The organism is Jannaschia sp. L-14R, assembly GCF_056857695.1.
This window is the reverse complement of sequence record NZ_JBSXNP010000010.1, coordinates 115,344-171,246: the sequence shown is the minus strand read 5'-3', so window position 1 is coordinate 171,246 and position 55,903 is coordinate 115,344. Positions and strand designations below refer to the sequence as shown.

Genomic DNA, 55,903 nt, shown 5'->3' with positions numbered 1-55,903 from the left:
GCCGTGTCGGCCCAATCGGCCCCGTCAACATTCGATACGAAATGGCAGCGCGGGCCGTCGTGGAACGGCGCCAGGGCCAGCGTCGCCATCGCCGGACCAAGGTCCGATCCGCCGATGCCGATATTTACTACATCAGTGATGCGCCCGCCCTGCCCCTGAAAGGTGCCGTCGCGCACGTCGCCCGCGAAGGCTCGCATCCGTTTTAGCGTCGCCTGAACGCCCGGCATCACATCGGACCCATCGACCATCACCGCGTCCTGTCCGCGCAATGCGGTGTGCAAGACGGCGCGATCCTCGGTCTGGTTGATGCGCTCGCCCGCGAACATCGCATCGCGGCGTGCGGGCAGGTCGGATGCCATTCCAAGGAGAGTGTCCAGCGCATCGACGGTCAGAGTGGTCTTGGACATATCGAACATGAATGCCTCGGCACTGGCCTGCATTCTGGCGTTTCGATTGTCATCCTTCAACAAATCAGCAATGCGCTGCTTGGGTTGCCCACGCAGAGTTTCAATCCCTGTCCAGAAGTCCATCGTCGTCTCCTCAAGGGGCCCAGTGGACGGTGGCGTCCTTCAGAAAAGCAGCTATCGGCGCGGTCATCGGGTCAAGTTTGCGGGCGCGTTCCAGGACCGCACGCTTCTCGTCCCCCATGATCAGAATGTGGGTTTCCATCGCTTCCGACAACACCCGGCGCGATAGGGTGACACGCGGTTCCTCCGCCCCCTCGGCGCGCATCGGCACAAGGATCGGGGCCGCGTTCGACATCGCAAGCGCCAGTTTATCGGCACCGGGGAAAAGGCTGGCAGTGTGCATGTCCGACCCCATCCCCAGAAGCAGAAGCGAGATCGGAAATTCGCCGTCGAAACCGGGCTCCAGTGCAGGGATGCCGTCTTCCGGTGTTGCCGCGTCATTCACCATCGGGACCAGCGTCGCCTTTGCCGCCTGACCCGTTAGCAGGGTCGTTTTCAAAAGTGTCGTATTTGACCGCGGATGTCCTTCCGGGACCCAGCGTTCGTCATTCAGGAAGACATGGACGCGCGACCAGTCAAGGTCGACGCCGGACAATATCTCGAAGATCGGACCGGGGGACGACCCGCCGGACACGCAAAAACTGGCGTGATCGTGGACCATCAGACTGTTCTTGAGTGCCGAAGCCAGTCTGTCCGCCAGCCCCATGGCCAGCATTTCACGGTCGGCATATTCCTGCAAATCCATAGATCAATCCTCCAGATCGCGCCACCGACGTCCATCGCGATGCATCAGCATAAGCGCGTCCTCCGGCCCCGAAGAGCCTTGCGCGTAGGCTTGTGGCCTGTCGCCGCGTTCTTCCCAGCCCTCGATGATCGGGTCGGTCCAGGCCCAGGCCGCCTCGACCTCGTCACCGCGCATGAACAGGGTCTGGTTGCCGCGGATCACATCCATGATGAGCCGCTCGTAAGCATCGGGTATTTCCTCGCCATCGGGTCCAAGTGCCTCCGCGAACGACATGTCCAGCGGCACATTGACCAGACGCATACCGCCCGGCCCCGGTTCCTTGATCGTGACCGACAGGTCCATGCCTTCGTCCGGTTGCAGGCGGATCGTCAGCGCGTTGGCCATCGACCCTTCGTCACGATCGAAGATGGAATGCGAGGTCTCCTTGAACTGGATGACGATCTCGGACATCCGCTTGGTCATGCGCTTTCCGGTCCGCAGGTAGAAGGGTACGTGCTTCCACCGCCAGTTCGAGATGCCGATTTTCAGCGCGACATAGGATTCGGTGCGCGAATCCGGGTTTTCAGCGTCCTCCACATAGGATGGCTCCTTGCCCGCCTTATACTGGCCGCGCACGACGTCCCTTTGGCCAACCGGGTCCAAAGCACGGATTACTTTCAGTTTTTCGTCGCGCAGGCGATCCGGATCGAACTGACTGGGCGGTTCCATCGCGGTCAGGCAAAGCAATTGCATCAGATGGTTCTGCACCATGTCCCGCATCGCGCCAGACTTGTCGTAATAACTGCCGCGCCCGCCGACACCGACGGTCTCGGCCACAGTGATCTGTACGTGATCGATATAGCGTTCGTTCCAGAGCGGTTCGAACAATACGTTGGCAAAGCGCACAGCCATCAGGTTCTGCACCGTTTCCTTGCCCAGAAAATGGTCGATACGGTAGATTTGCGTCTCGTCGAAACTGGCGGCCAGATCGGCGTTCAGCTTTTTGGCAGTCTCGAGGTCCGTACCGAAAGGTTTCTCCACCACAAGCCGCGAATTTTCGCAGGCGATGCCATGGGACCGCAGCTTTTCCGCCAGCGTTCCGAAGATTGAAGGTGCGACCGAAAAGTAGAATGCCTTGATCGCCTCGTCGCGAACCGATTTCTTCAGTTCGGCCCAGCCACTGTCGCCTTTGGCATCGATAGCGATATAGCTGCACTGATTCAGAAACGCTTCGATGGTCGCCTTGTCGCGCTTGGATTTGGAGACGAATTCATCCAAAGCTTCTGCAACCAGTTTCCGAAAACCGGCGTCGTCCAGCTTGGACCGCGCGGCACCTATCACGCGCGCATCCTGTGGCATCTGACCGGCCAGGAACCGACGATATAGCGAAGGCAGGATCTTGCGTGTGGCAAGGTCGCCTGTGGCCCCGAAAAGAACCAGATCGAACGTATCGACGGGAATCGTGCGAGAGACCATGAGACGGCTCCTGTTTTTCTGTTACCGCTAACGGGCCTTCGTTACCCGGCGGCTTGATGTGTGTCTAGCCGTTGTGGGCAGGCTGTCCAATACACCGTCTGGGCGGCTGACCTGACCGCCGCCGACGCGCGCCTTTACGCCGGTCGTTTCGGGGAAGCTGGTGGGCAGGCCGCGCAAGACGCGCACTGCAAGGAAGGCAAAGGCCTGCGCCTCCAGCATGTCACCGTTCAGGCCCACATCTTCGATGGGGGCGACGTCGACCGTAAGGGCCGTCAGCGCGTCCATGATAGCCGGGTTCAGGCGTCCGCCGCCCGTCACCAGAAGGCGCGTCGGCATTGTCGGGCATTGCGTCAGCGCGTGACCGACACTGGCCGCGATCACGGCAACCCAGGTCGCGGCGGCATGGCTGGGCGGCAGGGCGTCGATAGCAGCCCCGGCCTGTCGGAAGGCGTCCCGGTCGAGCGATTTCGGCGGCATCCGGTAGAAATAGGTGTGGTGCATCAGTTGCGCGACAAGGTCCGGGGCGGCGCAGCCTTCCCGCGCCAAGGCACCGTCCCGGTCGAATGGCTGACCCAGCCAATCCATGCAGAGATCATTGATCGGCGCATTCGCGGGGCCGGTGTCGAAGGCCAGAAGCGCGCCATCGTCCTCCATTGCGCGGGCCGGGTCGATCCACGTCAGATTGCCGACGCCACCCAGATTGAGGATCGCAATTGGCTGCACAGCACCGATATGGCGCGCGCAGGCATGGTGGAAGGCCGGGGCCAGCGGCGCGCCCTCGCCGCCCAGCGTGACATCGGAAGTGCGGAAATCCCAGACGACGGGGGTTTGCAACACCTCGGCCAGAAGCGCGCCGTCGCCGACCTGATGCGTGCGGCGGCCTGCGGGGTCATGGGCCAACGTCTGACCGTGGAAACCGACGACCTGCACGCCTTTAAAACGCGACAACAGGCGGGCATGCGCGGTTTCCACGACTTCCGCAGCCTGTGCCACACCCGCCTCGCCCGGCCAGCGGCCCATGGCGGCAGCGATCACCGCGCGGTCGGTGGCGGTATATTCCTGGTAGTCGCTGGCCCCGAACCCGGCGATCGTTTCGCCATCGGTCAGCAGCTCCGCCGCATCGACGCCATCCATTGACGTGCCGGACATCGCCCCAAGGGCGCGAATGGGCTCCATGCGACTTTCCCTCACCTGTTGCCCGCGTTAAGGCGGGTCCAGTCACAGATGTACCGGAAGACCCATGACCTACCACCCCAAATCAGACTTCATGCGCGTGATGACGGAGCGCGGCTTTCTGGCCGACTGCACCGATTATCAGGGGCTGGACGAAGCTTTGATCGCAGGCATCGTGCCGGGATATATCGGCTTCGACGCAACTGCGTCGTCGCTGCACGTCGGATCATTGATCCAGATCATGATGCTGCGCTGGTTGCAGAAATGCGGTGGCAAGCCGATTGTTCTGATGGGTGGGGGCACGACCAAGGTGGGCGACCCCAGCTTTCGCGCCGACGAACGCCCGCTGCTGACAGAAGAACAGATCGATGCGAACATCGCGGGCATTCGCGCGGTATTCGATAGTTACATATCGTTCGGCGACGGAGCGTCCGACGCCCTGTTGCTGAACAATGCGGAATGGCTCGACGGGCTGAATTATCTGACGTTCCTGCGCGATGTCGGGCGCCATTTCAGTATCAACCGGATGCTGTCGTTCGAGAGCGTGAAGTCCCGGCTGGACAGGGAACAATCGCTGTCGTTCCTCGAGTTCAACTACATGATCCTTCAGGCCTACGACTTCATGGAACTGCATCGCCGTCACGGTTGCCTTTTGCAGATGGGCGGATCGGATCAATGGGGCAACATCGTCAACGGCATCGACCTGACGCGGCGCATTCTGGACGATGCCGTGTTCGGCCTGACTTCGCCCCTGCTGACCACGTCGGACGGCAAGAAGATGGGCAAGTCGCAGTCGGGGGCGATCTGGCTGAACGGCGACCTGCTGTCGGCCTATGAGTTCTGGCAATTCTGGCGCAACACGACAGATGCCGATGTGGCACGGTTCCTCAAGCTCTATACGGAGCTTCCGGTCGAGGAATGCGACCGTCTCGGCGCGCTGGAGGGGTCGGACATCAACGCGGCAAAGGTGCGGCTTGCCAACGAGGTCACAACCCTTTTGCATGGCGCTGACGCGGCGGCAGCGGCGGAAGCCACGGCCCGCGAAGTCTTCGAGAAGGGCGGCGCGGGGGACGACCTGCCGACTGCCATCGTTTCATCGTCCGAGGCTGCCGAGGGCATTTCCATTGTCCAGTTGTTTGTCCGCGCAGGATTGGCCAGGTCCGGCAAGGAAGCGAAACGCCTGATCGCCGAAGGCGGAGCGAAAATCAACGATGCGGCCGTGACCGACCCCGGACTGGTTCTGGATGCGACTGACTTGGCCTGCCAGGTCAAACTGTCCGCTGGACGCAAGCGGCATGCGCTGATCCGTATGACAGATTGACGCGGGAACCATGCATATCGGTCGAAAGTTTGGTTGTCGTCGACCAATCGCAATTACAGGAGGACCGCCATGAGCCCCCCCGACACAAATATTGAGAAGCAGAAGCAGAAGCACGCAGGTCCGATCATCGGAATTACTGCGGGTTTGGTCTTCGCCGCTATCATTCTGGTCGTCTATCTGTTCTTTATCGTTTCACCCGAAGACAACTCGCCGGACAATACGCCGACCGGAGATGCGGTCCAGACCGATGGCAATGCCACCATCCAACCGAGCGATGCGGCGACGGATCAGAACCCGTCAAGCAACTGATCTATTGCTTAAATTTGCTAGGGCCGCCTTTATGGGGCGGCCTTTGCAATCCATTCTAATGATCGGCTTCGATTTCAATCGATGACGCGAACCTCGGTCATTACGTCCGGATTGTCCTGAACGCTGCCGTTCGGCCCCTGCCCGCGCTTGATCTTCTCGACGACGTCCATGCCGCCGGTCACGCGCCCGACTACGGTGTATTGACCATTCAGGTTCGCCGCAGGGGCGAACATGATGAAAAACTGGCTGTTGGCGGAATTCGGATTGGACGACCGTGCCATGCCGACCACGCCCTGCTCGTAGGGAATGTCCGAAAATTCCGCGTCCAGGTCGGGACGGTCACTGCCACCTGTTCCGGCCAGATCGAGGTTGGTGCCGGCGCGACCATACTGCACGTCGCCGGTCTGGGCCATGAAGCCATCGATCACACGGTGGAAAACGACGCCGTCATAGGCCCCCGCTTCGGCCAGCGCCTTGATCTGAGCAACGTGAGCCGGAGCCACGTCTTCCAGCAGGTCGATGGTGATCGTGCCATTCGCTTCGCCCGTCACGTCGATTTCGAGGCCGACGGCGAATGCGGCAGATGCCGACGAGAGGCTGATCGCCAGAGCACAAAATATCTTACGCATCGGCAGCCACCTTGACGGAGATCATCTTGTCGGGGTTCGCGGGCGGCTCGCCACGGGCGATCTTGTCGACATGGTCCATGCCCTGGGTGACGCGGCCATAGACGGTATACTGCCGGTTCAGGAAATGATTGTCGCCGAAGTTGATGAAAAACTGGCTGTTGGCCGAATCCGGGCTGGCAGAACGGGCCGCGCCAAGGGTGCCACGGTCATGCGGCACGCCGGAAAATTCAGCCTTGAGATCGGGCTTTTCGCTGCCGCCGGTTCCGGCGCGCGCGGTGTTGCCGCCCTCCTTGCCATGCTCGACGTCGCCGGTCTGCGCCATGAAGCCGTCGATCACGCGGTGAAAAACCACCCCGTCGTAGGCACCTTCGCGGACCAGTTCCTTCATCCGTTCGCAGTGACCGGGCGCTACGTCGGGCAACAGTTCGATATGGACGGGGCCGTCCTTCAACTCGATGATGATGGTGTTCTCGGGGTCTTTGATGTCGGCCATCGGGGCCTCCTGATGTGGTGTCCGGCGATTAGCTAGGGCATCGGGCGGGCAAGGGAAACCCATCGTCCGCTCGCGACACGCGTAACGGTTGCATTATGCCTGTTTGCCAGCGGCGACATGTAGGCGCTCAATCTCTTGCGGGTCCAGTGCCAGCGCCGTGGCGAACCGTTGCAGATAGGCCCGTTCCGACGACGCATCGGGGTCGATGGCAGTCAGGGCGGCGGCATAGACCTCGGCCTCGTGACCGCGGGGAACGTCGCGGGCCAGCGCTTCCGGGTTCAGCGGCTCGGACAGGGCGTCGCGGATGGCCTGTTGATCTTCGGGCGTGTCGGCATCGCCCATGATGTCGTCCAGAGCCTGCCGTTCCCCGGCGTCGATTTCACCGTCAGCGCGCACAGCCTGACCGATCGCCCGGATCATTGCGGCGGCCGTTGCTTCGTCCTGCGGGCCCTGTTCGGCGCGGCGCATCACATCAGCGTCACTGCCCTGCGCCATGGCAGACCCGCCCGCCATCGCGGCCAAACCGCCCAGCAGTCCCCCCATACCACCAGAGCGAGCCGTGCCGGAGGACCCACCAAGCGAGCTTAGTATGCCGCCCAGACCGCCCGATGAACCGGAGCCCGTCGTGCCGCCGCCCAATGACCCGAGCAAACCGCCAAGACCCCCGGATGACGACGACCCGGCGGTGGTTGTGGACGATCCGCCTGCCCCGGCCAGCCTGTCCTTGAGTCCGGCCATGCCGCCCCCTTTGCGGAACGCCTGATAGCCCTTGGCGGCTGCAAAAGCCAAAGCCATTCTCATGGCAGTTTTCTTGAGCGACATCGGAAATCTCCCGGCTGGTTCAGATGCCGGGAGATCTAGCACGGGTCGCAGCTGGGGCCACAGGTTCAGTTCGAAGGCAGCAGGTTCGGCACGATCGTGACGATAGACGGGAAAATCCACAGGATTGCCAGACCCAGAACCTGGATCAGCACGAAGGGGATCACCCCGCGATAGATATGCCCCGTCGTCACCTGCTTGGGCGCGACGCCCCGCAGATAGAACAATGCGAACCCGAAAGGCGGCGTCAGGAAAGACGTCTGAAGGTTCACCGCGATCATGATCGTGACCCACTTCGGATCGAAGGTGCCGCCATAAATGACAGGCCCGACGATGGGAATGACGATGTAGATGATCTCCAGGAAATCGAGGACGAAGCCCAGCACGAACAGTACCAGCATCACGATCAGGAAGACTTTCAATTCGCTGTCGAAGCTTTTGAGGAAGTCCTGGATATAATATTCTCCGCCAAAGGAAATCAGCACCAGGTTCAGCAGCTGCGACCCGATCAGGATGGTGAAGACCATCGACGTAACCTTGGCCGTCTCGCGCACGACAGGGCCCAGAACGCCGGTGCGCAGCAATACCCAGGAGGCATAGAGCAGGCCCAGAAACGCCCCGTGATAGGCCAGTTGCGCGATGATCAGCGCGATCCAGTCGGCGGCGGTCGTGGTTGCCAGCCCTGTGCGCAGGTCGAAATTCACGCCGAACAGCAGCATGACCACGATGGCCAGCGACGCCAGCAGGATCGACACGCCGGAGCGGCCTTCTTCCTGCAACTTACGATAGGCAGCCAGCATGATCGCGCCACCGGCACCCAGTGCCGCGGCGGGCGTCGGGTTGGTGATGCCCCCGAGGATGGACCCCAGGACGGCAATGATCAGGACCAGCGGCGGGAACACGACCCGGATCAGTTCGTTTTGCGCCAGACGTTCGAAGGCGGGCCAGACGCCGTAGAGCGTAATCGCCATCGGTACCGCCATCAGGACAAATGTGGTGCCCGGTGACGTCATCGGTCCGATCAGCACGGCATCAAGGATGAAGGCCAACAAGACGCCGCCCGCCCCGATCAGCAGAGGCCGCGCATCGGCCAGTGGATTGATGCCCCGCGCGGCGGCCAGAACGATGGCCATGCCGATGAACAGGATCGCAATTCCGGAACCGATGGGGGCGGCATTTCCGATTGCCGCAGTGCGCGCGGCGATCAGTTCTTCTGCCGAAAGCTGACGAGACAGCTGCACTCCGCCCGCATCGTTGATTGCGGCCTGTTCGGCAACGGCGATGTCCCAGGCTTCCTGACCATGCAACTCGATCATCGCGGCCTGACACGAGGCGGAGACGTTGGTGCGCAGTGAGGAGGTTTCACCCGCCTCGCTGAAACTGCTGACGGCAACATCCTGCGGTCCGATCAGGCCTGCGAAGCCAAGGGCGATGGCCCCTATGATCAAAAGGATCGGCACACCGACAAGCCATAGCCAGGCGTCCTGTTTGGTCGTGGTCGAGGGGCGGCCCTCCTCGAACTGGACCGCCGGAGCTTTGGAAGGATTCAAGAGGGCGTAGCCGAAGGCATAGGCCCCATACAGGAACGCCAGGAAGATGCCAGGCAGGAGAGCCGCCTGAAACAGAGTGCCGACCGAGACGACGGCGGGCTGCCCCAGATAGGTCAGCGCATCTGAGCAGCCGGCCAGTGCGGCCCGCTGTTCCTGCGCGGTAGAATAGATGTCACCTGCCAGTGTGCCCAACAGGACAATCACGATGGACGGCGGAATGATCTGACCCAGGGTTCCGCTTGCAGCGATCACGCCGGTCGCCAGTTCGGGCGAGTAATTATTGCGCAGCATCGTCGGCAGGGCCAGCAGCCCCATGGTTACGACGGTCGCGCCCACGATGCCGGTCGAGGCGGCAAGAAAGGCCCCGACGATCACGATGGAGACGGCCAGGCCGCCCGGCAAGGGGCCGAAAACGCGCGCCATCGTGGTCAGCAGGTCGTTGGCGATTTTCGAGCGTTCCAGCGTAATGCCCATCATCACGAACATCAGCACCGCCAGCAGCGTTTCAATCGACGCACCTGCGATCACACGCTCGTTCATGCGATTGACGATGAAGCCAATGTTGCGGTCCAGCGCGGTTTCCCAGCCCTGCGGGAAAAGGGACACCGCCTCGCGCGGAAGGTCAGGGTATCGGAAAACCGAGATGCTGTCGCGGGCGACGCCTTCGGCGATCAGGGCGGCATATTCGGCAGAGTTGGTCGCGATGGCCTGATGGATCAGGATGCCCGCGCTATCGAGAGCGGCGATGATCGCGAAGCTGATCGTGCCGGCACCCGCAATGGCGAAGGCCACCGGGAAGCCCGACATGATCCCCCCGAACAGGCAAAGGAAGACGATGATCAGGCCGACTTCGACCCCGTCCAAACCGAAAAGCATCTCGTGTCCCCTTCGGGCTTGGTTTGCCCGTGAATTCTATCGGGCGTGAACCGCCCGCTGTTTGGTTTGGGCGTGAACCGCCCTTGTCTTCAGTTGATTCTGGATGCCAGAGCGATGTCTTCGTCGCCTGTGATGTCGTAGTCCATGTACCGACCCGCACTCATCTCGCCTTCACGCAATTCCAGCCAACTGCGCCAGAAGAAGACGCAGGCCTGGAAAAATGCAGTGGCGACGAACAGCAGGATAAGGATCTTGAACAGGAAATAGGCATTGAACCCGTTCGGACTGAACCCGATGGTCTCGACGTTCCAGCGCATCGCCCGCGCTTTCAGCATCAGCCGGTCCAACTGATCCGAGGCGGATGTGGCCGGGGTAATCAGGCTGCGCCAGAGGAAGAACCACGAATACAGCCAGATCAGGATCAGCGCGGGCATCATGAACACCACGCTGCCGACCATGTCGATGATACGCTTGGTGCGATGCCCGACCGCGGAATAGACCAGATCGACACGCACGTGCCCGCCCTGAATGAACGTCCATGCGACGCAGAGGCTGACGATGATCGCGTTATAAAGCTTCAGTTCCTCGGAGTACCACGAGAGGTCCTTGGTAAAGACCGTACCGAATGGCCCGATGCTGATTTCCGAGACGCGGAAGATGCGTTGCAGGAAGACGATCATGATCTGCTGCATCACCATCAGGAAGCCTGCCCATGCGGCGATACGCCCGGTCCAGTTCAGCACGAATTCCGACCCGCGAACCAAGCCCCAGCCAAATCGACGCGACAGGCCGGTCGCTATGGTCAGGATCAGGAACAAGGCAAGCAGAACGAAAAACAGCTCCTGACTGGCTCCGTAGTATACGAAGCGCAGCACGGATTCACTGTTGGACCAGTCCAGCCATGTAGCTGGGTTGATGACGGCGTATACCAGATTATAAAACGCGAGGCCCAGGTTCGTGAAGAACCACAGGATGGCATCAATCATTATGTCCCCCGACATGGCGCATGGGGTGTCCCCCCCGTCGTGTTGGCCCGCCCCCGAAGGGATGGGCCGCTATCACTACAGGCCGCTCAGTGGCGACCCCAAAGGACAAATCAGCCGCGAACGCGGTCGCGCTCGGTCCGATACTTGCCTTCGGAACGGGTGATCCAGTTCGACGAGGACTTCATGCTCTCCATCGCCGAGTTGTGGATTCTGGCGAACAGTTCGTCGCCCATGTTTTCGTCGGTGACTTCCTGGCTGGCTACGCCCATCGCATCCCAGACGGCATCGGGGAATTCGCGGATCGTCACACCACCGGACTGAAGCCGGGCCAGAGCGGAGCCGTTGTTGGCCATGAATTGCGCCAGGTTCCACTGGTGCCCTTCGCCGGACGCGATCTCGATGATTTTCTGGTGGGCAGGAGACAGCTCATCGAAGACATCGCGATTGGTGGCGACAGTCAGGCCGGCACCCGGTTCATGGAACCCTGCGGTGTAATAGATCTTGGTGATCTCCTGGAAACCGGCCTTTTCGTCGGCCCAGGGACCGATCCACTCGGTGCCGTCGATCGCACCCGAGGCCAGCGCCTGATAGACTTCCGATCCGGGCAGGTTCTGGACGGAGGCGCCCATCTTGCCAAGCGCCTGACCGCCGAGGCCGGGCATGCGGAACTTGAGACCCTGAAAGTCTTCGGGGCTGTTGATTTCCTTGCGGAACCAGCCACCGGCCTGCGCGCCGGTATTGCCACCGAGGAAGGATTTCAGACCGAAGATCTGGCCCAGCTCGTCGTGCAGTTCCATGCCGCCGGCATGGTAATACCAGTTGGCCAGTTCCTGCGCCGTCATGCCGAATGGCACGGCGGTGAAATAGGCATAGCCCGGGTGCTGACCGACGAAGTAATAGTCGGCACCGTGATACATGTCGGCCTGACCGGAGGTCACTGCGTCGAAAACCTCGAACGCGCCGACCAGTTCGCCAGCGGCCTTCAGATCGACGGTAAGCTGGCCATCGGACATGGCGGTGATGCTGTCGGCGACACGCTGAGCGCTGTCGTGGACACCGGCAAGGCCGCGTCCCCAGGTCGTGACCATGGTCAGGGTGCGTTTGCCCTGCGCGTAAGCGGGTGCTGCGAGTGCGGCTGCACCGACGGTGGCGGCACCACCGAGCGTGGAATTTCTAAGGAATGAACGACGGTCCATCAATACCCTCCCTTGGGATTTTTTATGTCAGCCACCCTCCCGGCAGGCTGACGGCCCCCTTTGCGGGGCGTTCGGGGACACTAAGGAAAGCCATCGGCGTGTCAAATACCCGAAAATGCGTAGACGCGCCCACCCCTGATAACTGACGGCGCCCCAAGGCATCAGCCGGGTGGGATGACCGGATCGCGTTCGAAACGCACGGTATCCAGGGCCGTCCGTACATCGCGGATTGTCTTGCGCCGCAATTCCTTGAGCTTCTGGGCTTCGGCCAGACTCTCGGCAGTCTGATCGAACAGAATATCCATCATCTGGTCTACCAAAGCGGTATCTTCGATATTCGTGAAATAATGGTCCTGCTTCATCCGGAAGATGCGGCGGTACCCCATGCTTTTCACGACTTCCCGTACTTCGTCGATCTGCCCCGGAAAGCTCTCGACCTGGAGAAACCCTTTATTCCCGCTAAGATACTCCCTCGCCCCGAGCAACGCCTTTAACTCGTGCCCTTCGACATCAAGCTTGAGCGCAAACGTCTCGCCACGCATATCGTAGCCGTCGTCGATCCGGACCGTCTCGACCTCAACTGTATTGGCGGCCTTCCAGGCTGCGGGCATCGTGGACAGCAGGGCATTGTTCCCCGCCATCTTGCCGAACACGGCATATTCGCTGCGTTCCGCAACGTCCGATACGGCGGTGTTCTGAAGATCGATTATCGCAGGGTCAGCCTGAAGTTCGGCGTTGCGGGACAGAACGTCGAAAGCGCCCTCGCCAGGCTCATAGGCATGAATCGATTGGACGGACGGCATCTGGCAAACCCGCACCGAATAGACGCCGATGTTTGCCCCGATGTCGAACACCCGCGTTGCGCCGATAAGCCTGACCAGTGCCGCGAACGCAGAAATCGCTCCGTGTTCGTAGTCGTAGGTCAAGTTCAGACGCTTGCGCGACGCACGCGAAAATCGGCCATAAATCGTATCCAGCGCGTCGTCAGGAAGGGGCGCAGTGTCGAGAACCATATTGAGATCTTTCCGTAGGAATGCGGTGCCCCGTCTGGCCCCACTCAAACCCAGTCAAACGCTGAAAAATGTGAAAAATTGGTTAATGGATGGGTTTCACGTCAGCTGAAAGGTCGGCGATTGAGTGCAAACTATGCTATATTCTTCGAACCTGCGCATTTTGACGCAGGATCGTGCGCTTTGTTTTTGCGCCCTTAGGGAGATTGTTTTTATGTATGCGCGTGTCACACCCTACAAGATGAAGCCCGGCAGCATGGCCGCCGGAACAAAAATCCTCAACGGCCTGAAAGACAAGGTCATGGCCCTGCCCGGTCAGCAGACATTCCTCAACGTGATGGATGACAAAACCGGCAAAGGCTATGTCATCTCGACGACTGACATCGCCGAACCGACGCCTGAGACATCCGAAAAAATCAAGGGGCTCTGGTCAGCGTTCTCCGAGTATCTGGAAGACCAGCCCAGCGGTGAGACTTACACCGTCGTCAGTCATTGGAAAAACTGATCCCCCAACCGTGATGCATGCCAGACCGTGCGCGGCGTTGTCACGGCGCACGGTCTGCGGTCTAATCGGACCATGCGTCTACTCCGTCTTTCCTATGGCCAATCGCTGTTTCTGCTGGCTACGCTGCCGCTGGTCCTTGCGATCAGCGGTATTGCGGTGCTGATCGCCGTGCAGTCCGAACGCACTGCCGCACGAGAGATCGCGTCGCTGGAACAGACGATGATCGACGCCAAGCGGCGCGAATTGCGGAATTATGTTCAGTTGGCGCGCACCGCCTTCATCACCATCTATGGCAATGCTCCCCCTGACGACGAGGTGGCAAAACTGCGGGTGACGCAGATCCTGTCGGCGATGGTCTATGGCACGGACGGGTTCTTCTTCGTCTACGATTATGAAGGCCAGAACCTCGTGGCACCGCGTCAGACATGGCTGATCGGGCGCGACTGGTCCGGCCTGCAGGATGATCGGGGCGTGCCGGTCACCGATACGCTGATCGAACTGGCGCGGGCCGGATCAGGCTATCACACCTACGAATGGCCCAAGCCGTCTACCGGACAGAATGCCACGATCCTGACCTATGTTATTGGGCTGCAGGATTGGCAGTGGGCTATCGGAACCGGCGTCTTCCTTGATGACGTTCTGGCGCAGGGAGCCGCCGCGCGGGCCGAGGTGCGGACCAATGTCGCACAGCAGTTCCGCTGGATCGGGGCGATCGCTCTGGCCGCATTATTGCTTGTATTCGCGTCCGGTCTGATGATCACCGTGCGCGAACGTCGTCTGGCCGATGCAAAGCTGAAACAATTGACTCAGCGGATTCTGGACACCCAGGAAGAAGAGCGGGGTCGCGTCGCGCGCGAACTGCACGATAGCATCAGCCAGCTTCTGGTCGGCATACGCTACAAACTGGAACTGGCACGGCGTTTGACCGCCAGGGGCGATGCCTCGGCCGAGGCTGCGGTCGACGGGGCAATCACCGGATTGCAGGGCGCGTTGACCGAGGTACGCCGCATCAGCCACGATCTGCGCCCCGGTGTGCTGGACGATCTGGGACTCGGTCCAGCGTTGAAATCGCTTTGCGAAACATTCGAAGCTCGTACAGGTCTGCAGGTCGAATTTCACACTGCCGTTTTTCGCAACCGGTTGGATATCGAGGCCAAGACAGCGCTGTACCGGATCGCTCAGGAAGCGCTGACCAATGTCGAACGCCATGCCGGGGCGACCCGCGTAAGGGTCAGCCTTCTGGGGCACCGACGCGGCGCAACCATGAGGATCGAGGATGACGGATGCGGCCTGCCCCGTCGCGACAATGCGACCGGCTCCGGCATGGGCCTGCGCAACATGGCCGAGCGGATCGAACAACTGCACGGCAGCCTGACACTGACCTCGGGTCCGGGCGGGCATGGCATGGTGGTGGAGGCAACTGTACCGCTGACCCACTTGCTGAAACCCGATACAAGAAACGAAGGCGAAGCGCCTTCCGCGCAAGCGGCGGAGTGATCGACAGACGGATAGAATGGTCCGTTCAATTGACTAAAATGCCAGTGATATAAGCGGTATTAGGTCGCATCGTCGCCTTTTTCGAAACAATATCGTAAACACTTGCCTCGTATCTCCACGGCTCTGTCCTGGAGGTCGAAGATGTCGGTGGTGAATGCTCCTCAAATCGAAGGCGACCCGATTTCCGGGGGGCTATTCAACGGCAACTTCCTTGCGAACCGCTATACGTTGGAGCCGGGCGGCAACCTGATTCAGATTGTCGAATACCTTGGACTGACCGGTCTGCGATATCCCGGCGGCTCGCTGACCGAGAAACTGTTCGACATCGGCAACCCAGACAGTTCTGTCGTCTATGACGATGATGGCAAGGCGCAGGGTTTTGTGCCGCTGTCGGATTTCCTCGCCTATGCGACCGCCAACGACCTGACCGCCACCATCGTCCTGCCTACCAGGGACAATCTGTCGGTCCGCATGGATGGCAACGGCGACCGCTTCCCCGCCTTCGACGAGGCGGAGTTACGCGTCTTTGTACGCGACGTGGCGACGGGCGAATACGGCGACACCGATATCGTCGCCTTCGAGATCGGGAATGAATACTGGGGCAGCGGCGAAATGAATGCCGTTGAATACGGTCGCCTGTCGTCCCGTATGGCCGAGGTAATCGACGACGAACTGACCCTTGTCACAACGGAAACAGGCACAAACCCCGGCATCGACGTGATAGTGCAATCGGGCACCAACAGCGGGTCGTCCAACCTCAGCGCAAATTACGCCGGACAGTCCGCAGTCGACATACTTGCTGACCTGAACGCTACGTACGGCACCGATTTCGGATCCGAAGTCGTCTTTCCCAACGGCGGCATGAACTGGCGCGCGATCAACGACGAGCTGATCATCAAGCAGTTCGATGAAGACGAGGCGCTGGCCGTCGACGGCGTAGTCACTCACCTGTATTCGCGCGAGGCGGTGCAGCCCGGTCAGCGGGATTTCGGTCTGAATCAAATCGAAAAAAGCTGGGAGGCGGCCTTCGAGGGCATCGACATTCACGTCACCGAATGGAACCAGTCTGCATCTGACCCCCGCTTTGACCGCGAGACGGATTATGGTCTGAAACAGGCGCAGGAAGTCCTCAACATTTTTGAGACTATGGTCGAATCCGGCGTCGATCAGGCCCATATCTGGCCGCTGATCCAGAACACGCGAAACGCACTCAGCCCCGATAGCGCGGATGGCGGCGTCACTCCATCAGGCGCCCTGTTCGCGATGATGTCGGAGGGGTTGCCGGGCAAGCAGATGCTGGATTTTGCCGTCGATGACGACAGCGTGACGGAGTTTCAGGGCAAGACCGCCGATCTTCATGGTTTCTATGGAGATGGCGAGCTGGTGTTCTACGTCGCCTCGACTTCGGACACGATTGAAACGGTGACCTTCGATCTGGACATGATGGTCGAAGGGGGCGGCACACCGACCGCCCGGACGATCGGAGTCGAGGACGCAACCCGGCCCGGTGCCTCCGATGCGCGGGCCACGGTCGAAACGCTCGCGGAAGACGATTTTTATGATGATGGCCAGATCGTCGCGACCCTGGCACCCGGCGAAATCATGGAGGTCCGCCTTACCGGTTTCAGTCCGACTGACGAATTCGAGCAGACGATGACCACGATCGACGGCAACGAACCGGAAGCAGACCCGTTTCTGTCCGATGCATCAGGCGCGCTGTCCGGCAGGACCGAAGACGCGCTGAATTTCCACGATGACGGATATCACAGCCCGCTTCCCCCGATCACTGGACCGTCCCCGGACGATGACGCGCCGGAGAACGAGCCGGTCGCTGCGGACGAAGCGGCAGATGCAGGCAGCGGACCGTTAGACGGTATGGGCTGGCTTCTGGCATTGCTGCCGTTCCTTGGAATGGCGGGCCTGGTCGGTTGACGTGTGCCCGCGACACGGTTGTCGCACGGCCGCCGATCGCCCCGGTTCCGCCTGTCACTATCCCGCGCCGCGTCCCGGCCCGGCGAACGCCACCAATCCCATTTGTCTTGTTCCACGCCCTGCCCTGGCGTAGTCGGCATCACATGACCGATGCTACACTTCCCCTTCGCATCCTGATCGTGGACGATCATCCGATGGTCGCGGATGGCATCCGCGCGCTTTTGGAAACTTATGATGACCTGACCGTCGTCGGTACCCTGTCAAACGGGCGCGAGGCCATCGCCCGTACGGCGGACCTGAGGCCTGATGTCATCCTTCTTGATCTCAATATGCCGGAAATGAACGGGTTGGCGGCAACGGAAATTCTGCGCGAACGCCACCCCGACGTGGCTGTGCTGATCCTGTCGATGCACGATGCGCCCGAATATGTCGCCACCGCCCTGCGCCACGGAGCCGCCGGATATTGCCTCAAGGATCAGCCGACCGAAGAAATCCGCCGCGCCATAGATACGGTTGTTACGGGCGAACGATACCTCTGCCCCGGTGCGGAAACCGCGCTGGAGCCATCGGGCGACGGATCAGAGCCGCTGACCTCACGCGAACAGACGATCCTGCTGCTGCTGGCGCAAGGACGGTCAAACAAGCAGGTGGCAGCGGATCTGGATATTTCAGTCCGCACGGTCGAGACGCATCGCAAGAATCTCAAGCGCAAACTCGGCATTTCGTCCACGGCGGGCCTGACACGCTATGCGATGGAACATGGCGTACTTCAGGGAACGGGATTCCTGCATTAAGATAGCCATGCAAAGCATTGATATTGCTAGCCGCGCCCCATAATGACGCTGACGTAATTCCGCGTCTCGCGATAGGGTGGAATGCCGTTGTACTTCAGAACCGCGCCGGGACCGGCATTATAGGCCGCCAGGGCCAGACGCCAACTGCCGAAGGCCCGATACTGGATCGCCAGATACCGTGCCCCCCCGTCCAGATTCTGCTGCGGATCGGCGGGATTCACGCCCAGGGCACGGGCCGTCTGGGGCATCAACTGAGCCAGACCGATCGCGCCCTTGTTCGACCGCGCATTCGGATTCCAGCCCGATTCCTGACGGACCAGCCGCAGAAAAAGATCTTCGGGGATGCCATGGCGGCGCGCGGAAATGCGCGCGGTCTCGATCCAGGCCGACCGCTGACTGCCACTGTAACGCGGAATCGATTCGCGGGACGACCCGTTCGCGGTCTCGAACCTCCGCGGAGCCAGACGGCTGGAATTCGAATACTGTGTGGACAGGCGCCGGTCCATAAGGGCGGTCTGGCTGGAAAAAATATCGGCGCGGGACCGGCTGGAAAAGGTTTGAGCCTTGGCCCCAGTGGTTCCGAGCATGGCCGCGCAGATCGCGGAAAACATGGCAAATCGGATCACGTGAAAATCTCCGGCTGTCCCATTTTGACGCGCGCCGCCCCTTGTGTCGGGATGTCCGTGCTGACGGATGTGTTAACGTAAATCCGTCCTGTTTGGAACCCTGCGCCGTCAACCCTGTGCGCGTTGCGGTCATGGACCTTTAACCACTTCGATGTTCAAAAGGCGGAACAGATTCGGACAGAGACGGGAGAGCGACGATGGCCGGCAGCGTGAACAAGGTAATTCTGATCGGCAATCTTGGCCGGGACCCTGAAATTCGGACCTTCGGGAACGGCGGCAAGGTGTGCAACCTGCGCATCGCAACGTCTGAAACCTGGCGAGACAAGACCAGCGGCGAGCGCAAGGAAAAGACCGAATGGCATTCGGTCGCGATCTTCAACGAAGGTCTGGTCCGCATTGCCGAGCAGTATCTCAAGAAGGGATCGAAGGTTTATCTGGAAGGCCAGTTACAGACCCGCAAATGGCAGGATCAGTCCGGGGCCGACCGCTATTCCACCGAAGTCGTATTGCAGGGTTTCAATGGCACGCTGACAATGCTTGACGGTCGCAGTGAAGGCGGCGGCAGTGGCGGCGGCGGCGGGTCCTACGGCGGCGGCGATGACCGGAGCAGCGGCGGCGGCACTTCCGGGGGCGGCTATGGCGGCCCGTCGGACATGGACGACGAAATCCCGTTCTGAGACTACTTCGGGACAAACTGTTTTGTCGACCTCCGGGTTTGTGAAGCGGACTGTCTCTGCGGCGGGTGGCCCGATATAACGGTTACCACCCTGCCCCAATCCGACAGCGATTGGGGCCGATGATGATCGGTACGTTGTTAATCACGGTTCCATCGCGGCACCCAAGGCGTGACGGATCGCACGACAGGGTCGATGGCCGGTATCGCTGCAACAGAGGGATGGACCAGCGATATGCCGGAACGAACCTGCCGGCAGCACCTGCTGTCCTTCGGCCATTTGACGAACATGGAGATGTCAGCGATATCCGTTTATCCAAAGTGACAGAGTCCGACCCATGTCCCACCACGAGATTATCGATCCCGCTTTTGCGCGGTTCGTGCTGAGCAACGCGCCGGTCAAGCAGTTGGCGACCGGCTTCGACTGGGTCGAGGGGCCGGTCTGGTTCGGTGATGCCGGTTGCCTGCTGTTCTCGGACATTCCCAATGACAGGATCCTGCGCTGGACGCCGGACGTCGGCATCTCGGTCTTTCGCGCGCCGTCGAACTACGCGAACGGTCATACCCGTGACCGCGAGGGACGGCTGGTGTCCTGCGAACATGGAACCCGGCGCGTCACCCGCACGGAACTGGACGGCACTCTCACGGTGATCGCCGACACCTTCGACGGTAAGCGGCTGAATTCACCCAACGACGTGGTGGTGAAATCGGACGGCACGATCTGGTTCACCGACCCCCATTACGGCATCATGACCAACTATGAAGGTTTCGCGTCCGAGCAGGAGCTTCCATGTCGCATCTACCGCATCGACCCCGCGACCGGGATGATGGATGTCATGGTCGACGACATGAAATGCCCCAACGGGCTGGCGTTTTCACCAGACGAGAGCCGTCTGTATGTGGCCGACACCGGGCGCATGTTCACCGAAGACGATCAGCATATCCGGGTCTACGACTGCGCAAGCGGCGGCGCGACCTCGAACGGTCGTCTGTTTCATAAGATCGAGCCGGGGCTGGCCGATGGCATCCGCGTCGACACCGATGGCAACCTGTGGTCGTCGGCGGGCGACGGGGTGCACTGCATCGCGCCGGACGGTCACCTGATGGGCAAGGTTCTGGTGCCGGAACTGGTGTCGAATATCTGTTTCGGCGGACGCGCCAAGCATGAGCTGTATATCACCGCGACGACCAGCCTGTACCGCGTAACGCTGAACCGTTCGGGCGTTCAGCGACCGTAAGGCCGCAGGATCAAAGTGTATGGCTACTGCAATCAACAAAGCCTGAGTTTTCGAGAATCCGCGCCGTGGATTTCAGATCGACGGCAGGGCTCCGGTCATGGCGGCCAGCACCTCGTCGGCCGGACGCGTCCACCAATCTTCTGCCGAGAAAATCTCCACTTCGACCAGCCCGTCAAAACCCTGCGCTTCGACGACGCTCCGGATCGTCGGAATGTCGATGACGCCCTCGCCCATCATTCCCCGGTCCGTGAGCAGATCCCTGGTCGGGTTCAGCCAGTCGCAGACATGGAAGGCCAGCAAACGATCCTTCCCGGCACGGGCGATTTGTGCGGCAAGGTCCGGATCCCACCACACGTGATAGACATCAAGCGCGACGCCGATGCCATTGCCCAGTCGATCACAGATATCCAGCGCCTGACCTGTTGTATTCACGCAGGCCCGGTCGGCCGCATACATGGGATGCAAGGGCTCGATAGCGATCTTCACGCCCACGGTCCGAGCATAGTCGAGTGTGGCAGAGAGCCCGTCTGTCACGATTGCGCGCGCGCCGTCGATATCCCTGGAGCCTTCGGGCAGGCCGCCGACAACCATCACCAGACACGCGGCACCGATTGCCGCCGCCTCGTCGACAGCGCGTTTGTTGTCGTCAAGGACGGTTTGCGTCAGCGCGCCTTCGGCGGTGTACCAGCCGCCCCGGCACAAGCCCGATACGCCAAGACCGGCATCACGGATCAGCTTTGCCGCACGGTCGACCCCGCAGTCCAGCAACTTGTCCCGCCAGGGGGAAATTCCCCCGATACCATGCCGTGCACATCCGTCGATACATTCCGCAAGAGTCCATTGTTTGCTGACCGTTGCAGTGTTGAGCGACAGATCGGCAGAGGTGAGCGTTCTCATACGGACACCCCGCGCGCCTGAAATACGGGACGGGCCCGGCGGGCCACTTCATCGGGGTCGATGAACAGTTGCGCGTCATTGGCCAGCCGCAGGATTTCCGCCAGATGCAGGGTGGATCGTGCACTTTCCTGCCCGCTGACCATGGTGAAGTGGTCCTGATGGCCCATCAGATATGCCATGAACACCACACCGGTTTTGTAGAACCGTGTCGGGGCCCTGAAGATATGACGCGAGAGTGGAACGGTCGGATCAAACGCCGCGCTATAAGCGGCATGATCGCCCTTTGCCAGCGACGTAAGCGCCCGGCACGCCGACCCGGCGATCGGGTCAAAGATGCCAAGCAAGGCGTGCGAAAAGCCTTCCTCGTCACCTGCAATGAGGTCGGGGTAGTTGAAATCGTCCCCCGTATACATGGCGACGCCATCCGGCAAACGCCGCCGCATGGAGATTTCTTTCTCTGCGGACAGAAGCGAAATCTTGATCCCGTCCACTTTGGCCGCGTTGTCTGCGATCACGGACAGACAGGTATCCATGGCGCCCATGTGATCGGGATCGCCCCAATAACCTTCGAGGGCCGGGTCAAACATTTCGCCCAGCCAGTGCAGGATGGCAGGCTGTTTCAGTCCGGACAGCACCCGGCCATAGACGCGGGCATAATCATCCGGCGACCTTGCAGCCGCGACCAAGGCGCGGCTGGCCATCAAGATAACCCGCGAGCCGGTGGCCTCGACCGCTTCACACTGCATTTCATAGGCCGCGATGACATCGTCGATTGTCACGTCCGGGCCTGGTATCAGGTGATCGGTTCCGGCCCCGCTTGCGATCAGGGCTCCGGCTGGCGCGTCTTTCATACTGCGCCGGATCAGGTCGAGCGAGGTCGGCCAGTCGAGGCCCATGCCACGTTGCGCCGTATCCATCGCCTCGGCCACGCCAAGACCAAGCGACCAGAGGTGGTGACGGAAGGCCAGTGTCCGCTCCCAATCCACGGCCACCCCGGTGCCGGGGTCAACATCGGCCAGCGGATCGGCCACCACGTGGGCGGCAGCATAAGCGATGCGTGTCCAGTCGCCGCCGGGTTCAGGCACCGGACCCGCCGTCAGGGTCAGCGATGCCGTAGCGCCCCCGGCTATGGGTAAAATCAGGTTCGACATGTGCGGTCCCCTCAGATGTCCAGCGCAGGCACATCGAGCCAGCGTCGTTCCGCCGAAGACCGGTAGCCCAGCTCGGCCAGTTGCACGCCTTTGGCCCCTTCCTCCAGCGTGTAGGACCATGGTCCGTCTTCGGCGACGTGGCGCAGGAATTGCTCCCACTGGACTTTGAAGCCGTTGTCGAACGTGGTGTTGTCAGGCACTTCGACCCAGGTGTCGAAGAAATCCATGGTTTGCTTCTGGTCCGGATTCCAGATCGGTTTCGGCGTGTTCACCCGCGCCTGTGAATAGCACGTGTGCAGACCCGCAACCGCACTGCCGAGCGTTCCATCGATGTGGAAGGTAACCAGATCATCCCGTCGCACGCGGGTGGCCCAGCTGCTGTTGAGTTGCGCGACGATCCCGCCTTCCAGCTCGAAGGTCGCATAAGCCGCATCGTCGGCGTCTGCATTGTATTTCTTGCCATCTTCGTCCCAACGCTCAGGGATATGAGTCACCGCAAGGCAGGAAACGGCCTTGACCGGCGCGACGACATTATCCAGCACATAGCGCCAGTGGCACAGCATGTCCGAAACGATGCCGCCGCCGTCAGCCTTGCGATAGTTCCATGAGGGGCGTTGGGCTTCCATCCAGTCGCCCTCGAACACCCAATAGCCGAATTCGCCGCGAACACTCAGGATCTCGCCAAAAAATCCGGAGTCGCGCAAACGCTTCAGCTTGAGCAGACCCGGCAGGTCGAGTTTGTCGTGAACGATACCGTTTTTCACCCCTTTGGCCTTGGCATGGCGGGCGATCTCCACCGCTTCCTGCAGCCCCTCGGAGACCGGCTTTTCGGAATAGACGTGTTTGCCCGCGTCAATCGCCTTGCGCAGAAGGCCCGGCCGCATCTGGGTGCTGGCCGCATCGAAGAAGACGGTATCGTCGGGATTGGCAAGGGCGGCATCGAGATCAGTGGTATAGCGTTCAACACCGTGCTTCTTGGCCAGTTCGGCGATCTTTCCCCCGTTCCGACCCACGATGATCGGGTCGGGAAGCAACAAATCGCCGGATTTCAGACGTACGCCACCCTGGTCCCGGATTGCCAGAACAGACCGGATCAGGTGCTGGTTCATGCCCATGCGCCCCGTCACGCCGTGCATGATGATGCCAATTCTCTGTGTCGCCATCGTCGTATTCCTTCGTCTTTGATAATTTGGTGCCCGACCACTCATCGGGGGGCGGTATGATAAAATGTCAGGATGGCAAATGATCCCAGTTGCGGCGCACAGTGGCCGCGGCCAGCGCAAACGTGTCGTGCACGTTGCCGGACAGGATAAAGGGTTCTACGCCCATCGGAGCGGACCAACCCGCCTTGCGCAAGGCAGGCAGGATGGCATCGAACGGGTCACTTCCAGCGCCGGGTGCACCCCGGTTCGTATCGTTGAGGTGAATGTGCCCGATCGGTCCCCGCCCGACCCATTGTCTGATCAGATCGGCAACGGGAGGTTCGGTCTGGCCGGCCGCGGATGTGTCGATCATCGTCTGGAACGCCGGGTTGCCGATAGCCCCACAAAGCGCGGCGCCTTCGGCCACGGTGTTGATCGCCGTAGTTTCGGTCCGCGAGAGTGGCTCGATGCAATAGATCAGGCCTGCCTGCTGTGCGTGTTTGGCAACCGGGGCGAAGAATGCTGTCAAAGTGTCCTGCAGATCAGCGCCCGGCACCGGCACCCGCTGCTTGGGTGAGCCATGCACCATGACGTCCGCGCCAAGACCATGCGCCAGGTCGATCAGACCGAAAAGGATACTCTGCGTTGCCGTCTGACGGGCCGGATCGGTGATCGAGGCTTCGGGGTATCCTGAAAGGAGCCAATGCAGGCCGGTGATCCGGATGCCTTCGCCTTCGACCTCGTCCCGCAATGCCCTGACTTTTTCTGACGATAACCTATGTGCCTCGGGACCCAGCGAAGCCGGATCAACTTCAAGGCCCATGGCCCCGAGCTTACGGGCAACACGGCTCTGGTCGGCCAGCCTCGGGTATTCAGCGGCCAGCAGTTCATTGCAAAATGTAAGTTGAAACGTCATTCGCGACATTCCAGCCAGGCGAGCACCATATCGGTGATCAGGCCACGGCGCAGATCAAGCTGTGCCGCATCGTTCAGGTCGCGTCCGAAGACGGATTTCAGAGTATGGCGGTTGGCGACCGGGAAGTAACATAGCGACGCAATCGTGATATAGAATTCCACCGGATCGACACCTTGTCGAAACGCACCCTCGGACGCACCCCTGTCCAGGATAACGCCGATTTCAGTAACCAGATGAGACTGAATTTCGGTCAGATCGGCGATCACCCGGATGGTGCTGCCGCCGCGCAGGTTTTCAGTGTTGAGCATCGACACGAACCACGGCTTTTCGATAAAGTGGTCGAGCGTGAATTCCACCAGTGCCCGGATCGCGTCAGACGGGGCGAGGTTGGACAGATTCAGTGTGCGCTCGCCTTCACGGATCTGGACATAGGCCTCGCGCAGCGCTGCCGCATAGAGATCGTCCTTGTCGCCGAAATAGCTATAGATCATCGGCTTGCTCATGCCGCTTGCAGCAGCAATCCGGTCGATGCGCGCGCCTCCATATCCATAGTCGGCAAATTCACTCAAGGCCGCTGCCAGAATATCGGCGCGGGCTGCTTCAGCATCATGACGGCGGCGTGGGCTGGGACGAGAGGTCATGGCTGTTTTCCATTGGCAAAAGGATTGCGTGCCGCGAGGGAGCGGCGCACGGGTGCAATGGATAAAAGGACCGAAACAACAATGATAATGGCAAAACCTGCCGAGATCGGGCGTGTGAAAAAGGCAGAAATGTCGCCGTCCGAAAGGATCAGCCCCCGGCGCAGTGACTTATCCAACAAGTCCCCCAGAATGATGCCCAGCACTAACGGAGCGACAGGATATTTCATCTGCCGCATCAGGAAGCCGATGAAGCCGAACGCCACCATCACCCAGACGTCGAACAGTCGCTGGCTGAGGGCATAAGGTCCGATCACGCACAGGGTGAAAACCACTGGCATCAGCCAGGCGCGCGGAATTTTCAGCACTTGTATGAACAGCGGCGTCAGCGCGACCCCGAAGATGCCAATCGCCAGGGTCGCAAAGACCAGCATCGCCGCTACGGAATAGATGAACGTCGGTTGTTCTATCATGATCATCGGACCCGGCCGGATACCATGAATGAACAGCGCCGCAATCAGAACGGCAGCAGGGGCAGACCCGGGGATCGCCAGTGTCAGTGCCGGGATCAACGCGCCTGGGACAACAGCGGAGTTGCCGGTTTCCGCGGCCGTCAGCCCCTCGGTGCTGCCCTTGCCGAACTGATCGCGTTCGGGCGACTTTCGGCGGGCGGCTGCATAACTGGCCCAGGCTCCGATATCTTCACCTACGCCGGGAATGATGCCGACCATCGTTCCGATGATGCCCGATTTTACGATCGTGATCCGGTAGCGCCAGATATCCAGCAAGCGTGGCAGGCTGGACCCTTTTGCGGCATTGGTGGCCAGTTCCGGCACCTTTTGCCACATGACGCTGAGCACTTCCGCAAAACCGAAAGCCCCGACCATTGCAGGGATCAGGCCGATACCGCCGTTGAGTTGATCGAACCCCCCGGTCAGTCGGATGTAGCTGTGGATGCCATCTGACCCCACCATGGCAACCATCAGACCCAGAATACCGGCAATATAACCTTTCAGCGGCGAGGCCCCGCCTGTCAGCTGGCCTGAAATCACGATCCCGAACAGCGCCAGCCAGAAGAATTCGTAAGAGCCGAATTTCAGTGCCGCCTCTGCCAGTGGCGGGGCCAGCATGACCAGCAGCAAAATCCCTATAAGTGTGCCGAGCGCGGACCCCGCCGTCGCCAGACCCATTGCATAACCAGCCCTGCCCTGTTGGGCCAAGGGATAGCCATCCAGCGCAGTCGCGGCACTGGCCGGGGTGCCCGGAATGTTCAGCAGAATTGCGCTGCGCGATCCGCCGTAAATTGCGCCGACGTACATGCAAAGCAGCACTAAGATGGCTGCGTCCCGATCCATCGTATAAGTCAGCGTGGTCAGCAGTGCGACGCCCATTGTCGCGGTCAGCCCGGGCAGCGAGCCCACGAAAATCCCCAGCAAGGTTGCCCATGTGACATGAAACAGCGTCGTGAACGTCGACAATTCCCACAAGGCTGCGCCGAAATTTCCCAGACCCGTCATGGCAGGCGCACCAGAAATGCATAGCGGAAAAGCGCGCCGATGATCCCGGCGGCCAATATGCCAAAGACAACACCCGCGACGACCCGCTTCATCGGTGCCATGTCGGTATCGAAGATAATCACGAAGCCCGCGACATAGACCGCCGTTGCCACGTAGAATGGCAGTGTGCCGACCATCAGAAGTGCATAGGCGCTGCTCCAGAGAGCCGCGAGGATCATTGTCCGCCACGAGGCGGCATGCGTCGCGTCCTCTGGATCCTTCGCACCGATATACAGAAACACCGCGCAGATGCTCATGCCCGCGCCCAGGATCATCGGCAAAAGACCCGGAATGGATGACGGATGAATGCGCCGGATTTCCAGCCGGTCCATCGTGTAACCTGCCCAGAGCATCGTCAGTCCAAGGGCGATGAGTACTATGGCGGTGATACGGTCGGCGCGTGCGGAATCAAGGCGCATCATTCGTCCCATTGAGTGCTGGATTGTCAGAAAATGGCGAGATGCGCCGTCCGGGTTGCCATGGACGGCGCAAGCCGCTGTGTTACTCGGCTGCGCAGGTGATGCCGATTTCCGATGGATCGACCACCGCCTCGCCGCGTGTCACGCGGGCACAGGCTTCGGCGGTAATGACCGGCATCGCGCGGTCGAGCGCGTCTTGACCAGCCGATGGCGCAAAAACGGCACCGCGGTCCGTGGCATAGGTCATCAGTTCCGGCGATGTCGCGACTTTCTCAGTCCAGATCGCCTCAACGGTCGCATAGACCTCGTCCGGCGCACCGGTCGGAATAAGGATGCCGAAATAGTCTGCGGCGACCTTGAAATCCGGTATGAAGTCCGTAATCGGCGGGATAGGATCAATACCTTCCACATTCAGGGACTGGTCCGACAACACAGCAAGACCTCGCAGGCGGCCTGCCCGGATCATCTCGGTCTGCTCCACTGCCAGCTGCGTGGTGACAGCCACCTCGCCACTGGCGGCGGCCATCACGGCGGGCGCGCCGCCATCATAGGTGACCATGCGTGCTGCCAGTTCGCCGCCCGCTGCTTCGCCAATCGCCGCCAGCGCCATCCCACCGGAGGAGTTTACGCCGGCGGTGCCGACAGTCACGCCTTCGGTTTTCATCGCCTCGAGAAGCTGCGCAAAGTCCATATACGGGCTGTCGGCATTGACGCTGACGACGGGCACGTTCGCAACGCTGAGATAGATTTCATAATCTTCGATCGATGTGCCTTCGATCAGGCCCGTCACAGCATATGTGGCGTTGTTTGCCACGGCATTGGCTGTCCACGTGTATCCGTCCCGTGGCGCATCAAGTGCGGCTTTCGTCCCGATAGACCCAGACGCACCCGGCTGGTTCACGATAACCACGTCTGTGCCCAGTGCCTCTGCCAGAATTGGCGCGACGACGCGTGTTACCTGGTCGGTGGACCCCCCTGCCGACCAGGGTACGATGATGTTGATCGGGCGATCCGGCTGCCATGACGCGTGGCCTTCGGCCAATGCAGTCAACGGAATCAGAGCGGCCACACCGAGACTGGCCAGTGTCATTGAAACTTTTGTCATACATTCCTCCCCTTGAATACTACTAACCAGTAGTATTGGGCTACTGGTTAGTAGCAATTAAAGTTTACGTCAAGTAAACCTTCTGCAGGAAACTGTCTGATGCTTCATGCAGGAGAGACCGGCACCACCGGCAGATCATGACAGGCTCAGGTCGAAGTCATGCTGTAAATGTCATTTAAGATCACCTCGAAGCCGCCTCTCGCATCAGTGTGATGAGCGGGCGACTTCATGTCAGGGGCCATCGGCTAGCGCTGCAACGCAGCAGGCAATCTTTTCAGTCGTTATCAGGACAGGTTTGCGCGGCGCTGCTCGCCGTCACGCCGTAAGAAGATATGCCAGACGGGTCTTGGCCATTGGACGTGCGGCCCGGCCATAGGCGGACAGATCGGCGCGCAGATCGGGTCGCGCGCGGAACAGGCAGGCGCGATCGAAGTCGTCGATGCCCTCCAGACCCAAAGCCGCGGGCTGGAACGTCTCGGTCTCGGCACCTTCGGCAAACGTGACGTGATGTTCTGGCGTCAGCAGGTGGTAGTAACACACTTTTCCGGGCGCCATCACGCGAACGCCCGACCCGTCGATCAACGACTTTGCGGGCACGAAAATCTCGTCCTCGCCAAACAGCAGCTGGGCGCGCCAGCCACGCACCAGCATCCGGTGCTGTGGCGAAACAAGCAGCGGGGCGTCATTTCCGACAGTTCCCGGCTCGAACCGGATCGGGGCCTGATCGATACCTACAAGTCCCTCGCGCATGCCGATCCATTGCAGGGGCTGCGGACCCGAGTCACGGGTCAGGATCAGATCGCCTTCCGACAGGGTCTCGACCGCGCGCGGGCCATGCGGTGTCGCGATGCGCGTACCACGCGTAAAGCAGACGACGTTTTCCATCTCCGCGAATGTGACCGTGGTGCCGTCACTGCGGCTTGACGTGCCGCTCAGGCCACCGGCGTTGTCGTTCGGATTACTGAACGTGGTCGAACCGGATGTAGCGCCGAAATCGAGCGTGTCGCCTGCCGTCTCGGCACCCTCGCCACCGATGAGCGAAACTGGCCCACCGCCCTGTGCCGGATCGAGGGCGAAAAGGTCGTCGCCATCGCCGCCGGTCGCGGTGTCACCGGATCCGACCGACAGGGTGTCGCCGCCAGCGCCGCCCGACAGGACATCTGCCCCGCCACCGCCGACGAGGCTGTCGTCGCCCGCCGAACCGGTCAGGATGTCACCACCGGCCGAGCCGTCGATGGTATCGGCCCCAAGGCCGCCGTCGATGGTATCGCTGCCACTGCCACCATGGATACTGTCGGCACCGCCACGCGCATCGATATCGACGCCCGCGCCATCCAGCCTGGCGTCCACGACGTCATCGAATTCGGTCAGGATCAGGCGTTCGATCCCCGAGAAGGTCAGCGTATTGGTGCCGTCGGTGATCGTACCGGCCTCGTTGCCGGTATAGGTCACGGTGACCGGGCCGCTCAGGCCGGACAGGTCGATAAGGTCGCTGTCGGTTCCGCCCTCACCGCCGATGATGACGTCGCTGCCAAAGCCGTCGGTAATCAGGAAGGTGTCCTGATCGTCGCCGCCAGATAGCGTATCGTTGCCTGCCCCACCCGCCAGAGTGTCCTGTCCCGTTCCACCCAGAATTGAATCGTCGCCAGACCCGCCCAGAAGTGTGTCGTTGCCTGCACCCGCGATGACATTCACGCCCACACTGTCCGCAGAGGCGTCCAGCGTGTCGTTGCCTGAGGTCAGGATCAGGCTCTCGATTTCAGAAAAGGTGGCGGCATCGGTGCCGTCGTCCAGCGTTCCTGCCTCGTTCCCCGCATAGGTCACGATCACCGGATTGGTTACGTCCGAGGCGTCGATGATATCGAAGTCGTCGCCTGTTTCACCGCCCTGAATGGTATCGGCACCGAACCCACTGGCAACGTCAAAGACATCGCGGTCCGCTCCGCCCAGAAGACTGTCGGCACCGCCGCTGCTGACGATGGTGTCGTTACCCGTGCCGCCATCGACCGTCTCGGACCCGGAACCGCCGCTGATCAGATCGTTGCCCGCGTCGCCGAACAGCAGGCCGGTCGCGCCGGTAAAGCTGATCTGGTCGTTGCCGGTTCCGCCGCTGATCGTGTCGTTGCCCGCCGATCCGGTCAGCGTATCGTTGCCGGCCCCGCCGTCCAGGCTGTCGTTCCCGAGACCGCCGTCCAGCACGTCCTGCCCTGCGCCACCCAGAAGCGTGTCGTTCCCGTCGCCACCGCTCAGCGTATCGTTGCCACCCCCGCCGATCAGCGAGTCATTCCCGATGCCACCGTCCAGGCTGTCGTTGTTGTTGCCGCCGTCCAGCGTATCGTTGCCGGTACCGCCCAGCAACACATCGTTGCCGTCGCCGCCCAGCAGGCTGTCGTCGCCGCTGCCGCCGTCGAGCGTATCATTTCCGGTTCCGCCCAACACAGTGTCGTTGTCGGACCCGGCGAACACGCTGTCGTCGCCTGCCCCGGCGTCGATGCTGTCGGCATTCCCCTGGGTTGTGATCGCGTCGTAGTTGATGTCCGAGATGAACACTGCCTGCTGCGTATCGCCACCGTTGTCGTAGTTGATCACAATCCGTTCGACCGGCCCGGCAATCGTCACCAGAACCGCGCCGTTCTGTTGACTGGGCTGGTCGCTGGTGATCGCGCCCGTGATCGTGTTGCCCGAGACCGAGTCGTTGCCAAGGGCGTTCAGGTCGACCGCGATCTCGTTGCCGTCGACATCATAGGCCCGGACGGTGATGATATCCTGGAAATTGTTCCCGGCGTTGATGACACCGTCGATGTCGTTGAGCACGAAGCGAACGTTGTGAACTTCGGTCGAGGCTGTGGGCGATGCGGAATCGAAGTCGATCGTCAGCGTCGTGTCGGTTGCATTGCCGTTGGCAAAGAACCGACCGGCCGCCGTCTGATCGATGCCGCTTCCCGGCGGCGCATAGAAGTTGCCGTTGGTGTCCGCCGTGAATGTCGACCCGGCCGGAAGGCTTGAACTGACCGTGACCTGCACGCCGCCCGCGGTCTGTGTGGCCCCCGCCGCCATGTTCTGGTTATCGGCATAGATCGACCAGTCGAAGGTCTGCTGACTGGTCTGACTGGTCATCAGGTCATTGTTGTCGACCTTGTCGCCGTTCGGATCGCCCGTGTAATTGCGGTCGATAACGTCGTTGCCGCCAGTTCCCATAACGGTGCCGTCATTATAATCGGCATAATTGAACTGTGTGCCCGACGCCTCGTCCGTCTGGGCATCGTAGGACACGGTTTCATAGGTGCGGCCGGCCACCAGCGGCTGGCTTGTCAAAGTGTAATAAGTGCCTCCGGGACCGGCCTGCAACGTGCTGACGCGGATCAATTCACCACTGATCGTATCGCGGATGACCCAGCTTTCACTGGACTGAACCGTTGTGTTGGTCGTCGTTCCGCTATCGTCGATGGATGCAGTCGCCGTTTCACCATCGTTGAACCGGGTTAACGAGTCGCCGGAAGCCCCCGCCGCATTGTCGGTGATGATCGCGGTGACATCGGCAGACCCCGGCCCGTTCCATGTGGCGCTGCCGCCAACGGAGCGACTGAGAATACCATATGCATCAGCGTCATAGAGCCGAAAATTGAAAGTTGCCATTGCCTTGCCCGCCAAACTTCCGTGGATCTTTTGGCCGCCCACGGTCTACGCTGGTTTATCGTGCTGAATTTGGGTCGAATTGTGACAACGAGAGGGATTTGAGCAACGACTCAGCGTTTTGCACAGTCGTGTTCTACATTTACGTTACGTTCCGGGATGCCCTTTCCCGACACGCCGGACCGGGCTATGGGCTGGACGCACATCCAAGACTTGGGAACCGTATCATGCGCACGGCCACACTCACCCGGAAAACTGCTGAGACCGACATTACGGTCACGCTCGACCTTGATGGGACGGGCACCTACGACAATCGTACGGGGGTCGGGTTCTTCGATCACATGCTGGATCAGCTTGCCCGGCACGCATTGATCGACATGACTGTTCGCTGCGACGGCGATCTGCACATCGACGATCACCATACCGTCGAAGACGTCGGCATCGCACTGGGCCAGGCGCTGGCGCAGGCGATGGGCGACAAGCGGGGCATCCGCCGATATGGGTCCTGCCTGCTGCCGATGGATGATGCGCTGGTTCGTGTCGCACTGGATTTGTCAGGGCGACCCTGGCTGGCGTGGGACATTGCGATGACCGCCCCCGCCATCAAGTCGTTCGACACCGAACTGGTGCGCGAGTTCTTTCAGGCCATTGCAACCCACGGCGGAATTACACTGCACATGGATGGGCTGCGAGGTGTCAATTCGCACCATATCACCGAGGCTGCGTTCAAGGCTTTCGCCCGCGCCCTGCGCGACGCGCTGGAGGTGGACCCGCGCAAGGCCGATGCGATCCCGTCAACCAAGGGATCATTGTAAGTCGTGCTGACGGTTCTGGTCGATTACGACAGCGGCAATCTGCATTCGGCGCAAAAGGCGTTCGAGAGGATGGCACGCGAAGGTGACGTGGGCGAAGTGCTGGTCTCCTCCCGCCCCGAAGATGTGGCACGGGCAGACCGTATCGTCTTACCCGGCGACGGCGCCTTCCCGGCGTGTCGCCGCGGTCTTCGGACTTTCGACGGGCTGGAGGAGGCCTTGCTGGATGCGGTCGGTGCACGCGCGCGACCGTTTCTGGGAATCTGTGTTGGAATGCAGATGCTGGCCACAGTCGGTCGCGAATACGAGGATGTGCCGGGCTTCGGTCTGATCCCCGGCGCGATCGAGCGGATTGTTCCGTCGGACCCGACATTGAAAGTGCCGCACATGGGTTGGAACGATCTGGTGCTGACGCCGCCCGCGACGGGACCGCACCCGGTTATGGCTGGACTGTCGACCGGCGACCATGCCTACTTCGTACATTCCTATCAGATGGTGATGGACGACCCGGCAGACCGCTTGGCGCATGTCGACTACGGCGGCGCGGTCACAGCGGTCGTTGCCCGCAACAATGTCGTCGGCACACAGTTTCATCCGGAAAAAAGTCAGGCGACCGGTCTGAGACTGATCGCCAACTTCCTCGAATGGGCACCCTGACCCGGCCATGTCCGGGTGGACATCGGCTACTTGTTCTTACCGTTACCGTTACCGTTGCTGTTGCCATTACTGTTGCTGCTGGTGTCATCGGAGTCGCTGCGACCATTGGAGCCGCTGCCCCAGTCATCGTCGCCATTCGGCGTCTCACCGGCCTTGCCGACAGCCTTGTCATTACCGGGGTTGCCCGGACCCGAAGAGGTGTCGTCTGTATCGGACGACGTCGTTTCATCAGAAGAAGACGTCCCCGTATCGGAGGAAGTCGGTTCATCGGAGGAAGTCGTTTCCGTATCAGGGGTCGTGTCTTCGGAACCGGTGTCATTTGAAGCCACCACAATCGCTCCGCCGCCCCATCCTTCAAGTGCGCCAAAAATCTGGCGGTTGCCATCGGCGGTCGGATCGACCCCCATGATCAGACTGGTTTCGATCCCGACAGTCATCCCTTTGACACCGTTTGCAACCTCGCCGGTGACGGCCACGCCCATGCTGACGGCAATCATCATGAGCGGCATCATGTCCACGGTCACCGCGCCGGTTTCGCAAGTGGCGAATCTTTTCACACGATCGCGAAGGTTGAACGTCTGATTGATCAGGCAATAACAGGTCATCATGATACTCCGGCAAACTGCGTACGATAGGCCGGTCAACAAAAACGGCCCCTTGGAAACCACATTCCCACCGGAAGACGCTTTTCTTTTGCCAGAACTGTGAAGATTTAAGGATCATTCTGAGTTTCGCGGAAACGGTAACTCGCCAATGTCAGGAAAATGGAAACGGCGCGACAGGATGGCCCTGCCGCGCCGCAAATGCATTTTTGATGGCCCCCCGAAAAATCTGAGAATGCGTTATACTGATCAGCGGATCTTGACCCAGTTCTGACGCGCACAGATCAGTCCACCCGCAACACAGCCCCGTAGTGCCATCTGATTGCCGCTCAGCGCGATTTTGCCAAGGTAAACCTTATCGTTCGACGGCCGCCAGACCTGACCACGATACTCGGCTCCGTCCTGCGGAACCATGTTGCGAACGATCTGCTTGCCAAGATTCGGCGACTGATACTCGCCCGACGCATTGAAGGTCTTGCTGATGGTACCGCAATATGCACCGCCACAGGGTGCGATGGTGACGAGAGCATAACTGCCTTCGTCAACCTCGGTCTGCCAGACACCTTCGATCGGGTCTGCAGCGGCAATGCCGGCAAGCCCGAGTGCTGCGATAAGGGTGAAGAAAAAGTGCTTCATGTCAGATGTCCTCCCAAAGACTGCGCGCAGGCTGACGCGGGAGGGCCTGCGAAGGCAAGCGTGACGTTTCGGCACGGGCTTTCCCCGGCGCGTCGATTGCTCCAGAAAGCCCGCAAAACCCAACGCCGGAGCGTCGCGCATGATCCTATATCCCGCAATCGACCTGAAGGACGGACAGGCCGTACGCCTGATCCATGGAGAAATGGACTCGGCCACCGTTTTCAGCGACGACCCGGCGGCGCAGGCGCGGGCATTTCAGGACGCGGGCTGCGAATGGGTACATCTGGTCGATCTGAACGGGGCTTTCGCGGGTACGCCGGTAAATGCGGCGGCGGTCGAGGCGATCCTGGCGCGGGTCACCGTGCCCTGCCAGCTGGGCGGCGGCATCCGCGACATGGCAACGATCGAAGCCTGGCTTGCCAAGGGTCTGCGCCGCGTGATCCTGGGTACAGTCGCGGTCGAGGACCCCGATCTGGTGCGCGCCGCAGCTCGCGCCTTTCCGGGTCAGGTGGCGGTCGGCATTGACGCACGTAAAGGACGGGTCGCGACACGCGGATGGGCCGAGGAAACCGACGTAATGGCCACCGGTCTGGCGAAACAGTTCGAAGACGCAGGCGTTGCCGCGATCATCTATACCGATATCGACCGCGATGGCGCGATGGGTGGCCCGAACGTCGCTGCGACCGATGCGCTGGCCCGTGCCGTCGACATCCCGGTTATTGCATCGGGTGGCGTATCGTCGCTGTCCGATCTGTGTGCCCTGAAGGCGACCGGGACGATTGCGGGCGCGATCTCTGGTCGGGCGTTGTATGACGGAGCGATTGATCTGGCCGAGGCGCTGTCGACATTGAACGACTGACCGCCCAAGGCCTCCAGCCTGGCCATGTGGCAGGTGCTGATCTGTTCTCACTCGCGTCGTCTGTTGGCGACGGGCCAGCGGAGCATAAGAATGCGGACACCATCGTGGTCAGATTCGCAAGGATTGGACCGATGCTGGCGAGAGGTGCGGTTTCAAAGTCGGATTGATCTGCCTGACCCCGCGCCTTCCGGACGAAGGCGCGGACAGTCGCTGAATTATTCCGCAGCCTTTGCGGTCAGCTTCTGCAAAGCACCCGCCGACATTTTCACAGACTCGCTCTCCAGGTCGACGTCCAGCCCGGAAAACATCTCATTCGGGGATTGCCACGTAATGACTGTGCCGTTGTCGCCTTCGGACACCAAAACCCGCAGGGGCAGGATCAGACCGGCGCGCAGATCCTGCTGCATGACAGGGGTTCCTACTTTCGGATTACCGAAAATCAGAAGCTGGCTTTCCGGCAACTCCATATCGACCGATCCGGCGGCGTCCGAATGATCAACGCGTGCGATGACCGACGCGCCCGCGCCTTCGACGGCGGCGACCAGTTTGTCCATCGTCTCGGATACGGAATAAGGTGATGCCAGCGTCTCAAGTGCTACGGCGGGCATGGCAAGGGTAATTGCCGTAACGGCCCCGAGGATGGTACGGATCATATTTTTCTCCCAATCATGATACAGGTAAACCCCGGCCATCTGACGTCTGTTCCCGCTTCACGCAAAGGTCATCGGCGGGGGCCCGCTAACGTCGCCTGCCACCGCCTGCCATCCCTGCCCTTGTCAGGACCGCGAAACCCGGCCACACCGCAACCATGTTGAAAACGCGCATCATCCCCTGTCTGGACGTGGCCGATGGCCGCGTGGTCAAAGGTGTTAACTTCGTCGACCTGATTGATGCCGGCGATCCGGTCGAATCCGCCCGCGCCTATGACGCTGCGGGCGCGGACGAGCTGTGCTTTCTGGATATTCACGCCACACATGAAAATCGCGGCACGATGTATGATCTGGCAACGCGCACGGCCGAGGCCTGTTTCATGCCGCTGACCATTGGCGGCGGCGTCCGCACTGTAGAGGATGTGCGCAACCTGCTGCTGGCGGGGGCCGATAAGGTCAGCTTCAATTCCGCCGCCGTGGCAGACCCTGACGTGCTGTCCCGCGCTGCCGACAAGTTCGGCAGCCAGTGCATCGTCTGCGCCATCGACGCCAGGACCGTCGCCCCCGACAAATGGGAAATTTTCACCCACGGCGGACGCAAGCCGACGGGCATCGACGCTGTCGAATTCGCCCGTCTGGCCGCCGAGCGGGGTGCAGGCGAGATACTTCTGACATCGATGGATCGGGACGGCACCAAGGCCGGGTTCAATATTCCCCTGACCCGTGCCGTGTCGGATGCGGTAACGATTCCGGTAATCGCGTCTGGCGGCGTCGGCGACCTGGACCACCTGGTCGAAGGCGTGACCGAGGGCCACGCCTCCGCCGTTCTGGCCGCGTCGATCTTTCACTTCGGAACCTATACCATCGGCGAAGCCAAGACACATATGGCAGCCGCCGGTATCCCGATGCGATTGGAAGGATGACCATGTCCGACAGACCCCACACCCTGGACCGATTGTGGTCGACCATCGAAGACCGGCGCGGCGCCGACCCCGACCAAAGCTGGACGGCGCGGCTTCTCTCGAAGGGTCCGGAAAAATGTGCGGAAAAGTTCGGGGAAGAAGCAATCGAAGCGCTGATCGAAGCCGTTAAGGGCGACACGGACGCCCTCACGCGCGAAGGGGCCGACGTTCTTTATCATTTCTGCATCATGCTGGCATCGCGCGGCGTCACGTTGAAAGACGTGTTATCTGAACTGGACCGTCGCCACGGAACGTCCGGTGTTGCGGAAAAAGCTGCGCGCAAGCACTGATATGTCGGATCTTTCCGGCCGTTTGAAATTTCAGAAAAACAGAACTTCAGCACTCAACAGTGCCAGTTTCCGCCGGACGGCCCGGATCTTAAAAAGTTGCAAGACGACGCGCCGGATGCGGAACCTTTGCGCCGCCTTGCGTGTTGCCCGGATGACCAACCTGCAAACAGGTCAACCGCTCAACATCAAGGAGACTAGGATGAAAACCCTTTTCGCGTCTACAGCCATTGTAATCGCCATGGCCGCACCCGCATTCGCCGACGCGCACACGGCGTCAGCCTTCGTTCCGTCAATCGACACGGAAGCCCTGCGTGCATCCGATCTGATGGGTGCCCGTCTGTACGTCACCGAAACTGACGTCGAAATGGATGCCGGCTTGTCCGACGAATGGGACGACGTTGGCGAAATTTCTGACATTATAATCGGCAACCAAGGCGGTATAGACGCCGTTTTGGCCGATATCGGTGGCTTTCTCGGCATGGGCGAGCGCACCATTGCTGTGAACATGGATGATCTCAAATTTGTGTCGGATGGACCTGATGCCGATGACTATTTTGTCGTGCTGACCGGCACGCAAGCTCAGTTGGAAGCGGCGCCCGAATTCGATAACGATTTCGTTGAAGGACGCACCCGTGCCGAAGTTAATGCCGAGCGCGATGCCGAACGCACTATGGGAGATGCCGAGCGCACTGAGGAAAATGCCGAGCGCACTCTGGAAAACGCCGAAGTCGAAGTAGAAGAAGCAGGCGATGCAGTCGTAACGACGACTGCCCGGACCGTTGAGGAAGCGGGAAACGCCGTGGACAACATGGCTGATGGCGCCGCCGGAATGATGTCTGCTCCGATGATGGAGCGTGACGGCTACCAGCTGGTCGACAATTCCGCGCTGACCACCGAAGAGCTGACCGGCACCTCGGTCTACGGCACTAACGATGAGCGGATCGGAGAAGTCGGCGAACTTCTGATGACCGACGATGGCAAGCTGGACAAGGCAATCATCGACGTTGGCGGCTTCCTGGGCCTTGGCGAAAAGCCTGTCGCCGTGTCGATGGACAGCCTGACAATCCTGCGGGCCGATGGTGATACGCGCGTTTATATCGACGCCACCGAAGAGCAGCTGGAAAGCATGCCGGACTACGAATACTGATCCCGATACATTCCCTCGTATAGATCAGTGGCCCGTCGCATATTGCGGCGGGCCTATTCCGTTGTGGTCGAGACAGTCTTCACGGAAGGCGCGAACTGACGATTCCTGTGTTGATACCGCCCTGTCGCAACTCACCGAACAGGCGTTGATATTCGATCTTGGGGCATCGGTCCTGAATGAGCGTGATCCCTGCCCCCCCGCAAATCGTGGCGGCTTCGGGGCTGGTTATGCCCACCTGCAACCACACACAGGACAGGCCCGGCAATACACGCACACCTTCCTCCACAAGTGCCGGCACGGCCTCGGGTCTGCGGAAGATATCGAGAACATCGACCGGCGCCCCGATGTCGGACAGTCCGGCCAGAACCGTCTCGCCAAACAGTCTCGTGCCGGCATGGACCGGGTTAACCGGAATCACCCGGAACCCGCGCAGCGATAGATAGCGCGCAACAAAATGGCTGGGTCGAACAGGATTCGGTGACACGCCAACGCAGGCGAAGGTGCGCGCTGTCGTCAGGACATGCCGCAAGTCTGTATCGGAGGGGTTCGTCAACATGGCTGTATGAAACGACAAAAAAAGGCCCGCGACAATGAAGCGCGGGCCTGAAGGTGTGGAACGAGGGACAGTGAATGAAAAACGAGGGTTCCAAACTCGTCTTCCTCAGACATGTAGGTAACGATTGTGCTCGAAAGAAGTTCCGCTCACGTCAATGTTTTTTTCTGTAACGATGAAGCGATGGCGATCAATCGAAAATATCTTCGATCTCGTCGATGATTTCCTCAAGCAATTTCGACATGAAGCTTTTTGGTTTGCGCCGCTTTTTGATGGGTCTGGCAACCTTTGTAGGGGCATGGCGCGCCACGGCACCGGCCTGCGCCGGTCGCAGGCGTTTCATCTGCGTCAAGGGCGCACCGCATGATCCGCAAGCCAATGCGTGATCACGGTGGCGCAGCGCTGTGCGGCGTCCACAATAGCAGCATGTCGCCAGCCGTTCAGGCATCATCCCCCCCTGCCCGAATTCGTCCCTGGCTCAACGCGAATAACCCAACGGCAGCAGCGTTCGAGACATTCAGAGATCCGAAGCCTCCTGCCGGATCGATCCGCACTATCCGGTCGCACAAGGTTCGCGTCCGGTCGCGCAGGCCCGGCCCCTCGGCTCCAAGAACGATGGCCGTGGGGGTTGTTGTCAGGGCCACTGCGGCTTCGGTCAGGGTTTCCGGCGCTTCGCCATCCAGCCCGACAAGGGTGTAGCCCATGTCTTTCAACCGTTCCATCGCGTCGCCCAGATTGCCGACGCGTAAATACGGTTGCCGTTCCAACGCGCCCGACGCCGTCTTGGCCAGCGCCCCGGTTTCAGGCGCGGAATGACGGGACGGCGCGATGACGGCCCGAGCACCAAACACCTCGGCAGACCGCAGGATCGCACCCGCATTGTGCGGATCGGTCACCCGGTCCAGCAGGACCAGCAGGGGCGCATTGCCGCTGCCGGGCCTGGCCAGGTCTTCGAGACGTCCCCAGTCCAGCGCCTTGACCTCCAGCGCGGCCCCCTGATGCACCGATCCAGGGTCGAGCGGGACAGGAAACTTGCGCGGATCGGCAATTTCGGGCGTCATGCCTGACTGCGGCACAACGTCTTCCAGCCGGTCGGCGGCATTCTTGGTCAACACCAATCGCAAACGGTCCCGCATCGGGTTCGCCAGCGCATCGCGCACCGCATGCAGCCCGAACAGCCAGACCGTCGACTGGGCGGCGGCACGACGCGCCTGCTCCTTTTCGACCACCCATTTCGGCTTTTGCACCATGATGTTTCCCCGATCCGACCAGTCTTGTGTTGCAGGCCTTATCGCGCGTGTGCCCAAGGGCCACAACACCGCTTGACCCCACTGGGCGGCCCCGCTATCCCCGCCGCCAGTGGGCGACAGGCCGCAAGGTGTGGCAGGGGACTGTAACTCCCTCGAGGCGACTCACGCCTGGTTCGATTCCAGGGTCGCCCACCAATTTCAAAACAACGAAAATTCCCGAATCCGCCAAGGCTGCGGTGGGGAAGGGATGCGCAGACTGCACTCCTATTTTACCCTATGCCCTTTGAAAAAAGGGAGGGGCCCAATGTTTACGAGTTTTATATCCGCTTGTGCGATGGTCTCAGGGCTTTGCGTAACTGCCAAAGCCTCACTGCCTATCCCGGAGTTGAAATGCTCTGGGAGCCCTGAGGCTGCCGCTCAGAGAACCGGCATCCCCGTCAGCACATTCGCCAGCGCCGCGCCGTGCATGTCCCGATCGCGCGCGCTACCCTGAATCTGCGGGCGCGGCAGACTGATCTTCACGACGTTCAGTTCCGGCAGATCAAAGCGTTTCAGCCCGCTAGCGCGCAACCGTTCGGCAAAAACCTCGGTCGGGATGACCACTACACGCTCATAACCATCCGCGTTGCAAAAGATGTCGATCGTGATCCAGAACGGCCCCGCGTTCTTGGACCGGATGCGCTCAACGATCTGGCCCAGTTCAGACATCCACGACCTCCAGTCGGAAACCATCCATAGGATCGTCCAGCGCCAAAACATGATGCAGCACGAATTCGTATTGCGGTCCAAGGTCCATTTCGGGCGGGGAATACGGGAAGGCAAAGGTTGGCATCGGTTCCTCTGGCGTCAGCGGATGGTGCAGCAGCAGGGGGTTCACCGTCTTGGCCACCTCGCGCGCTGTTGCGGGGTCGGGAGCGATAACCTGCGCCAGAATGCCGATCTCGTTTGGTAAGGCAACTCCCGGCTCCGACGCACCCAAGGTGGCGTCCTTTCCGATGCGGCGCAGCTCCAGATCATATTCGACGTCACCCATCCGCTCAGAGACCTTGCTGCGGGCACGGGCCAGGAGTGAAGCGCACCAGTCGTCGATCTCCGCGACATAACGCGGGTCACGGATCAGGACGAGTGACATGACCCCCTGCCCCGCAACACGCGCGCCCTCCAGCTTCACGGTATAGGGCGCGGCGTGCCATTCGCTGCCCTCGACCCGCACGGACTTGCCCTGCGCTTCGTATGTCGCCGCCGATACGTCCAGATGACCACCCGGTTCGTGCAGTACGATCGGGTCAGAATTCTCGTATAACAGATGCGCCGCCACCGTTCGGGGCGTGGCGACAGAGGCTTCGGCCATAGGCGTTACTGTGAATCCGTTCGCGTCGAACAACAGCTCGATCACGCCGGTATCAGGGTGCGTGCAGCAGAGCGCGCCACATTCGCCCACCTTGGCCCCGTGCCATGCCGCGCCCAAATGGCAGCCATTTGAAATCGGCAAGGCCGCAAGGATCGCCGTGTCGGTGGTGCGTCCACAGATCACGATTTCGGCCCCCGTCTCCAGCGCGGCCTGAACCTGTTCGACCCCGGCCAGGGCGACGATGTTGCTGCAATCGGCAAGCATGGCCGGATCGACATCCGGCGCGCCGGACAGCGGCGTCACCTTCGCCCATTCCCTGGCCAGCATGGCCGGGTCCCGGTCGCAATAGAGCACCGCGATTTTGGCGGAACGCCCTGCCTCGGCCAATACCTCGCGCGTGATATCCAGCAGCCAGTCGACCGCAGACCCCGCTCCGCAGGTGCCTGCCGTGCCGATCATCAGCGGGCAACCGGCCCTGTGTGCCGCGTCGATCAGCGCGCCCCATTCGGCCTTGGTCTGGGCGCGGGAATACTTGCTGACGCCGCGGCCCAGATAGGCAGGACCGCTGTCCGTCGATCCGCCGTCGATGGCGATCAGGTCCGGCTTGCGCTTCAATCCGGCCTCCAGCGCTTCCTCATCCCAGCCAAGGCCAAGCGCCCCGGCTGGCACCAGTACTCTAGTCGATGGGTTTGGCATGATCAGGCACTTCCATTTCTGGTAGGGTAGGCTTCTTTATGATGCGACGCAGGAACAGCGGCGCAACAAATCCGGTGACAGCAGCCACCCAAAGCCCGATGGATATGCCCGAAGAGAAAAGGAACGATGCATCCCCCGCCGACAGGGTCATCGCCTGCCGCAGCGAGTTTTCCATAGCATTTCCCAGCAGAATGCCAAGGATGATCGGCACGGTCGGAATATCGAGCTTGCGGAATATCCAGCCCATGACCCCGAAGGCGATCATCAGCAGCATGTCGTAATAGCTGCCGGTCAAGGAATAGATGCCGACGAAGCTGACCATCATCACGCCCGGCAGAAGCAGCGCAGGCGGCACAGTCAGGACCTTCACGAAAATCTTCACCAGCGGTACGTTCATGAACAGCAGTACGAAGTTCGCGATCAGCAGCGATGCAATCAGACCCCAGACCACTTCGGGCCGGTTGGCGAAAAGCGTTGGCCCTGGCGTGATGTTCAGCGTCATCAGGACGGCCAGAAGAACGGCAGTCGTCCCGGACCCCGGTACGCCCAGGGTCAGCATGGGGACCAGTGCGCCACCCGCAGCGGCATTGTTTCCGGCCTCGGGCGCGGCGACCCCCTTTGCGACCCCGGTGCCGAAACCTGCCTTGGACCCGCCAATGGATTTTTCCATCATGTAGGTCAGGAAACTGCCCAGCGAAGCACCTGCCCCCGGCAGGACACCGGCGATGAACCCCAGGATCGAGGATCGAAGCATTGTCCAGCGCGTCGACCAGATCTCGCGCCACGGCACGGTCACCTTGTCAAGCTTCACGCCCAGGGCGGACCCGCGGCCGTGGCTTTCGATAAAGACAAACACCTCGGACACCGCGAATAAACCAACGATGGCGACAAGGAAGTCGATACCATCGTTCAGATGCAGGTTGCCGCCGGTGAAGCGCGTGACGTTGTTGTTATCGATTCCGATCATCGCGATCCCAAGACCGATGGCCGAGGCCAGGGCCGCCTTGGCCTGGTTCTTGGAGGCGATGCCGCCCAGCGTCGAAAACGCCAGCAGGTAGAGCGCGAAATACTCCGCCGGACCGAACAGATAGGCTACGCGCGCCAAGATCGGGGCAACCAGCGCCAGCATGATCGTGGCGAAGAGTGCGCCAACGAAGGACGCCACGCCCGAAATGACCAGTGCATCGCCCGCGCGGCCCTGTTTGGCCATCGGATAGCCGTCGAGGGTGGTCATCATCGCAGGCTCGTCACCCGGAATGTTCAGCAGGATCGAACTGATCCGGCCGCCGTACATTGCGCCATAGTAGACAGAGGTCAGCAGGACCAGCGCGGCCGTCGCATCAAGACCCATGGAGAAAGTGATGGGGATCAGAAGGGCTACGCCGTTCGATGGGCCAAGCCCCGGAAGCGCACCGACGATGGTGCCGATGAAACAGCCGATGATGGCAAGCATCAGCGTCCAGGGTGTCAGCGCGATGGAAAAGCCGAGGGCGAGGTTCGACAGGATATCCATATCAGAACCAGCCTTTCGGGACGCCCAGAAGGCCCAGCCCAAGCACGAACTTGAAAAGAACATAGAGACCGCCGGAAAGGCCGAGACCCGCTGCCACAGCGAACTTCGCGCGCGGGTCGATCTGATAGCTGAGGATCGCGGCGGCGATGGCGGTCGGGATCAGAAAGCCCAGCGGCTTGATCGCATAGGCATAGGCCACGAGCGTCAGCATCGCCATAAGCAGCGTTCCGACAGTGCGCAGGGGCGGAAATTCGGGGTCCGGATCGGGTTTCACGATCAACATCAGACCACAGACGACAGACACACCCGCCACGATCAGCGGAAACGTCTTGGGGCCAACCGGATCAACGATGAACCCTTGTTTGAATTGCAGGGCGGCGACCCCGTAGGCCACCGCCACCAAGACGACGACCACACCGAAAATGCGGTCGCCCTTGCCGTTCGAAAGGTTCATGCCGGGACCCCCGAAAAAGTCCCGCCATGATCATTCGCAGTGCGAAGCATTGGCACATTGCACGGTTTCGCGGGCGTGTGACCCGATGCTTCGCGGCACATCACTGGATGATGCCGATTTCGCGCGACAGCGCCTGAACGTCCGCGATGTTCTTGTCGATGAACGCCTGGAAATCGTCGCCTACGACGGTGAACGGGGCAAGACCGTTGTCGGCCATCGCCTGCTGCCACTCCTCGCTGTCGGCCACGGCCTGCAACTTGGCGGCCCAGTCGTTGAACGTCTCGTCCGACACGCCCTTGGGCACATAGAGACCACGCCAGTTGACGGCGACCACATCGACGCCCTGTTCCTTGGCGGTCGGAATGTCGAAGCCGGGCACGCGCTCGTCGGCGAGAACGGCGATGGCACGTACGTCACCGGATTCGAGGAAGCCCACGACTTCCGACATGTCCCCTGTCATGCCCTGGGTGAACCCGCCGATGGTCTGGGTAATCGCATCCGCGCCACCGTCGACACCGATGTAACGGATCGAACGCACGTCCTCGACGCCATAGGCCTTGGCCAGCTGCAGGACTTTCAGGTGGTCGAAGCCCCCTGCTGCGGAGCCACCGGCAAAGGCGACCGAGCCGGGATCGGCTTTCATCGCATCCAGTAGATCGGTCAGGTTCTGATAGGGGCTATCGGCAGCCACGACGATCACACCGGGATCGGCCCCGATGGCACCGACGAAGCGGACCTGATCGGCGGTCGCGCCGCCGTAGGCATCCTGCGCCAGACGGGTGGCGGTTGCCTGCGATGCGGCCACGATCAGATCGGAGTCATCGTTGCGTTCGTTCACCACGGTCGTGAAGGCCACGCCGCCGCCGCCACCGGCCATGTTGGTGACCTGAATCGGCTGATCGACTTCGCCGATATCATACATGATTTTGCCGATCTGGCGGCAGGTAAAATCCCAGCCACCGCCAGGGTTGGCAGGCGCGATGCATTCAGCCGCGGATGCGGAACCGCCCACGAAAATGGCTGCACCCGTCAGCAGGGCGCGGAGTTTGTTGGTCATGGTGTCCTCCCAGACATTGGGCCGGTCTGTGCATCCGGCCTTCGGCTGCGAACGGTAACATCTGCGCCACAAGGTTCAATCCCTGTTTGTCGGTCTTTTTGCCAGCCCGTAACTGCAAAAACACCGCGTTTGCAGTCAGGACCTGTCCGGGGCGGTGGGTTTTATCGTGTGCTCCCTTGCGGGCAGGAAGCCTTCTGCATCCCCGAGAAACAGGCCGACCTTTCGGAGTTTCGGCACGCTGTCACAAACGACCTTGACCACGATCAGCGCCGGAACGGCCACGACCATTCCCATCACCGACCATATCCATGCGAAGAACGCGACCGACAGGAAGACCATGGTTACGTTCAGTCGCAGACGCTGGCCGACAAGCGCCGGGGTAATGAATTGTCCTTCGAGTGAGGTCATGGCGTAATATGTTCCGAACACGCCCAGTGCCATCCATGGATCGAGAAATGAAACATACGCAATCAGCGCCGAGATAACCGCCCCGACAACTGCACCCACGAAGGGCACGAAATTCAAAAGCGCGGCCATGATCCCGATCAACCATGGGGAAGGCATCTCCCACCACCACATTCCGGCTCCGATCACCACGCCCAGTGCCGCATTGATCAACGTGATCGCGCCGAGATAATTTCCCAGCCGTGCCTCGATCGTGCGGATCATCGTAACAGTGTTTTTCTTGTCCTGAAACCGGTCCGAGACCTTCACCGCTTTCTGAATAAACATATCCCCTGACGCCACCAAGAAGAACAGCAGGGAAATCGCGAATATGATCTGACCCAGCAAAGCAGGCGCGACCGATACGACCGAGGTTGCCAGACCGACGTCATCTACGACCTCGACCTGCATAGGGGGCTGTTCCCCCGTCGCTTCGAGTACCCGCCCCGAAGCGTCGGCTGCCTGTGTCAATGGCTCCAGCAGTCCGCCCGGCCCCTTCAGTGTGGACATCAGATCTTCAAACAGACCCGGAATGTCGGTGACGAATTCATAGACCGGCTCGCTCAGCGCCAGAATGCCCAGGAAAAGCCCGGCACCGATCGAAATTGTGAAGAGTGCAGCTGAAACCGGTGCAGGAATACCGACTCGCTCCAGCGCACGACGCGGCGCGTTGAGGATGAAGTAGCCAAGAATTGCGGTCGTCACGGGGATCAGGAATTGCGACGCAAAAATCAGCCCCTGTATCAGAAGCAGAATGAAGATACCTGTGACCGGAATGGCCAAGGGATGTCGTGTGGAGGTAGGAGGGGCCGGAATTTCAGTTTCCGATTTCTTGCCCGAAAGGTCCGGCATCTCGCCAGAAGGGTCAGCTTGCAGCGCCAAGTTCATCCGCCTTTTTCGCGCCGCGGTGACCCATGGGTTCACGCGCGCCGGTTGTTGTGTCCCGCGCCGTCTGTGCCTCGATCTCGGAATTCAGTTCGGCCCCCAGAAGCACGACATAAGCGGACAACCACATCCACATCAGCAGAACGATGACGCCAGCTATTGAGCCGAATGTCTCGTTATAACTGCCGAAATTCTGAACATAGATGGAAAACCCGATTGACGCGACGACCCAGAGCAGGCTGGCCGCGATTGCGCCCGGCGTCAGCCAGCGCAGCTTGGCAGGCGATCGATCCGGTCCCCAGCGATACAGGATGACAACGCCCGACACGAAGATCAGAGCCATCGGAATATAGGCTAGGATCTGCACCAGAGTCTCCATTCCCGGAGCGATGGTGACAAAGGCCAGAACGATAGGAACGACAATAATCAGCATAGCGGCAATCAGGACGCCCAATATCATCGAGATCGTCATCGCCAGAGTCATGAGCTTCAGCCGGATAAAGCCGCGCGTCTCCTGCTCGTCATAGGCGACGTTAAGGCCCTGGATCAGACTTCCGACACCCGCAGATGCCGACCAGAGCGCCAAAGCAATACCAAGGATCAGACCAAAGGTCAGACCCGCGTCCTGACCGTCGGCGACCGACTGGGCCTGCGTCAAAAGAATTTCGCTGACGTCCGGGGGCACGACTTTCCCGACCCCTTCCAACGCAGCAACAAGCTCTTCCGGTTGATAGAGCAACCCTGCCAGAGCCATCAGGGCGGTAATCGCCGGAAAAATCGCTAGAAGCCCGTAAAATGCTATGCCTGCAGCGATCAAACCTACGTTGTCGTTCGTGATCTCATTTTTCAGACGCCATGCGATATCTTTCCAACCCTTCGCGGGAATGGCCATAGGCTTTCCGGCGTTCCGACCACGTCCCGGCTGCTCGGCGTCTGCCTCGGCAGTAGTGAGAGGTTGGTTCAAATCGGTCATGCAACGCTTTTCCTCGGTTTCGGCCCATCGGACGAATGAAACCTGTCCGCCGGATCCGAGGCGCGGTTCAAACGTCCCCGTTGCTCCAGATGGCTGCGCAGCAGGTCCACGTTTCGACGGTTGGCCCGCAGTCCCACATCCAGGATATCGCCGACGATCGGCACGGACCCGATCAGCCAGTCCAGCCCCGTATTTCCGGCCATTCGCAGTTTGACACCATTCGACGCACCCATGCGATGCGCTTCCAGCCAGATATAGGCGGCGGGGGCCAGTGCGGCGATGTCGCCGATGCCCGGAACAAGCCCCAGTATCGCATCCCAGCCGAACCGAATATTCGTCAGCGGCAGGCGATAGCGGCTGTCGAGGTTATTCGCCAGCCGGTCAAGACGGTCGATGCGGGCCTGCGTGTGGGGCGTCATGGGCGTGCTCTCCTGCGGGAAACAGACGCACGAGGATGCGCGAGGGTTCCCGTCGCTTTGAAGAATGCCGCGCGATGCGACCGCCCCTCCCTTCCGTAAGTTATGCGGCTGCGGCCGGATCGGATGTCCACGCACGTATCTGCAACGCCACCACCGGCGCCAGCAGCGCCACGCCCACCGCCATCGTCACCAACCCCGGCGCGATGAAGAGGAACGCCACCAGACCGACCCACCATCGCTGAATCCTGGGCAGCGGCGTCAGCAGGAAACCCGAGAACGCCACACCCAGCGACGCGATGCCCAGCGCCGCGCCGGTCAGGGTGATCGCGAAGGCGGACCAGGTGAACCCGTCGGCCACCAGCAGAAGTGATGGTGAATAGACGAAGACGAAGGGCACCAGAGCCTTGGCGATGCCCAGCCGGAACGCAGTATTGCCCGTCTTGAACGGATTGGCCCCGGCGATACCCGCAGCGGCATAGGCCGCAAGTGCGACGGGCGGCGTGATGTCAGCCAGCACGCCATAGTAGAAAACAAAGAAGTGCGCGACCAGCGGCTGTACTTCCTGCACGGCCAGCGCGGGTGCGGCGACGGCGACGAGGATGATATATGTCGCTGTCGTCGGAATACCCGCGCCCATGATGATGCAGGCGATGGCGATCAGGATCAGCGATATGAACAACGACCATTGCCCGACCCCGAAGAAGTTGAAGGGCCAGAACCCACCCAGCACGCCGCCGATATCGTTGGCCGTCTGGACCACGACATAACCCAACCGGAAACCGACGCCCGTCAGGGTCACGACGCCCACGATGACGCCCACCGTCGCCGCAGCGGCACCAACGGCAAGCGTGTTCTTTGCCCCCGCTGCCAGAGCGTTCCACAAGTCCACGAACGTCAATCGATTCACCGGGTTCAGAACACCCACGACGATACAGGCGAAGATGCCGTAGACGGCGGCGTAATCCGGCGTCCAGCCGTTCAGGATCATGTAGACCAGCAGGACCAGCGGGATGATCGACAGCCAGTGCTGGCGCAGCACGACCCCCATCTTGGGCAACTCGCTGGCCTTCAATCCACGCAGGCCCAGCCGCTTCGCCTCCAGATGGACCATGATAAAGATGCCGAAGTAATGCAGCATCGCGGGGAATAATGCGGCGGCCAGCACATCGCGCAACGGAATTTCTAGATATTCAACCATGATGAAGGCCGCAGCGCCCAGGATCGGCGGCGTGATCTGGCCGCCGGTGGATGCCGTCGCCTCGACCGCGCCGGCGAAGTGCGGCGGATAACCGACCTTCTTCATCGCCGGAATGGTCAGCGCACCGGTCGTCACCGTATTGGCGATGCTGGACCCCGAAATCGTACCCATGAACGCCGACGAAAAGATCGCCACCTTGGCCGGACCGCCGGAATAGCGCCCGGCAATGACCATGGCGATGTCGATGAACAACTGCCCCAGCCCGATGCGCGTGGCCAGCACTCCGAAGACGATGAAGAGGAACACGTATTTTGCCATCACCCCGATGGCGATGCCGTAGATGCCCTGATTGGTCATATAGAGGTGGTTGATCAGGCCCAGCCATGACGTCCCGCCATGCTTGAGAAGGCCCGGTGCCCATGGGCCGAACAGTGCGAACAGCACGAAGACCAGTGCGATCAGCGGCAGGGTCGGACCGACCGAGCGGCGGGTTGCTTCCAGCGTCAGGATCAACAACGCAGTGCCCATGAACACATCCAGTTGCGACGGATTGCCGACGCGCACGGCCAGCGCCTCGGGTGGCAAAAGGGGCAGATACATCGCCGAGGCCACGGCCAGCACCGCGAACACCATGTCCAGGATCGGAATGCCTCCGATCCGCCACCAGGCCCGCGCGGGCAGATCCGTCGATGGCGCGCGCCGCCATCCGAACAGCAGGAACACAAGGCCCAATACGAACGAGATGTGAATGCCCCGGTGCAGCAACTCGCGGATCAGGCCGAAGCCCCCGGCGTAGATGTGATACACCGACATCGCCACGAGGAGCGCTGAAATGATGGCACCAAGTATCGGACCGGTGGGGCGGAACGCGGTTTCCGGGTCATACTTGCGTTCGATCTCGGCCAGTTGTTCCGGGGTCAGTTCCGGCCTGTCGTCAGATGTCGTATCGGATGCAATGTCGGTAGACGTCATGGCGGGCCTCTGATGTCAGGGTGAGGCGCGGGCCAGCGGCCAGCGGACACGTCGAATGAGGGTGGGCAGGCCCGCAGCGCAGGCCCGCCCGTTCGGATCTGACGAAGCGTCGATTACTTCAGGATTCCGACTTCCCTGTAGAATCGTTCAGCCCCGGCATGCAGCGGGACGCCAACACCGTTCAACGCGGTCTCCAACGTGATGGAGCTGCCCTTGGCGTGGCCTACGTCCAGCAAAACGCGCGACTGTTCGTTCCACAGTGCCTTGGTGATCTCGTAGATCAGGTCGTCGTCGGCTTTGGCCGATGTGAACCACTGCGCTCCGACCGAAATCGTGCCCGCGCCTGCGACGCCTTCATACGTCCCCTCCGGGATCTCGCTTGCGGCGAAGAAGCCGTATGCGTCGGTCAGCTTGGCGCTTACGTCACCGTCGATCGGAACGATCTTGATGTCGGTGGCTGAGGCCAGTTCGACCACCGCTCCCGTCGGGTACCCGGCAACAGCGAAGAAAGCGTCGATCTGACCGTTACGTAGCGCGTTGGCCGCGTCTGAACCTTTGAGCGCCTCGACCGTGATATCAGCCTGGCTCAGGCCACCGGCCTCCAGGATCAGGTTCGCATCGACATAGGTGCCGGATCCCGGCTCATCCAGCGAAACGCGCTTACCCTTGAGATCCGCGACCGAGTCGATGCCGCTGTCAGCCAAGGCGACCAGATGGATATGCTCTTCGAACAGGGCGGCGATGGTCCGCAGGTCTTCCGCGGGCGGCTCGCCCTCCATGGTGCCGGTGCCGGTATAGGCCCAATAGGCCACGTCCGACTGGGCAAATCCGCTGTCGCGCAAGCCCGAGACGATTGCGTTGATGTTATCGACCGATCCGCGCGACGACACGGCGGAGGCGATCAGCCCCTCGACCCCGCAGCTACCACCCTCGCCGCATTCGCGCGATCCAGGTGGTCTTGAGATCGCGTTGGCGATGACGCCACCGACCGGATAATAGGTGAAAGACGTGCCTCCAGTCCCGATGGTGAAGAACTTGAGGTCCTGCGCGCTGGCAGCCCCCGTCAGCCCGAGGGCCAGTACCGCCGACAGCGCAGCAGTCTTGAATGTGTGGATCATCATCGTCTCCCTGAGTTGAGGTCTTTTCGACCTTTCATGCCGCCACGTTGACCGAGGGGAAGAGGATTGACAACAGCATCCTCGTCACCGCCGCATCGCGATGGCCTGCCCGGCCGCGGCCCCCGAAGACCATGCCCACTGGAAGTTGTAACCGCCCAGCCAGCCGGTTACGTCCACCGCTTCGCCGATGGCGTAAAGGCCCGGAACCGTCCGCGCCTCCATCGTTTTCGACGACAGCGCGGCGGTGTCGATGCCGCCCGCCGTGACTTCGGCCTTGGCATACCCTTCAGTGCCCGACGGTCGGAACGTCAGGTCGGTCAGGATGTCGGCGGCCCGGTCCAGATCGGCGTCGGAGACGTTACCCAGTTCGGTCGTCACCCCGATCCGCGTGGACAGAACATCGGCCAGACGGACAGGCAGATGTTCTGTCAATGCAGCCTTCATGTGCGCGCGCGGCATGCGCTTGCGCGCGGCGCGCAGCTTGCCTGCCGCGTCCGGCAGCACGTTCAGCGACACTGTGTCACCGGGCGACCAATAGGACGACACCTGAAGAATGGCGGGACCGGACAGGCCCTTGTGGGTGAACAACGCCGCCTCCTGAAAAGATCGGCCGCGTGCCCGTGCCGTGGCCGGGCAGGACACGCCCGAAATCTCACGAAAGGGCATGTCATCACCGCCCAGCGTGAACGGCACCAGCGCCGGACGCGGCGCCACGAGCCCCAGCCCGAACTGCCGCGCGATGTCGTAGGCCACGCCGGTCGCACCCATCTTGGGGATGGATGGCCCGCCGGTTGCGATGACCAGTTGCGGCGCGCTGGCCCCGGCGACCCGGAACTGCCCGTCCGCATGGGTGACGGCACCCAGTTGCGTCGACAGCCGAACATCCACTCCGCCGCGAGCGCATTCATCCAGCAGCATCGCCACGATCTGGCGGGCCGATCCGTCGCAGAACAGTTGCCCCAGCGTCTTTTCATGCCAGTCGATGCCATGGCGTTCGACCAGTGCCAGAAAGTCCCACTGCGTATATCGGCTGAGCGCGGATTTCGCGAAATGCGGATTGTCGGACAGGAAGCATTCGGGTTCGGTGCCGGTGTTGGTGAAATTGCAGCGCCCGCCGCCAGAGATCAGGATCTTCTTGCCGGCCTTGTCGGCATGATCCAGCACCAGAACGCGCGCGCCCGCCTGCCCCGCCGTGGCCGCCGCCAGAAGCCCGGCGCCACCCGCGCCCAGAACAATTGCATCATACCGCATGGCGCGCCTTCTAGAACGCGTCATGCGGGGCGGCAATCGTCAGACAATCGGGCGGTGCGTTTATTCCAATGCCGCAGGCAGCCAAAGCGCGATATCGGGCAGCGCGATCAGGGCCGCCACCATCACCAGCATCATCACGACATAAGGGATCGTGCCCAGCATCACCTCGTTCAGCGACCCGGATTTCCGGGCACCCTGCACGACATAGAGGTTCAGGCCGACAGGCGGGGTAATCAGCGCCATCTCGATCAGGACGATCATCAGGATACCGAACCAGATCGGGTCGTAGCCCTGTTCCAGCACCAGCGGCACGATGATCGGGATGGTCACGACCATCAGCGACAGCGTCTCGATGAAGAAACCCAGCACGATATAGAGCACAACTACGACAAGGATCGTGCCCAGCGGCCCCAGACCCATTCCGTCCATGAAGGCCGTGATCTCTCGGCCCAGACCGGCAGAGGCCAGCGTGAAGTTCAGGAACGATGCCCCGATCACGATCAGCATGATCATAGACGTGATCTTGACCGTGCCCAGCAGACTGTCGCGCAGCATCGCGCCGTTGATTCCGCCGAAAAGGGCGGCGATCAGGAACGCACCCGCGACCCCCACGGCGGCGGCTTCAGTCGGCGTGGCCCAGCCGCGATAGATCGAGCCGACGATCAGCCCGAACAGCAGAATGATCGGGCCGAGATCAAGTAGTGCGAGCAGCATCTGCTGGATCGGAAATGTTCTCCGCACGCCGCCCAGCGACGGACGAATGACACATATCAGAACTGTGATTCCCATGAACGCCAGTGCCAGGGCCAGTCCGGGGACCAGACCAGCCAGAAACAGCCGAGGAATCGAGGTCTGCGTCAGAAAGCCATAGACAATAAGGTTTATCGACGGCGGGATCATGATGCCCAGCGTGCCGCCCGCTGCGATGGCGCCGGAGAAGAGTTTGGGGTCATAGCCCAGACGTTCGGCCTGTGGCATGGCGACCGTGGCAACAGTGGCGGCAGTGGCCACTGACGACCCGGATGTGGCGGAGAACATCGTGGCCGTGGCGATATTGGCATGGATCAGGCCACCGGGTAGCCAACTGACCCATCGGTCCAGCGCGGCATAGGTGCGGGTCGCGACGCCGGAGCGGACCAGAATTTCGCCCAGCAGAACGAAGAAAGGTATCGCGATCAGCGTGGCCGAATTGGACGATGACCACACCATGTTGCCGAGACCGCGAGACAGCGGAAAGGACGAAAAGAACGCATCGACGCCGAACCCCAGAAGAAACAGCACGATGCCGACCGGAATCGAGAGGGCCAGAAGCCCCAGCAGCCCGCCGGCGACCGCACCGATCATTGCAGCATCTCCTGCTCGGCGAAGGCACCGATGATGGCCTCGGTCTCCTCGGCGCGACCCCGCAGAACCATGGACAGCGCAAGGCAGGTGACCAGTGCCGAAACCGTTGCGAACCAGATCCAGCCGGCGAACCACGGGATCTGCACCCAGATCAGCGGCGTTTCCAGCGGCGTGTTGGCGCGGCTGCTGTTGGTCAGCGACCGCTCTACCACGGGCCAGGCCTGGATCGCGATGAAGGTGACCGTCGCCGTCAGCACGACCATCGAAAAGATATCGGCCACGGCCTTCAGGCCGGTTCCGCCGCGCGACCGCAGCAGGTCGATGCGGACATGCCCCAACTCCAGTAGGGTATAGGACATGCCCCAGGCGGTCCCGATAGCCATCGCGTAGCCCGCGATTTCATCGGTGCCGCCAAGCGACGAGCCCAGACGGCGGAGGATGATATCGGCCAGCACGAATGCGGCACAGGCCAGTAGCATTGCGCCAGTCGCCAGCGCGACCCAGCGGTTGATGCGCCGCAGCCTGTTGATCCAGATCAGTTCCATCGTCCGGGCCCCCATTCACATCCGGCCCGTCACTCGATCGTGACACCGACAACGGCACCCACGCTTTCGTTCCAGCGCTGTGCCCAATCACCGCCCGCGCGGTCCGCCCATTCCGGCAGAACCTCGGTCGTCAGGATATCGCGCGCTTTCTGGAAATCGGCGTCGGACACTTCGACCAGCGTCATCGACCGAGCCTCGCCCGAGGCACACTCGCCGTTACCGGTCAGGCAGGCGATGTCATTGACCAATGCGCCCTGCGCCGCGGCCCAGGCCGGATCCTCGAAATCGGCCTTGATCGAGGTGCGGATCGCGTCCTGCGTTTCGGCATCGAGGCTGTTCCACTTGTCGAGGTTCATCGCCGTCACGACCGAGTCCCAACCGCCCAGCGGCAGCGGCAGCAGATGGGTCGAGACTTCCCACCATCCGGCGGAATAGCCCGACCCTGCCCCGGTGACCGCACAATCGACGACGCCGTTCTGCAGCGCGCCCGGCACTTCGGCAAAGGACACGTTGACGCCCTCGGCACCGAGGGCTTCCAGCAGTTTGGCGGTCATGCGGCCGGAGGCACGGACTTTCAGACCGGTCAGATCATCCAGCGTGGCGATCTCTCCGTTGCAGAACACGACCTGTGGCGGATAGGGCGCGATCGCCAGCATTTCGGCGTTGAAACGGTCGCGGAAGATGTCGGCGACCATCGGCTTGGCGGCCTCGACCATCGCGCGGGCCTCGTCCGCCGTCAGTGCCACCAGGGGCACATCCAGACCTTCCAGTTCCGGCGCATCGGAAACGGCGTAATCGGCCACGGTCATCGCCACGTCATACACGCCCTGCCCCAGCAGCGGATAGATGTCGCCCAGCCCCAGGTTCATCTGATTGTGCGTCGTCATCTCGACCTCAAGGCCCGGCACTGCGGCAGGCAGGGTCTCGGTCCAGAACGGAGTTTCGTATTGCTGGTTCAGCGGCAGGCTGGACCAGCTGCCGACGACCGAAAGGGTTTGGGCCGCGGCGGGTCCGGCCAGAGCGGTGCCGAGGGCCAGAAGGGTCAGTGTGCTTTTCATGATCTCTCTCCTTGTTGTGGAATATACGTTTCTTGTCTTTATTCAGTGCGGAAGAACGGTGGTTTCCGCGTCCTCCGCCACGTCCGCGATCAGCATGTGGCCGGGGGCGTGCGTTATGCAGACTGCCAGCTTCGCCGCCTGCAACACGTTCTGGGGCGTAACGCCGCAGGCCCAGTAGACCGGCACTTCGTCCGCGCGCACTTCGACCGGTTCACCCCAATCGGGACGGTTCAGATCGCTGATGCCAACACCGACCGGATCGCCCATGCCGATAGGAATGCCGTGGGCCTGCGGAAAGGCGGCGCTGATCCGGTGTGCGTCCTCGACCCGGTCGCGGGCGACGGGGCGCATGGTGACGACCATTTCGCCGCCGAATGGCCCGGCAGGCACAAGTTGCAGCGACGATCGATACATCGGCACCGTCTGATCGCGTTCGATATGCCGCATCGGGATACC

The 55,903-nt window shown here is 61.2% G+C and carries 56 protein-coding genes and 1 tRNA gene (2 of these 57 only partly in view); 15 read left to right on the top strand and 42 right to left on the bottom strand.

Annotated features, from left to right (window positions below; all coding sequences use genetic code 11):
* The 4 genes in view from pgi to AC13C2_RS09175 are tightly spaced (at most 27 nt apart) and all read right to left on the bottom strand, a layout consistent with a single transcriptional unit that may run on beyond the window.
* Positions 1 to 530, bottom strand: the start of a protein-coding gene (pgi, locus tag AC13C2_RS09190) for a glucose-6-phosphate isomerase (protein WP_482886624.1). It extends 1,060 nt beyond the left edge of the window; the window shows 530 of its 1,590 coding nt (coding positions 1–530); it begins with the start codon at positions 528 to 530; the stop codon falls past the left edge of the window.
* Positions 531 to 540: 10 nt separating this feature from the next.
* Positions 541 to 1,212 (bottom strand): 6-phosphogluconolactonase, encoded by a 672-nt coding sequence (gene pgl, locus AC13C2_RS09185; RefSeq protein WP_474522008.1) that lies wholly within the window; start codon positions 1,210 to 1,212, stop codon positions 541 to 543.
* A 3-nt stretch (positions 1,213 to 1,215) separates the two neighbouring features.
* Complete coding sequence (gene zwf / locus AC13C2_RS09180; protein ID WP_482886623.1) at positions 1,216 to 2,667, bottom strand: glucose-6-phosphate dehydrogenase; 1,452 nt, start codon at positions 2,665 to 2,667, stop codon at positions 1,216 to 1,218.
* 27 nt (positions 2,668 to 2,694) lie between these two features.
* Positions 2,695 to 3,843: an anhydro-N-acetylmuramic acid kinase gene (locus tag AC13C2_RS09175; RefSeq protein ID WP_092763455.1), complete on the bottom strand. Its 1,149-nt coding sequence runs from the start codon at positions 3,841 to 3,843 to the stop codon at positions 2,695 to 2,697.
* Positions 3,844 to 3,907: 64 nt separating this feature from the next.
* Between AC13C2_RS09175 and tyrS the strand changes: the two genes are divergently transcribed.
* Complete coding sequence (tyrS, locus tag AC13C2_RS09170) at positions 3,908 to 5,161, top strand: tyrosine--tRNA ligase (protein ID WP_482886622.1); 1,254 nt, start codon at positions 3,908 to 3,910, stop codon at positions 5,159 to 5,161.
* A gap of 69 nt (positions 5,162 to 5,230) precedes the next feature.
* Positions 5,231 to 5,470 carry a DUF2273 domain-containing protein gene (locus AC13C2_RS09165; RefSeq protein WP_092763459.1) on the top strand — a complete coding sequence of 80 codons (240 nt, stop codon included), beginning with the start codon at positions 5,231 to 5,233 and terminating at the stop codon, positions 5,468 to 5,470.
* A gap of 74 nt (positions 5,471 to 5,544) precedes the next feature.
* On the opposite strand, the gene AC13C2_RS09160 is transcribed toward AC13C2_RS09165, so the two are convergent.
* The 7 genes from AC13C2_RS09160 to AC13C2_RS09130 all read right to left on the bottom strand — a co-directional run bounded on the left by AC13C2_RS09160 (position 5,545) and on the right by AC13C2_RS09130 (position 13,032).
* Positions 5,545 to 6,099, bottom strand: coding sequence for a peptidylprolyl isomerase (locus tag AC13C2_RS09160; RefSeq protein ID WP_482886621.1), 555 nt, complete (start codon positions 6,097 to 6,099; stop codon positions 5,545 to 5,547).
* Positions 6,092 to 6,592 carry a peptidylprolyl isomerase gene (locus AC13C2_RS09155; protein ID WP_092763463.1) on the bottom strand — a complete coding sequence of 167 codons (501 nt, stop codon included), beginning with the start codon at positions 6,590 to 6,592 and terminating at the stop codon, positions 6,092 to 6,094. Before AC13C2_RS09155 ends, AC13C2_RS09160 begins: the two co-directional genes overlap by 8 nt.
* A 93-nt stretch (positions 6,593 to 6,685) precedes the next feature.
* Positions 6,686 to 7,414, bottom strand: coding sequence for a DUF533 domain-containing protein (locus AC13C2_RS09150; RefSeq protein WP_482886620.1), 729 nt, complete (start codon positions 7,412 to 7,414; stop codon positions 6,686 to 6,688).
* Positions 7,415 to 7,479: 65 nt separating this feature from the next.
* A complete protein-coding gene (locus AC13C2_RS09145) occupies positions 7,480 to 9,837 on the bottom strand; it encodes a TRAP transporter large permease (protein ID WP_339645443.1) in 2,358 nt (785 codons plus the stop codon).
* Between the two features lie 89 nt (positions 9,838 to 9,926).
* Positions 9,927 to 10,823: a TRAP transporter small permease subunit gene (locus tag AC13C2_RS09140; protein WP_092763854.1), complete on the bottom strand. Its 897-nt coding sequence runs from the start codon at positions 10,821 to 10,823 to the stop codon at positions 9,927 to 9,929.
* Positions 10,824 to 10,933: 110 nt separating this feature from the next.
* Positions 10,934 to 12,019, bottom strand: a complete 1,086-nt coding sequence (locus AC13C2_RS09135; RefSeq protein WP_482886619.1) for a TRAP transporter substrate-binding protein — start codon at positions 12,017 to 12,019, stop codon at positions 10,934 to 10,936.
* A 161-nt stretch (positions 12,020 to 12,180) separates the two neighbouring features.
* Entirely contained in the window at positions 12,181 to 13,032 is an 852-nt protein-coding gene (locus tag AC13C2_RS09130) for an FkbM family methyltransferase (protein ID WP_482886618.1), read from the bottom strand.
* A gap of 238 nt (positions 13,033 to 13,270) precedes the next feature.
* Between AC13C2_RS09130 and AC13C2_RS09125 the strand changes: the two genes are divergently transcribed.
* The 4 genes from AC13C2_RS09125 to AC13C2_RS09110 all read left to right on the top strand — a co-directional run bounded on the left by AC13C2_RS09125 (position 13,271) and on the right by AC13C2_RS09110 (position 17,757).
* Positions 13,271 to 13,534 carry a hypothetical protein gene (locus tag AC13C2_RS09125; protein ID WP_482886617.1) on the top strand — a complete coding sequence of 88 codons (264 nt, stop codon included), beginning with the start codon at positions 13,271 to 13,273 and terminating at the stop codon, positions 13,532 to 13,534.
* Positions 13,535 to 13,606: 72 nt separating this feature from the next.
* Positions 13,607 to 15,031 (top strand): cache domain-containing protein, encoded by a 1,425-nt coding sequence (locus AC13C2_RS09120; protein WP_482886616.1) that lies wholly within the window; start codon positions 13,607 to 13,609, stop codon positions 15,029 to 15,031.
* A 141-nt stretch (positions 15,032 to 15,172) separates the two neighbouring features.
* Complete coding sequence (locus AC13C2_RS09115) at positions 15,173 to 16,963, top strand: hypothetical protein (protein ID WP_482886615.1); 1,791 nt, start codon at positions 15,173 to 15,175, stop codon at positions 16,961 to 16,963.
* Positions 16,964 to 17,106: 143 nt separating this feature from the next.
* Positions 17,107 to 17,757: a response regulator gene (locus tag AC13C2_RS09110; protein WP_339646817.1), complete on the top strand. Its 651-nt coding sequence runs from the start codon at positions 17,107 to 17,109 to the stop codon at positions 17,755 to 17,757.
* Between the two features lie 26 nt (positions 17,758 to 17,783).
* Here AC13C2_RS09110 and AC13C2_RS09105 read toward each other — a convergent pair whose 3' ends face one another.
* Positions 17,784 to 18,380, bottom strand: coding sequence for a lytic transglycosylase domain-containing protein (locus AC13C2_RS09105; RefSeq protein ID WP_482887000.1), 597 nt, complete (start codon positions 18,378 to 18,380; stop codon positions 17,784 to 17,786).
* Between the two features lie 200 nt (positions 18,381 to 18,580).
* Between AC13C2_RS09105 and AC13C2_RS09100 the strand changes: the two genes are divergently transcribed.
* Positions 18,581 to 19,060 (top strand): single-stranded DNA-binding protein, encoded by a 480-nt coding sequence (locus AC13C2_RS09100; protein WP_482886614.1) that lies wholly within the window; start codon positions 18,581 to 18,583, stop codon positions 19,058 to 19,060.
* Between the two features lie 334 nt (positions 19,061 to 19,394).
* Positions 19,395 to 20,294, top strand: a complete 900-nt coding sequence (locus tag AC13C2_RS09095) for an SMP-30/gluconolactonase/LRE family protein (RefSeq protein ID WP_482886613.1) — start codon at positions 19,395 to 19,397, stop codon at positions 20,292 to 20,294.
* Positions 20,295 to 20,366: 72 nt separating this feature from the next.
* Here the strand turns inward: AC13C2_RS09095 and AC13C2_RS09090 are convergent, their stop codons facing one another.
* The 9 genes from AC13C2_RS09090 to AC13C2_RS09050 all read right to left on the bottom strand — a co-directional run bounded on the left by AC13C2_RS09090 (position 20,367) and on the right by AC13C2_RS09050 (position 31,754).
* Complete coding sequence (locus tag AC13C2_RS09090) at positions 20,367 to 21,191, bottom strand: sugar phosphate isomerase/epimerase family protein (protein ID WP_482886612.1); 825 nt, start codon at positions 21,189 to 21,191, stop codon at positions 20,367 to 20,369.
* Positions 21,188 to 22,342, bottom strand: coding sequence for a dihydrodipicolinate synthase family protein (locus AC13C2_RS09085; protein ID WP_424338248.1), 1,155 nt, complete (start codon positions 22,340 to 22,342; stop codon positions 21,188 to 21,190). Before AC13C2_RS09085 ends, AC13C2_RS09090 begins: the two co-directional genes overlap by 4 nt.
* An 11-nt stretch (positions 22,343 to 22,353) precedes the next feature.
* Positions 22,354 to 23,505, bottom strand: a complete 1,152-nt coding sequence (locus AC13C2_RS09080) for a Gfo/Idh/MocA family protein (protein WP_339644604.1) — start codon at positions 23,503 to 23,505, stop codon at positions 22,354 to 22,356.
* Between the two features lie 67 nt (positions 23,506 to 23,572).
* Positions 23,573 to 24,400 carry a sugar phosphate isomerase/epimerase family protein gene (locus AC13C2_RS09075; RefSeq protein WP_482886611.1) on the bottom strand — a complete coding sequence of 276 codons (828 nt, stop codon included), beginning with the start codon at positions 24,398 to 24,400 and terminating at the stop codon, positions 23,573 to 23,575.
* Positions 24,397 to 25,041, bottom strand: a complete 645-nt coding sequence (locus AC13C2_RS09070; RefSeq protein WP_482886610.1) for a TetR/AcrR family transcriptional regulator — start codon at positions 25,039 to 25,041, stop codon at positions 24,397 to 24,399. Before AC13C2_RS09070 ends, AC13C2_RS09075 begins: the two co-directional genes overlap by 4 nt.
* Entirely contained in the window at positions 25,038 to 26,555 is a 1,518-nt protein-coding gene (locus AC13C2_RS09065; RefSeq protein ID WP_482886609.1) for a tripartite tricarboxylate transporter permease, read from the bottom strand. Before AC13C2_RS09065 ends, AC13C2_RS09070 begins: the two co-directional genes overlap by 4 nt.
* Entirely contained in the window at positions 26,552 to 27,013 is a 462-nt protein-coding gene (locus AC13C2_RS09060) for a tripartite tricarboxylate transporter TctB family protein (RefSeq protein WP_482886608.1), read from the bottom strand. The genes AC13C2_RS09065 and AC13C2_RS09060 overlap by 4 nt, the downstream gene beginning before the upstream one ends.
* Before the next feature lie 82 nt (positions 27,014 to 27,095).
* Positions 27,096 to 28,118: a Bug family tripartite tricarboxylate transporter substrate binding protein gene (locus AC13C2_RS09055; protein ID WP_482886607.1), complete on the bottom strand. Its 1,023-nt coding sequence runs from the start codon at positions 28,116 to 28,118 to the stop codon at positions 27,096 to 27,098.
* Positions 28,119 to 28,433: 315 nt separating this feature from the next.
* Complete coding sequence (locus AC13C2_RS09050; RefSeq protein ID WP_482886606.1) at positions 28,434 to 31,754, bottom strand: Hint domain-containing protein; 3,321 nt, start codon at positions 31,752 to 31,754, stop codon at positions 28,434 to 28,436.
* Between the two features lie 224 nt (positions 31,755 to 31,978).
* Between AC13C2_RS09050 and hisB the strand changes: the two genes are divergently transcribed.
* Entirely contained in the window at positions 31,979 to 32,566 is a 588-nt protein-coding gene (hisB, locus tag AC13C2_RS09045; protein ID WP_482886605.1) for an imidazoleglycerol-phosphate dehydratase HisB, read from the top strand.
* A 3-nt stretch (positions 32,567 to 32,569) separates the two neighbouring features.
* Complete coding sequence (gene hisH / locus AC13C2_RS09040) at positions 32,570 to 33,220, top strand: imidazole glycerol phosphate synthase subunit HisH (RefSeq protein WP_482886604.1); 651 nt, start codon at positions 32,570 to 32,572, stop codon at positions 33,218 to 33,220.
* A 26-nt stretch (positions 33,221 to 33,246) separates the two neighbouring features.
* On the opposite strand, the gene AC13C2_RS09035 is transcribed toward hisH, so the two are convergent.
* The gene (locus tag AC13C2_RS09035; RefSeq protein ID WP_474522031.1) at positions 33,247 to 33,828 is read right to left on the bottom strand and encodes a hypothetical protein; all 582 of its coding nucleotides are present in this window, start codon (positions 33,826 to 33,828) and stop codon (positions 33,247 to 33,249) included.
* 243 nt (positions 33,829 to 34,071) lie between these two features.
* Positions 34,072 to 34,458 carry a DUF2147 domain-containing protein gene (locus AC13C2_RS09030; protein WP_092763508.1) on the bottom strand — a complete coding sequence of 129 codons (387 nt, stop codon included), beginning with the start codon at positions 34,456 to 34,458 and terminating at the stop codon, positions 34,072 to 34,074.
* A gap of 139 nt (positions 34,459 to 34,597) precedes the next feature.
* Here AC13C2_RS09030 and hisA point away from each other — a divergent pair, with 139 nt between their 5' ends.
* Positions 34,598 to 35,317, top strand: a complete 720-nt coding sequence (hisA, locus tag AC13C2_RS09025; RefSeq protein WP_482886603.1) for a 1-(5-phosphoribosyl)-5-[(5-phosphoribosylamino)methylideneamino]imidazole-4-carboxamide isomerase — start codon at positions 34,598 to 34,600, stop codon at positions 35,315 to 35,317.
* 215 nt (positions 35,318 to 35,532) lie between these two features.
* On the opposite strand, the gene AC13C2_RS09020 is transcribed toward hisA, so the two are convergent.
* Positions 35,533 to 35,970: a DUF302 domain-containing protein gene (locus AC13C2_RS09020; RefSeq protein ID WP_482886602.1), complete on the bottom strand. Its 438-nt coding sequence runs from the start codon at positions 35,968 to 35,970 to the stop codon at positions 35,533 to 35,535.
* 155 nt (positions 35,971 to 36,125) lie between these two features.
* Between AC13C2_RS09020 and hisF the strand changes: the two genes are divergently transcribed.
* From hisF to AC13C2_RS09005, 3 genes are all read left to right on the top strand, one after another.
* A complete protein-coding gene (gene hisF / locus AC13C2_RS09015) occupies positions 36,126 to 36,890 on the top strand; it encodes an imidazole glycerol phosphate synthase subunit HisF (RefSeq protein ID WP_482886601.1) in 765 nt (254 codons plus the stop codon).
* 2 nt (positions 36,891 to 36,892) lie between these two features.
* Positions 36,893 to 37,219, top strand: a complete 327-nt coding sequence (locus AC13C2_RS09010) for a phosphoribosyl-ATP diphosphatase (protein WP_092763514.1) — start codon at positions 36,893 to 36,895, stop codon at positions 37,217 to 37,219.
* Positions 37,220 to 37,418: 199 nt separating this feature from the next.
* On the top strand, positions 37,419 to 38,366 hold the full coding sequence (locus AC13C2_RS09005) for a PRC-barrel domain-containing protein (protein ID WP_482886600.1): 948 nt from the start codon (positions 37,419 to 37,421) through the stop codon (positions 38,364 to 38,366).
* Positions 38,367 to 38,445: 79 nt separating this feature from the next.
* Here the strand turns inward: AC13C2_RS09005 and AC13C2_RS09000 are convergent, their stop codons facing one another.
* The 3 genes from AC13C2_RS09000 to rlmB all read right to left on the bottom strand — a co-directional run bounded on the left by AC13C2_RS09000 (position 38,446) and on the right by rlmB (position 40,169).
* Positions 38,446 to 38,922 carry a CoA-binding protein gene (locus AC13C2_RS09000; protein ID WP_092763518.1) on the bottom strand — a complete coding sequence of 159 codons (477 nt, stop codon included), beginning with the start codon at positions 38,920 to 38,922 and terminating at the stop codon, positions 38,446 to 38,448.
* A 187-nt stretch (positions 38,923 to 39,109) separates the two neighbouring features.
* Positions 39,110 to 39,262 carry a hypothetical protein gene (locus AC13C2_RS08995; protein ID WP_482886599.1) on the bottom strand — a complete coding sequence of 51 codons (153 nt, stop codon included), beginning with the start codon at positions 39,260 to 39,262 and terminating at the stop codon, positions 39,110 to 39,112.
* Positions 39,263 to 39,359: 97 nt separating this feature from the next.
* Complete coding sequence (rlmB, locus tag AC13C2_RS08990) at positions 39,360 to 40,169, bottom strand: 23S rRNA (guanosine(2251)-2'-O)-methyltransferase RlmB (protein ID WP_092763522.1); 810 nt, start codon at positions 40,167 to 40,169, stop codon at positions 39,360 to 39,362.
* 111 nt (positions 40,170 to 40,280) lie between these two features.
* Here rlmB and AC13C2_RS08985 point away from each other — a divergent pair.
* Positions 40,281 to 40,364, top strand: a tRNA-Tyr gene (locus AC13C2_RS08985).
* A 222-nt stretch (positions 40,365 to 40,586) separates the two neighbouring features.
* Here AC13C2_RS08985 and AC13C2_RS08980 read toward each other — a convergent pair.
* From AC13C2_RS08980 to AC13C2_RS08910, 15 genes are all read right to left on the bottom strand, one after another.
* Positions 40,587 to 40,877, bottom strand: a complete 291-nt coding sequence (locus AC13C2_RS08980) for a DUF4387 family protein (protein ID WP_092763524.1) — start codon at positions 40,875 to 40,877, stop codon at positions 40,587 to 40,589.
* Positions 40,870 to 42,216: an acyclic terpene utilization AtuA family protein gene (locus AC13C2_RS08975; RefSeq protein ID WP_482886598.1), complete on the bottom strand. Its 1,347-nt coding sequence runs from the start codon at positions 42,214 to 42,216 to the stop codon at positions 40,870 to 40,872. The genes AC13C2_RS08980 and AC13C2_RS08975 overlap by 8 nt, the downstream gene beginning before the upstream one ends.
* Positions 42,197 to 43,729 carry a tripartite tricarboxylate transporter permease gene (locus AC13C2_RS08970; RefSeq protein WP_424338250.1) on the bottom strand — a complete coding sequence of 511 codons (1,533 nt, stop codon included), beginning with the start codon at positions 43,727 to 43,729 and terminating at the stop codon, positions 42,197 to 42,199. The genes AC13C2_RS08975 and AC13C2_RS08970 overlap by 20 nt, the downstream gene beginning before the upstream one ends.
* A 1-nt stretch (position 43,730) precedes the next feature.
* Positions 43,731 to 44,183 carry a tripartite tricarboxylate transporter TctB family protein gene (locus AC13C2_RS08965; RefSeq protein WP_092763530.1) on the bottom strand — a complete coding sequence of 151 codons (453 nt, stop codon included), beginning with the start codon at positions 44,181 to 44,183 and terminating at the stop codon, positions 43,731 to 43,733.
* A gap of 100 nt (positions 44,184 to 44,283) precedes the next feature.
* Positions 44,284 to 45,240, bottom strand: coding sequence for a Bug family tripartite tricarboxylate transporter substrate binding protein (locus tag AC13C2_RS08960; protein ID WP_482886597.1), 957 nt, complete (start codon positions 45,238 to 45,240; stop codon positions 44,284 to 44,286).
* Between the two features lie 135 nt (positions 45,241 to 45,375).
* Positions 45,376 to 46,566 carry an AI-2E family transporter gene (locus AC13C2_RS08955; protein WP_482886596.1) on the bottom strand — a complete coding sequence of 397 codons (1,191 nt, stop codon included), beginning with the start codon at positions 46,564 to 46,566 and terminating at the stop codon, positions 45,376 to 45,378.
* Positions 46,550 to 47,542, bottom strand: a complete 993-nt coding sequence (locus AC13C2_RS08950) for a YihY/virulence factor BrkB family protein (RefSeq protein WP_482886595.1) — start codon at positions 47,540 to 47,542, stop codon at positions 46,550 to 46,552. The genes AC13C2_RS08955 and AC13C2_RS08950 overlap by 17 nt, the downstream gene beginning before the upstream one ends.
* Positions 47,539 to 47,961, bottom strand: coding sequence for a DUF4112 domain-containing protein (locus tag AC13C2_RS08945; RefSeq protein WP_474522044.1), 423 nt, complete (start codon positions 47,959 to 47,961; stop codon positions 47,539 to 47,541). The genes AC13C2_RS08950 and AC13C2_RS08945 overlap by 4 nt, the downstream gene beginning before the upstream one ends.
* A 100-nt stretch (positions 47,962 to 48,061) precedes the next feature.
* Positions 48,062 to 50,131, bottom strand: coding sequence for a TRAP transporter permease (locus tag AC13C2_RS08940; RefSeq protein WP_482886594.1), 2,070 nt, complete (start codon positions 50,129 to 50,131; stop codon positions 48,062 to 48,064).
* A 113-nt stretch (positions 50,132 to 50,244) separates the two neighbouring features.
* Positions 50,245 to 51,249 carry a TAXI family TRAP transporter solute-binding subunit gene (locus AC13C2_RS08935; protein ID WP_092763858.1) on the bottom strand — a complete coding sequence of 335 codons (1,005 nt, stop codon included), beginning with the start codon at positions 51,247 to 51,249 and terminating at the stop codon, positions 50,245 to 50,247.
* An 84-nt stretch (positions 51,250 to 51,333) separates the two neighbouring features.
* On the bottom strand, positions 51,334 to 52,500 hold the full coding sequence (locus AC13C2_RS08930; RefSeq protein ID WP_482886593.1) for a BaiN/RdsA family NAD(P)/FAD-dependent oxidoreductase: 1,167 nt from the start codon (positions 52,498 to 52,500) through the stop codon (positions 51,334 to 51,336).
* A gap of 60 nt (positions 52,501 to 52,560) precedes the next feature.
* The gene (locus tag AC13C2_RS08925) at positions 52,561 to 53,844 is read right to left on the bottom strand and encodes a TRAP transporter large permease (RefSeq protein ID WP_482886592.1); all 1,284 of its coding nucleotides are present in this window, start codon (positions 53,842 to 53,844) and stop codon (positions 52,561 to 52,563) included.
* Positions 53,841 to 54,389, bottom strand: coding sequence for a TRAP transporter small permease subunit (locus tag AC13C2_RS08920; RefSeq protein ID WP_482886591.1), 549 nt, complete (start codon positions 54,387 to 54,389; stop codon positions 53,841 to 53,843). The genes AC13C2_RS08925 and AC13C2_RS08920 overlap by 4 nt, the downstream gene beginning before the upstream one ends.
* Before the next feature lie 29 nt (positions 54,390 to 54,418).
* A complete protein-coding gene (locus AC13C2_RS08915; RefSeq protein ID WP_482886590.1) occupies positions 54,419 to 55,447 on the bottom strand; it encodes a TRAP transporter substrate-binding protein in 1,029 nt (342 codons plus the stop codon).
* A 42-nt stretch (positions 55,448 to 55,489) separates the two neighbouring features.
* A protein-coding gene (locus tag AC13C2_RS08910; protein ID WP_482886589.1) for a putative hydro-lyase crosses the window boundary here: on the bottom strand, positions 55,490 to 55,903 show its 3' portion. 408 nt of this gene lie beyond the right edge of the window; the window shows 414 of its 822 coding nt (coding positions 409–822); the start codon falls outside the window, past its right edge; its stop codon occupies positions 55,490 to 55,492.

Bases quoted from the DNA above. Each gene is read 5' to 3' on its own strand.
- tyrS (WP_482886622.1), top strand. From the start codon at position 3,908: ATGACCTACCACCCCAAATCAGACTTCATGCGCGTGATGACGGAGCGC.
- AC13C2_RS09125 (WP_482886617.1), top strand. From the start codon at position 13,271: ATGAAGCCCGGCAGCATGGCCGCCGGAACAAAAATCCTCAACGGCCTG.
- AC13C2_RS09145 (WP_339645443.1), bottom strand. From the start codon at position 9,837: ATGCTTTTCGGTTTGGACGGGGTCGAAGTCGGCCTGATCATCGTCTTC.
- AC13C2_RS09065 (WP_482886609.1), bottom strand. From the start codon at position 26,555: ATGACGGGTCTGGGAAATTTCGGCGCAGCCTTGTGGGAATTGTCGACG.
- AC13C2_RS09085 (WP_424338248.1), bottom strand. From the start codon at position 22,342: ATGTCGAACCTGATTTTACCCATAGCCGGGGGCGCTACGGCATCGCTG.
- AC13C2_RS09020 (WP_482886602.1), bottom strand. From the start codon at position 35,970: ATGATCCGTACCATCCTCGGGGCCGTTACGGCAATTACCCTTGCCATG.
- AC13C2_RS08925 (WP_482886592.1), bottom strand. From the start codon at position 53,844: ATGATCGGTGCGGTCGCCGGCGGGCTGCTGGGGCTTCTGGCCCTCTCG.
- AC13C2_RS09100 (WP_482886614.1), top strand. From the start codon at position 18,581: ATGGCCGGCAGCGTGAACAAGGTAATTCTGATCGGCAATCTTGGCCGG.
- AC13C2_RS09115 (WP_482886615.1), top strand. From the start codon at position 15,173: ATGTCGGTGGTGAATGCTCCTCAAATCGAAGGCGACCCGATTTCCGGG.
- AC13C2_RS08930 (WP_482886593.1), bottom strand. From the start codon at position 52,500: ATGCGGTATGATGCAATTGTTCTGGGCGCGGGTGGCGCCGGGCTTCTG.
- AC13C2_RS09030 (WP_092763508.1), bottom strand. From the start codon at position 34,458: ATGAAGCACTTTTTCTTCACCCTTATCGCAGCACTCGGGCTTGCCGGC.
- AC13C2_RS09035 (WP_474522031.1), bottom strand. From the start codon at position 33,828: ATGATGACCTGTTATTGCCTGATCAATCAGACGTTCAACCTTCGCGAT.
- AC13C2_RS08920 (WP_482886591.1), bottom strand. From the start codon at position 54,389: ATGGAACTGATCTGGATCAACAGGCTGCGGCGCATCAACCGCTGGGTC.
- AC13C2_RS09005 (WP_482886600.1), top strand. From the start codon at position 37,419: ATGAAAACCCTTTTCGCGTCTACAGCCATTGTAATCGCCATGGCCGCA.
- zwf (WP_482886623.1), bottom strand. From the start codon at position 2,667: ATGGTCTCTCGCACGATTCCCGTCGATACGTTCGATCTGGTTCTTTTC.
- hisB (WP_482886605.1), top strand. From the start codon at position 31,979: ATGCGCACGGCCACACTCACCCGGAAAACTGCTGAGACCGACATTACG.
- AC13C2_RS08980 (WP_092763524.1), bottom strand. From the start codon at position 40,877: ATGTCTGAACTGGGCCAGATCGTTGAGCGCATCCGGTCCAAGAACGCG.
- AC13C2_RS09000 (WP_092763518.1), bottom strand. From the start codon at position 38,922: ATGTTGACGAACCCCTCCGATACAGACTTGCGGCATGTCCTGACGACA.
- AC13C2_RS09150 (WP_482886620.1), bottom strand. From the start codon at position 7,414: ATGTCGCTCAAGAAAACTGCCATGAGAATGGCTTTGGCTTTTGCAGCC.
- rlmB (WP_092763522.1), bottom strand. From the start codon at position 40,169: ATGGTGCAAAAGCCGAAATGGGTGGTCGAAAAGGAGCAGGCGCGTCGT.
- AC13C2_RS09175 (WP_092763455.1), bottom strand. From the start codon at position 3,843: ATGGAGCCCATTCGCGCCCTTGGGGCGATGTCCGGCACGTCAATGGAT.
- AC13C2_RS08940 (WP_482886594.1), bottom strand. From the start codon at position 50,131: ATGACGTCTACCGACATTGCATCCGATACGACATCTGACGACAGGCCG.
- AC13C2_RS09055 (WP_482886607.1), bottom strand. From the start codon at position 28,118: ATGACAAAAGTTTCAATGACACTGGCCAGTCTCGGTGTGGCCGCTCTG.
- AC13C2_RS09110 (WP_339646817.1), top strand. From the start codon at position 17,107: ATGACCGATGCTACACTTCCCCTTCGCATCCTGATCGTGGACGATCAT.
- AC13C2_RS09070 (WP_482886610.1), bottom strand. From the start codon at position 25,041: ATGACCTCTCGTCCCAGCCCACGCCGCCGTCATGATGCTGAAGCAGCC.
- AC13C2_RS08965 (WP_092763530.1), bottom strand. From the start codon at position 44,183: ATGAACCTTTCGAACGGCAAGGGCGACCGCATTTTCGGTGTGGTCGTC.
- AC13C2_RS09120 (WP_482886616.1), top strand. From the start codon at position 13,607: ATGCGTCTACTCCGTCTTTCCTATGGCCAATCGCTGTTTCTGCTGGCT.
- hisA (WP_482886603.1), top strand. From the start codon at position 34,598: ATGATCCTATATCCCGCAATCGACCTGAAGGACGGACAGGCCGTACGC.
- AC13C2_RS08995 (WP_482886599.1), bottom strand. From the start codon at position 39,262: ATGAAACGCCTGCGACCGGCGCAGGCCGGTGCCGTGGCGCGCCATGCC.
- AC13C2_RS08960 (WP_482886597.1), bottom strand. From the start codon at position 45,240: ATGACCAACAAACTCCGCGCCCTGCTGACGGGTGCAGCCATTTTCGTG.
- AC13C2_RS08935 (WP_092763858.1), bottom strand. From the start codon at position 51,249: ATGATCCACACATTCAAGACTGCTGCGCTGTCGGCGGTACTGGCCCTC.
- AC13C2_RS09095 (WP_482886613.1), top strand. From the start codon at position 19,395: ATGTCCCACCACGAGATTATCGATCCCGCTTTTGCGCGGTTCGTGCTG.
- AC13C2_RS09050 (WP_482886606.1), bottom strand. From the start codon at position 31,754: ATGGCAACTTTCAATTTTCGGCTCTATGACGCTGATGCATATGGTATT.
- AC13C2_RS09010 (WP_092763514.1), top strand. From the start codon at position 36,893: ATGTCCGACAGACCCCACACCCTGGACCGATTGTGGTCGACCATCGAA.
- AC13C2_RS08950 (WP_482886595.1), bottom strand. From the start codon at position 47,542: ATGACCGATTTGAACCAACCTCTCACTACTGCCGAGGCAGACGCCGAG.
- pgl (WP_474522008.1), bottom strand. From the start codon at position 1,212: ATGGATTTGCAGGAATATGCCGACCGTGAAATGCTGGCCATGGGGCTG.
- AC13C2_RS09135 (WP_482886619.1), bottom strand. From the start codon at position 12,019: ATGGACCGTCGTTCATTCCTTAGAAATTCCACGCTCGGTGGTGCCGCC.
- AC13C2_RS09060 (WP_482886608.1), bottom strand. From the start codon at position 27,013: ATGCGCCTTGATTCCGCACGCGCCGACCGTATCACCGCCATAGTACTC.
- AC13C2_RS09165 (WP_092763459.1), top strand. From the start codon at position 5,231: ATGAGCCCCCCCGACACAAATATTGAGAAGCAGAAGCAGAAGCACGCA.
- AC13C2_RS09090 (WP_482886612.1), bottom strand. From the start codon at position 21,191: ATGAGAACGCTCACCTCTGCCGATCTGTCGCTCAACACTGCAACGGTC.
- AC13C2_RS09130 (WP_482886618.1), bottom strand. From the start codon at position 13,032: ATGGTTCTCGACACTGCGCCCCTTCCTGACGACGCGCTGGATACGATT.
- hisF (WP_482886601.1), top strand. From the start codon at position 36,126: ATGTTGAAAACGCGCATCATCCCCTGTCTGGACGTGGCCGATGGCCGC.
- AC13C2_RS08970 (WP_424338250.1), bottom strand. From the start codon at position 43,729: ATGGATATCCTGTCGAACCTCGCCCTCGGCTTTTCCATCGCGCTGACA.
- AC13C2_RS08945 (WP_474522044.1), bottom strand. From the start codon at position 47,961: ATGACGCCCCACACGCAGGCCCGCATCGACCGTCTTGACCGGCTGGCG.
- AC13C2_RS08975 (WP_482886598.1), bottom strand. From the start codon at position 42,216: ATGCCAAACCCATCGACTAGAGTACTGGTGCCAGCCGGGGCGCTTGGC.
- AC13C2_RS09140 (WP_092763854.1), bottom strand. From the start codon at position 10,823: ATGATTGATGCCATCCTGTGGTTCTTCACGAACCTGGGCCTCGCGTTT.
- AC13C2_RS09080 (WP_339644604.1), bottom strand. From the start codon at position 23,505: ATGGCGACACAGAGAATTGGCATCATCATGCACGGCGTGACGGGGCGC.
- AC13C2_RS09160 (WP_482886621.1), bottom strand. From the start codon at position 6,099: ATGCGTAAGATATTTTGTGCTCTGGCGATCAGCCTCTCGTCGGCATCT.
- AC13C2_RS09155 (WP_092763463.1), bottom strand. From the start codon at position 6,592: ATGGCCGACATCAAAGACCCCGAGAACACCATCATCATCGAGTTGAAG.
- AC13C2_RS09075 (WP_482886611.1), bottom strand. From the start codon at position 24,400: ATGACGTTTCAACTTACATTTTGCAATGAACTGCTGGCCGCTGAATAC.
- AC13C2_RS08915 (WP_482886590.1), bottom strand. From the start codon at position 55,447: ATGAAAAGCACACTGACCCTTCTGGCCCTCGGCACCGCTCTGGCCGGA.